Origin of the sequence: Laedolimicola ammoniilytica, from assembly GCF_025567165.1 — a bacterium.
In the GTDB taxonomy this organism is placed as follows: Bacteria; Bacillota; Clostridia; order Lachnospirales; family Lachnospiraceae; genus Laedolimicola; species Laedolimicola ammoniilytica.
Genome location: NZ_JAOQKC010000002.1, coordinates 191,733 through 249,403, shown reverse-complemented (window position 1 = coordinate 249,403; position 57,671 = coordinate 191,733). Strand labels below are relative to the sequence as shown.

The following is a 57,671-nucleotide window of genomic DNA, read 5'->3' as shown; positions in this document are numbered from 1 at the left end:
ACCAAACTCTGTTTATTGATGCTTCAAAAGAATTTGTCAAGTCTACCAACAGCAATAAATTGGGGGATGGAACATCAAGCAACGAGCCTGATAACATTCAGAATATATTAAACGCTTATATCAACCGAAAGACGGAAAAGCATTTTACTGCTCTTGTTAAACAGGAAGATATTGAAAATGCAGATTACAATCTTTCTGTGTCAACTTATGTAGAAAGCGAGGATACAAGAGAAGCTATCGATATAGCTGTCCTTAACAAGCAAATATCTGAAATTGTTCAGCGTGAAAATACATTGCGTGCCGAAATTGATGCGATTATAGCTGAAATTGAGGAGGCGTAATGTATGAGATTATCAGATGTGTTATCAAAACCGATAACAACAGATTATGTACAAATAGAAGGCTTTTTGGGCAGTAGGAAGCTTAAAACCGGAAATTCTAAAAAAATAGCGGTCGGTAAAGTTGCATTAAATTATTATTGTAATAATTGCGGCGATCAGCGCACATTTTATTCTGGGGAGGACTTGTTCTGCATTGGTGTAAACGAAAAGACTGTCAGCATTGACTGTGTTCTTGAGTGCCCTCGTTGCGGTGCTTCTGTGCAAATGTGGTTTTTGCTTGAGTGCAGAGGAGAAGATAATATACATAGTCAATATCCTTATGTGCGTATTGCAAAAAGAAGTGAGAAATTTTCGGAAGCAGTTTCGCTAAATACTGAAACTTACGGTGATTTCACAGATGCTTTGGAAAAAGCCAGAAAGGCAGCCAGAGAAGGATTTGGAGCAGGGTCTATTGTTTATTTGAGAAAGGTTTTTGAAAGAATTATTATCCAAACAGCAGAGGCTGCAAATCCGCCCATTGAAACGAGGAAAGCAAACGGCAATCTTAAACCGTTTATTCAGATTCTTACACCAGTAAAAGATCAGTGTAATATCATTCCTTCGGAATTTGCTGAAGATGGCTATAAACTATTTGGTGAGCTTAGTGATGTAGTTCATGGAGATTATGACGAAGATGAGGCATTACAAAAATTTGATGCTTTTTATCGATTAGTTACAGGTGTACTGGAAAAAATAAAAACTAACAGAGAACTAATGGATGCGATAGGTACCTTAGGTTGGCATACCGGAGGTGAGGAGAATGAGTAAATTAGAACAACTTATAAATGAACTTTGCCCAAATGGGGTAGAATTTAAGAAAATAAAAAATAGTTATGCAAGAATAAAAGGTACTCCTATTACTGCGGGCAAAATGAAGGAAATTGCATCTGATGACGGTGAAATCAAAATCTTTGCAGGAGGAAAAACTGTCATCACTGCTCATGAAGCTGATATACCTAATGCAAATATTACGAGAGTACCTGCTGTTTTAGTGCAGTCCAGAGGGGTAATTGATGCTGTTTATTATGATAAACCATTTACTTTTAAAAATGAAATGTGGGCATATACAGCAGATAATCCAATCAAAGTAAAATATTTATATTATGTTCTGAAAAATAATATTGAACACTTCAGAGAAGCAGCTTCAGGAATGGGATCATTACCTCAAATTTCTTTGCGAGTAACTGAAGACTTCATAATTCCTCTTCCACCTTTACCGGTACAAGAAGAAATCGTTCGTATATTGGATAAATTTACGGAACTCACTACGGAACTCACTACGGAACTCACTGCGAGAAAACAGCAATATGAGTATTATAGGGACACTGTTTTAAATTCGATTAAGCAGAGTAAATTATATCCGATAAAAGAAGTTTGTGACACAATAACTAACTTTGCAGCAGCGGGTTCTTTTGCTGAAGTTTCAAAAAAAGTGCCTTATTTATCAAAACCAGATTATGCCCAGCTAATAAGAACAGTTGATATTAAGTGCAATTATACCAATAACTCACCAATTTATATATCTAAAGATTCATATGATTATTTGTGGAGAGTTCAATTAGATACCCCATGTATTGTTTTACCTAGTGTAGGAAATTGTGGAGAAGTATACTATATCGATCCAATAAAGCTACCGTATAAATACAATGCTCTTGCTAAAAACGCGTTGCTAATTCGTAGCAGTAAAGTTAATTTGCTATATTTAAAATACACATTTGAATCTTTTGAATTTCAAAAGAAATTGAAAAAAGTCACTTCAAATATGGGACAGAGTAAATTTAATAAAACCGATTTTGAAAAATTAACTATTCCAATTCCATATCCGGAAGATGAGAAAAAATCGCTTGCAGAACAACAGCGCATTGTTGATATTCTTGACCGTTTCGATAAGCTTTGCAACGATATCAGCGAGGGATTGCCTGCCGAAATCGAAGCAAGACAAAAACAATATGAATATTACCGAGATAAGCTCTTAACTTTTAAGAAAAAGGAGGCGGCGGAAAATGAATAGCTTTGAAATTGTGGCAAGCTCTACTGAAAGTACAGTAGTGGCTGAGTACACACCCGAAAAAAGAAAAAGCACCGACTATCAAAGCGAAGCGGCGCTTGAACAAGATTTTATAAATCGCCTTGTCAGTCAAGGCTACGAATACATTACTATAAAAAGCGAACAGGACTTAATTGACAACCTCCGTACACAGCTTGAAAAACTGAATAACTACACCTTTTTCGATAAAGAGTGGAACGACTTTTACAACAGCGTTATTTCAAACGGTAATGATGGAATTGTAGAGAAAACCCGCAAAATACAGGAAGAGTATCTGCAAAACATTACCCTTGATAACGGATATGTAAAAAACATCAAACTGATCGACAAAACCAACATTCATAACAATCATTTGCAGGTAATAAACCAGTATGAAGAAGATGGCGGAAAGCATGATACTCGTTATGATGTGACGATTTTGGTAAACGGATTGCCATTGGTGCATATTGAGCTTAAAAAACGAGGGAACGCAATTCGAGAAGCGTTTAACCAAATCAATCGATACCAGCGTGACAGTTTTTGGGCAGGCAGCGGATTGTATCAGTATGTACAGCTGTTTGTAATCTCCAATGGTACACACACAAAGTATTATTCTAATACAACAAGATTTCAGCATATCAAAGATAATGCAGAAAAAAACGCAGCAAAAAAGAAAAAGACTTCTAATAGCTTTGAATTTACAAGTTATTGGGCGGATGAAAAAAACCGTACCATCCCGGACCTTGTGGACTTTACAAAAACCTTTTTTGCAAAACATACGCTGCTTAATATTTTGACTCGTTACTGTGTGTTTACTTCAGATGATTTACTATTGGTAATGCGTCCTTATCAAATTGCGGCAACTGAAAAAATCCTAAACCGCATTATCGTTTCTACTAATCTCAAAAAAACCGGCAGAAAAGAGGCAGGCGGTTACATTTGGCATACCACCGGAAGCGGCAAGACTTTAACCAGCTTTAAAACCGCACAGCTTGCTCAAGGATTGAATTTCATTGATAAAGTATTATTTGTTGTCGATAGAAAAGATCTTGACTACCAAACAATGAAAGAATACGACAGATTTGAAAAAGGTGCTGCCAACAGCAACACCTCTACTAAAATTCTGCAAAAACAAATGGAAGATGATAATGCAAGAATCATCATCACAACCATTCAAAAGTTAGATAAATTCATATCCAAGAACAAAGAACATGAAGTTTATAAAAAACACATTGTTATGATTTTTGATGAATGCCATCGTTCTCAGTTTGGAGATATGCACAAGTCTATTACAAAGCACTTTAAAAATTATCATATCTTCGGGTTTACAGGCACCCCTATTTTTGCAATAAACTCGAACAGTTCCAACGCTCCGAATATGCGTACCACAGCACAGGTTTTCGGCGGTGAACCGGATGAAAACGGAAATAAAGTAAGACCACTGCACGCATACACCATTGTTGATGCTATCCATGATGGTAATGTATTGCCTTTTAGAATTGATTATATCAACACGATCAAAAACCCTGAGCTTTTATACGATAAGCAAGTAAAGGCAATTGACCGTGAAAAAGCTTTGCTTGACCCTAAAAGAGTATCTGAGATTACACAATACATTCTTGAACATTTTGAGCAGAAAACTTATCGCAATCAAAGTCGTTCCTATTATGACCATAAAGTGATTACGAATGTAGAAAAAATGGCGAGGTCCAAGAATAATACTGTATCAGAGCAAAAATCAACTGCAAAAGTAAATGGTTTTAATTCGATTTTTGCAGTTGCATCTATTCCGGCAGCGATTGCATACTACAATGAATTTAAAAAGCAAATGGAGGAAACGGGTCACAAATTAAATATTGCTACGATATTCAGTTTTAATCCAAACGAAGAAGATCCGGATGATATCTTGCAAGATGAGAATTTTGACACAAGTGGTCTTGATCAGACTTCACGGGATTTTCTTGACAGTGCGATTGATGATTATAATAAGCTGTTTAAGGTTAGCTATGATACATCTGCCGATAAATTTCCAAACTATTATAAAGATGTATCATTGAGAATGAAAAATCGTGAGATTGATTTGCTGATCGTAGTCAATATGTTTCTAACGGGATTTGACGCTACAACTCTCAATACCTTATGGGTAGATAAGAATTTAAAGGATCATGGTTTGATACAAGCGTTTTCCCGTACTAATCGTATTTTGAACTCAGTTAAAACATTTGGAAACATTGTTTGTTTTAGAAACCTTGAAACAGCCACTAATAATGCCTTAGCACTTTTTGGGGATAAAAACGCAAGAGGTATGGTTATTCTAAAAACTTACAATGAGTATATGAATGGCTATGAAGATGAGCACGGAAAGCATATTGAAGGTTATAACGAGCTTGTAACCAGACTGGTAAATGAATTTCCGATAGGCAGTCAAATCATCGGCGAGGATAACGAAAAAAATTTTATCAAACTATTTGGTAGCATTTTGAAATTGAGAAATATTTTAAGATGTTTTGATGATTTCGAAAATGATAGTTCTGTATCAGCTATAGATTTACAAGATTATCAGAGTATTTACATTGACTTATATCAAGATTATGCTAAAAAAAGTGACATTGAAAAAGAACGAATTAATGATGATATAGTTTTTGAAATAGAACTTATTAAGCAGGTTGAGGTCAATATAGATTACATCTTGATGCTTGTTGTAAAATATCATGAATCGAACTGTGAAGATAAAACAATTCTTGCTAATATTAACAAATCAATAGATGCAAGCGTTGAGTTACGTAGCAAAAAAGCTTTAATTGAAGGTTTTGTTGCCCAAATGACAGTAAAAACGGATGTTGAAAAGGATTGGCAAGATTTTGTAAAAAAACAAAAAGAGAAAGATTTAGAAAAAATCATTCAAGATGAAAAACTAAAACATGATGAAGCTCAAAAATTTATAGAGAATTCATTTAGAGATGGAGGAATAAAAACCACAGGAACAGATATTGATAAAATATTACCTCCAATTTCAAGATTCTCTGGTGGCTCAAATAGGGTTTTGAAAAAACAAACAGTAATTGATAAGTTAAAGGTATTCTTTGAAAAATATTTTGGAGTAATATAGTTAAAGATGTTTTGGATTAAGGACTCCAATCCTCATCCATAGCATCAGCCCAATCCTGCAACTCACAATCAAGAGCAAGTGCAGCATACATAAGCGGATTATCAATTGCAAGGTTATCAATAAGCCTTTGAGAGTTAGGTGTAGTATGGAGATTCTTTTCAGCTTCTGCACAGGATAAGAATAGAAGTGTATTATCAGCAAAAGCAATATCAATTCCGTTCTTGTACTGGTTATAGTAAGCAAAATGTATTTTCATAGTATTAATCCTTTCTTTGCTAAAGTAATGAGTAGCTCTGGGAATGTGTGGGCAGCCAACCGCATACAACACATATGCAACACTGCCATACACAAATCCCCTATTTATGGGCTTTTCATGTTCTCAAAACGTTAACATAGAGGAAAACTGGCAGGTGACATTTCCGATTACAGAGGAGTAAAGAAGAGGAGCCTCATAAACAGTGGTGAGAAACTGTTTATGGGGCTTTTTGCGCGGAGCAGTGGCGGTTTGTATGGTGGGAGAGGGCAGGATATGATATAATGAGCGCAAGTGAGGAGTATAGATACATGAAGCAACAATTCATACAGGCCGTCCAGTTCGACTGGAACCGAATCGATCCGGACAGCTATTTAAACTATATCGAAGCATTTCGGGGCATAGAACGCCTCGATTTCACAAAACCGATTACCTTCTTCGTGGGTGAGAACGGCAGTGGAAAGTCCACGCTATTAGAAGCTATTGCGGTGGCCCATGGCTTTAACCCGGAGGGCGGAACGAAAAATTATAACTTTTCCACCTATGATACCCACTCGGAGCTCTGTGACGCCATCCGTTTGATAAAAGGCTATCGGAGGGAGAAAATCGGCTATTTCCTGCGGGCGGAAAGCTTCTACAATGTGGCGACCCAGGAGGAGGACTATGCTGATCCGCTGCATCCGTCAGCCAGATATCACGAAAAATCCCACGGCGAGAGCTTTCTGGCTCTGGCTCAGAATTATCTGAGGCCCAATGGCCTGTATCTGTTCGACGAGCCCGAAGCGGCCCTTTCACCCCAGCGGCAGCTCACACTGCTGATGGAGATTCACCGCTGCGCGAAAAGCGGTAGCCAGTTCCTGATTGTGACCCATTCGCCGATTCTGCTGGGCATCCCGGGCGCGGATATTTACTGCTTTGACGACGGTGCGATTCACTCCTGCGCCTACGAGGAGACCGAGAGCTACCAGGTGACGGAAGTGTTCTTAAATAACCGGGAAGTTTTATTACGGAGACTTTTGGAAGAGGAAGACAATTAATGTGAAAAAGGCATATTATCATTTACCAGGCCTGTTCGAATTCTATGAGCTGTACCAGGTGTTTTTGCCCTTATACCGGCAGCACCGGGACTGGTTCTACGACTGGTGTGAGATAGGTTCCATCTACGGCGCTCCGGCGGACTGCCTTTGGGGCGGCGGCCGGGCCGGATTTGGGGAGCAGGGGCCGCGGGAGGTTCTGGCGCTGATGCAGGAATACGGTATTTCTGCCCGGCTGACTTTCAGTAATTCCCTGCTCCGGGAAGAACATCTTACAGACAAAAAATGCAATGCGCTCTGCGCCTTATTTGAGCAAAATGGAGCAGTGCAAAACGGCGTTATTATCCATTCGGATTTGTTGCTTGAGTATATAAAGAAGACCTATCCGGGACTTTATTTTGTGTCTTCCACTACAAAAGTTCTGACGGATTTTCGAGAGTGCCATAAAGAAATTCAGAGAGAAGATTTCCGCTATGTGGTGCCGGATTTCCGCCTGAATAAAGCATTGGATCAATGGAATACGTTATCGCAAGCAGAGAAAGACAAGGTAGAATTTCTCTGCAACGAATGCTGCTGGCCCGGCTGCCGGGATCGCAAACGCTGTTACGAGATCGTCAGCCGCAAAAATCTCGGAGAAGACGTGGAGCATGCCTGCCAGGCCCCGAATGCCACTGAGGGTTATCGCTTTTCCAAAGCCATGAAAAATCCGGCCTTTATCAGCATCGACGACATCCGTACGATTTACCTTCCCCGGGGCTTTTCTCATTTCAAAATCGAAGGCCGGAGCCTGGGCAGCGCCCTGATTCTGGAATTTCTGCTCTATTATATGACGAAGCCGGAGCACCAGTTGGAGGCGCGGGAAGAGATTTATCTGGATAATATGCTGGATCTGTTTTAATAAAAAATGGATTTTAAGATAAAGCATAAAATGAAACAAAAGAGGTTATACATGGATACATTTGTAATGCTGGAGGAACTGCTGGAGCAGGATCAGTTTGAGTTATTACCATCAAAAGAATGCGATACAGAACGCCGGTTAGTTTATCTGATGAACGACGCGGTGGAGAGCTTTCTGGTATTTCGCGGGGCGGCGCTGACCGGCCATTATCTGGAGGATTATGAGGGCGCGTTGACCTGGTCTATCAGCCGGGACGCGACCAGATATGTGCTGGTGGTCCGGCAGGGCGATAACGCGGTGACGCTGCTGTTTGAAAAGCTGGATCTGGAAGCACATCTCTATAATTATGGGAAAATCGCGCATTTCTGGGTGCCGGGGTATGAGTATCTGCGCCAGTTGGAATACCGGATTGCGATTCTCCGGGATAAATGCGAGTATCTGGGGATGGAATATTGTACGCCCATGGAGCGCCGTCTGGCCCATCTGGCTTATTTTCCACCGCTGAATTACTGCTGTTATCCGGCAGTCCCGGAGAAATACATCGTGCCGATTCCGGATCCCTGGAACCCTTCGGAGGATGCGTTGGATGTCATGGAGGAGCTGGCGCGGGAGTGCGGCAATCAAAAGCTGGGCCAAAGACTGGCCCTTTACCGGAAGTGCCCCTGGCCCTTTCTGGCAAAACGGATTGCGGCCATGCTCCATCGCGTAGACGGCGCGGATGTAGTAGACCTGCTGGCACAGCGGCTCCGGGAAGCGGTGCAGAACTATCCGCGGCGTTCTTTTGGAGAAGAAATAGATAAAAAGGTAAAGCGTCTGGAGCAGCAGGCCGAAAAACGCAGACGGGAGCTGGCCAGACGGGGTATCCGCGCGGAAGTACTGTGCGAGGAACCCTTTACCACCGCGCAGGATAATCTGGAATTCCACGTGTATCTGATGATCTGGGAGAGCAGAGGACGGGATCGTCGAGTCCGGATTGAGACGATAAAAGAATAGTTTCTGGCGCGGTATCTGATTCTGATGATATGAAAAGAGACGGCCATTGGCCGCCCCGCTGGTTTCCTGCTTACTGCTCGTTCCCGGAGTTATCTGGGGTCTGTTCCCCGTCGCCGGTTCCCTCACCGGCCAGCTTCAGCAAGTCTTCGATTTCCTCCACAGGCATGTCCATAAATGCGGACAGCTCCTCCACGGAGACCTGGCGCTCCAGTTCGCCGGAGAGCTCCTTGATGCCGTCGCTCAGCTCATTTAAGCGATCGGCAATCAGTTCACCGGCGGACTTTTCTGTCTGCTGATCTTCCAGGGCCTCGCTGACGGCCTTCTCAATTTCCTGCTTCAGGTAATCCAGGGCGGACACACCGTCCCCGCGGATTCCAAGCGTATCCAGGGCCAGCATCAGGCCGATATTGCCCTCCTGAATCAGATCGCCGATGGGCAGGCCGCGGCCCGCGTAATGCTTTGCGGTCTCCACTACCTTCGGAAGCAGCTGCTCTGTCAGATGGGACTTGGCGTCGCTGTCGCCAGTTTCCTCTACGTCCCGGCAGAGTTCCAGCAGAGCCTCCTCCGTAAGGGTCGTCAGGTAGCTTAAATCCTCCTCGTACTGGGCAAGGAAAGTCTGCTCCTCTTCCGAGAGGGTGGGCGCGCTGTCTTTCCCGCCCTTAGCTGCGGACACATAGCCTTCCACCGTGATCAGCTTGGACGCCAGGTACGCGAATACCAGATTGTACTGCTCCTCGGTCAGGTCCATATCCTTCAAAAATGTCTTCACTGCGTCAGTACTCAGGCGGTTGTTATTGATTTTCGCCAGCTCGCCCAGATCCTCCAGACGCTTCTGAAATACTTCTTTTTCCATTTATTTACTCTCCTTTTGCCCGGTCATCATCTCATGTTCCTTGCGGATCTCCTGATAGAGCTCGTACAGCGTCCAGTCCGCGTTGTGCTCTGTTACCATCGCTTTCAGGGGGATGGGCGGAACCTTGGCCTTCCGAAGGCCTGCCAGCAGCTCCTGTAAGCGCTGCTGGCTAAAGCCATGAAGGATCAGCATTTTTTCGGAAATCGCGGGCGCTTCCGGTGCATCCGTCTGCTCCTCGCAGCCCGCCAGCCCCGCCAGCGCGCCGATCTTTTCATCGGTCTGCTCCGGCGTGAGATTGCGGATCCGGACGCCCATCCGCACCAGCACGCCCTTTAAGAGCCGGTCTGCATCGGATTTCTCCGGTGTATAATAAAGCACAAGTTCTTTTCTTGCTGCCATGACAGTCTCCTTTTATAGAATAGAATCCAAAATGTATCCTTATTGTAGCATGCCGGAGAGGCTCCTGCAAGTAGGGCGTAAACGGTTCCGGTTTGGGATCAGAAAAGGCATCCCGGCGTGGGATGCCTTTGTTACCGGCCTCCGTCCTGCGTTCAGGACGTTCCGGCGTTTTTCATTTGTATCGAAACAGCTTACGCTACAACTACAACGTTGGTAGCCTGCGGTCCACGATTACCCTCGGTTACATCGAAAGTAACGGACTGGCCTTCCTCCAGAGTCTTGAAGCCATCAGCCACGATGCCAGTGAAATGTACGAATACATCCTCGCCAGTCTCAGCGTTGGTGATAAAGCCGTATCCCTTTGTTCCGTTGAACCACTTAACAGTACCCTTGTTCATAAAATAGAGCCTCCTATAACTAATAGAAATATGATTTGTCTGTCCGAATGCCATTTCGATTACAAAAAAATCACATGTTTTTGTAAAGCATCAAAGTGAACGATGACTTACAAAAACATGTGAATCAATCCTCTTCGAAAACACATTCAAACAATAAAATAACTATATCCTAAAAATGGAAGAAAGTCAAGGAAAACTTGGGAAAACAGCTGAAAATAAGCATTTCCTATCAAATAGCTAAGCATTGATCCGGAAAAAAATTTATAGTATGATGATAAAATAGACCGGACGGAAGAATGTGCCGGGACAGCGGAAAACAAACATGCAGGAGGTAGAAACATGCAGAGTACAGCAGAACAGAAGCTGGAAGCTTTGAAAGCATATTTAAGAGAACTGGGAAGTGTGGCCGTGGCCTTTTCCAGTGGCGTAGATTCCACATTTTTATTGAAGGTAGCCCACGATGAACTGGGCGACAGGGCCATTGCGGTGACAGCCCAGTCCTGCTCCTTCCCGAAGCGGGAGCTGGAGGCCTCCAAGGCTTTCTGTGAGAAGGAAGGCATTCGTCACTTTATCTGTGAATCCGAGGAGCTGGAGATAGATGGCTTCGCCCAGAATCCGCCCAATCGGTGCTATCTGTGCAAGCATGAGCTGTTTGAGAAGATTAAGCAGCTGGCCGCGGATAACGGCATCGCTTACGTGGCAGAGGGTTCCAATATGGACGACAACGGCGATTACCGCCCGGGTCTCCAGGCCATCGCCGAGCTGGATATCAAGAGCCCCCTTCGCAAAGCGGAGCTTACCAAAGCTGAGATTCGCGAGCTTTCCAAGAGCCTTAACCTGCCCACCTGGGACAAGCCGTCCTTCGCCTGTCTGGCGTCCCGGTTCGTATACGGTGAGACCATTACTAAGGATAAGCTGGGCATGGTAGAGAAGGCTGAGCAGCTGCTTCTGGATTACGGCTTCCGCCAGGTGCGCGTCCGCATCCACGACAATCTGGCCCGCATCGAGGTACTGCCGGAGCAGTTCGACAAGCTGATGGACGAGAAGGTCCGCACCGACGTGATAGCGAAGCTGAAAGAGTACGGCTTCCTGTATGTGACCATGGATCTGTCCGGGTACCGGATGGGAAGCATGAACGATGTGCTGAAAAAATAAGTTTACATAAGATAGGGCATGACAGTGCAAGCCATGCCCTTAAAGTTTGCTGTTTTTTAAGCTGGAAGGCCGGAAGTATCTGTGCTAAAATGGGAATATGCAAAAGAGGAAATAGAGATAAGATTTTAAATAAAGGAGAAATAGGAACATGCAGGAAATTAAATGTCCCAACTGTGGCGAGGTCTTCGTGGTGGACGAATCCGGCTATGCCCAGATCGTACAGCAGGTCCGGGACAAAGAATTCGATAAAGAACTGCGCCGCCGGGAGGAGGAGCTGGCCGGAAAGCAGGAGAGCGAACTGCGCCTCCTGAGGCTGGAACAGAAGCAGGAATACGACGATGCTTTAGCGAAGAAAGAGACAGAGCTTCAAAAGCGCGATCAGCTGATTGCCCGGCTTCAGGCTCAGATTTCCGGTACGGAGACCGAAAAAAAACTGGCCGTGGCCGAGGTGGTAAGCGAAAAAGACCGGGAGCTTTCGGAGAAAACCACCGAGATCACCGCTCTGAAAAGCCAGCTTGCCAACAAAGCTACAGAAAACGAGCTGAAAGAGCAGGCCCTTCAGAAGCAGTACGAGGAAAAGCTGAAAATGAAGGATGAGCAGATCGAATACTACAAGGATTTCAAGGCCCGCCAGTCCACGAAAATGATCGGCGAAAGCCTGGAGCAGCACTGCCTGAATCAGTTCAACGCCCTGCGTATGACCGCGTTTCCGAACGCTTACTTTGAAAAGGATAATGATGCCCGCACCGGCAGCAAGGGCGACTTTATCTTCCGGGAAGCCGCCGACGGCGTGGAATTCATTTCCATTATGTTCGAAATGAAAAATGAGATGGATGAGACGGCTACCAAGCACAAGAACGAGGATTTCTTAAAGGAATTGGACAAGGACCGTCGGGAGAAAAAATGTGAGTACGCCGTGTTGGTTTCTCTGCTGGAGATCGACAACGAGCTTTATAACAACGGCATCGTGGACATGTCCTACCGTTATGAGAAAATGTACGTGATCCGTCCCCAGTTCTTCATTCCCATGATTACCCTGCTTCGGAATGCGGCCCTGAATTCCCTTCAGTACCGCCGGGAGCTGGAGCTGGCCCGTCATCAGCAGGTGGACATTCTGCGGTTCGAGGAAAATATGAATACCTTCAAGGAGGGCTTCGCCCGTAATTACCGTATCGCCAGCGAGAGGTTCAAGACGGCTATCGATGAGATTGACAAAACGATTACCCATTTGCAGAAGACGAAGGACGCCCTGCTCGCCTCTGAAAATAACCTGCGTCTGGCCAATCATAAGGCTGAGGATCTGAGTATCAAACGTCTGACGAAGAACGCGCCTTCGGTGAAAGCCATGTTTGATGAGCTGAAAAAAGAAGAATCAGAAAATTAAGTTTACATAAGGCACTATACAACAAAGAAAAACCGCTCCGCAGATAACGCCACCTGCGAAGCGGTTTTATTCTCTCTCTATATAAAATTATTTCCCGGCATCCTGCAGATACTTCTTAATCGCCGCGAAGCTCTCATCACTGATGTCATGCTCCATCCGGCAGGCGTCCTCTACAGCCACCTCCTGGGACACGCCCAGACTGATGAGCCAGTTGGAAATGACAGAATGGCGCTCGTACACAGTGGATGCCAGATTCAGGCCCTCCTCAGTCAGAGAAAGGTAGCCCTCGTCGGAAACCAGCACGTAATTCTTCTGACGCAGATTCTTCATGGCCACGCTGACGCTGGGCTTGGAATAACCAAGCTCATTGGCCACGTCGATGGAACGCACCTGGGCTTTCTGCTTGCTTAAAATAAGGATTGTTTCCAAATAATCCTCCACCGATTCCTCGGACTTATGTCTCTGATAATTCATATAGTAGCAATCTCCTTCTCCATATTCAGGCCTTCATAAAATTATTTCCTGAAATTCACGTATTTATAATAGTTAAAGTTTAACATTTTGCCGGAAGAAAGGCAAGTGTTTAATCTGAGAGTAAAAGATAGGATTTATCAGATGGTATTCCTGGCGGTTTTCCAAAGAAAATGCTTGACACACTGATGTCCGGCGTGATATGATATCAGGGCGAATGGAAGTAGGCTTTTTTTTTATGCCTAAAAAACGACAGTTAAGATATGCCGGCATGCGTATCGAGGCTGTCCAGCAAGCAAAAAATAAGCGGAGGTGGAAGTCGTGCGCGTAAAGATCACATTGGCATGTACGGAGTGCAAACAGCGTAACTACAACATGACAAAAGAGAAAAAGAATCATCCGGATCGGATGGAGACTAACAAGTACTGCAGATTCTGCAGAAAGCACACACTGCACAAAGAAACAAAATAAGATGCAGGAAAGGATAGTGGGACGATGAGCGAAGCAGCAGAAAAGGCCACTAAAAGCACCGATAAACCGAAGAAAAGCTGGTTCAAGGGTCTGAAGGCGGAGTACAACAAGATTGTATGGCCGGACAGAAAGACCGTGATAAGACAGACGGCAGCCGTAGTGCTTACGTCAATTGCTCTGGGAGTTGTAATCAAGCTTCTGGACATTATCCTGTCTTATGGAATCGACATGCTGATTAGTTTATAGGAGTGAGAAAATGGCAGAGGCAAACTGGTATGTAGTTCATACTTATTCCGGATACGAGAACAAGGTTAAGGCCAACATTGAGAAAACAATTGAAAACAGACACCTGGAGGAGCAGATTCTCGAAGTGAGAGTTCCGCTGCAGGACGTGGTTGAGATGAAGAACGGTGCCAGAAAACAGGTTCAGAAGAAGATGTTTCCGGGCTATGTTCTGATTAACATGGTGATGAATGACGACACCTGGTACGTTGTGCGCAATACCCGTGGTGTGACCGGCTTTGTCGGACCGGGATCGAAACCGGTACCTCTGACAGAAGAGGAAATGCGGCCGCTCGGAATCCAGTCTGAAAATGTCGTAGTAGATTTCAAAGTGGGAGACACCGTTACGGTTACAGGCGGCGTATGGGCCGACACGGTAGGCGTTATTCAGGATATTAACCAGAATAAACAGTGCGTAACCATCAACGTGGATCTGTTCGGCAGAGAGACGCCGGTCGAGATCAGCTTCACAGAAATCAAGAAAATGTAACAGGTCGGATGGGAGCGTAAGCTTCGAACCGATACACAGAGCATGTGGGAGGGAGAAACCCAGATAGCCCGCAATTACCACAAGGAGGTGCCTAAAATGGCAAAGAAAGTAACAGGTTATATTAAATTGCAGATTCCTGCTGGAAAGGCAACACCGGCTCCGCCCGTTGGTCCGGCTCTTGGACAGCACGGCGTGAACATCGTAGAGTTCACAAAGCAGTTCAACGCAAGAACCGCAGATCAGGACGGAATGATTATTCCGGTTGTTATCACAGTTTACGCAGACAGATCTTTCAGCTTCATCACAAAGACTCCGCCTGCAGCAGTACTGCTGAAGAAGGCTTGCAAGATTCAGTCCGGTTCCGGAGTTCCGAACAAGACTAAGGTTGCTACCATCAGCAAGGCTGAGCTTCAGAAGATTGCTGAGCTCAAGATGCCGGACCTGAACGCAGCGAACATCGATTCCGCAATGAGCATGATCGCCGGAACCGCTCGCAGCATGGGTATCACTGTAGAAGAGTAATTCGAAACTGTTATAACAAAAGTCAGACGTGGGAGGGAAAACCCTGAATCCCGCAATTACCACCAGGAGGTTATTTGATATGAAACATGGAAAGAAGTATGTTGAGGCTTCTAAGCTCTACGACAAACAGACTCAGTATGATAGAGATGAGGCAGTAGCTATCGTAAAGAAGCTTGCTACCGCAAAATTTGATGAGACCATCGAGGCTCACATCCGTACAGGTTGTGACGGACGTCATGCAGATCAGCAGATCCGTGGCGCTGTTGTACTTCCGCACGGAACTGGTAAGACTGCACGTGTGCTGGTATTCGCAAAGAACGCAAAGGCAGATGAGGCACTGGCAGCAGGCGCAGATTTCGTTGGAGCAGAGGAACTGGTTCCGAAGATCCAGAACGAAGGATGGCTTGATTTCGACGTAGTTGTAGCTACACCGGACATGATGGGCGTTGTAGGACGTCTGGGACGTGTACTTGGACCCAAGGGTCTGATGCCGAACCCGAAGGCCGGAACTGTAACTATGGACGTTACCAAGGCTATCCAGGAAATCAAAGCTGGTAAGATTGAGTATCGACTGGACAAGACTAACATTATCCACGTGCCGATTGGAAAGGCTTCTTTCACAGAGGAGCAGTTAGCGGACAACTTCCAGACGCTGATCGATGCAATCAATAAGGTAAAGCCGGCAGCTGTAAAGGGCCAGTACCTGAAGAGCGTAACCATCGCTCCGACCATGGGACCGGGCGTAAGACTGAACACAGCAAAGCTTGGTTAATCAAAAATATTGGTTGACATTCATAAAAAGATATGCTATGCTTTCATAGCATGTAACACGACCCGAAGACAGCAGGTGCCGTAAGGCATAAGTTGAATACGCCTGCCGAGGACGATATGCATTCACTTTGAATGATTTTCGAAACCTCTCTGTCTTTGCGGATAGAGAGGTTTTTATATAACAGGAAATTCGGATGGAATCCCCTGTTATATAAAAATTCGATCGCACTGCGGTGGAGCGGAATGATGTTGCTGAAGCGACCCGCCGCAGGCGGAGAATCCTACAAGCAGGATTCTTTCGTATATCGGGTTGGTGAACACATAGACTAATAAGGAGGTACACCACTCATGGCAAAAATCGAGCTGAAGAAACCGGTTGTAGAAGAGATTTCTGCAAATATCGACGGTGCTCAGTCCGTTGTTCTTGTTCAGTACTGCGGTCTGACCGTAGAGCAGGATACAAGACTTCGTAAAGAGCTCAGAGATAACGGAGTTATCTACAAGGTTTACAAGAATACGATGATGAACTTCGCATTCAAGGGAACAGATTGTGAGAGCCTGGCTCCGCAGCTGGAGGGTCCGAACGCAATTGCTATCTCCAAGACAGATGCAACTGCTCCGGCACGTATCCTTGCTAAGTTCGGCAAAGAGGCACCGGCTCTTGAGATCAAGGGCGGTATCGTAGAGGGAGCTTACTACGACGCAGCTGGCATGGCTGAGATCGCGAAGGTTCCGTCAAGAGAAGAGCTTCTTGGCAAGCTGCTTGGCAGCATCCAGTCTCCGATTACAAACTTTGCTCGCGTTCTCAATCAGATCGCGGAATCCAAGGCGGAGGCATAGGCTGTGAGTACTTAATGAGTGCGTAGCACGAATTTAGTACAAACGCCCACCTGGACACTTAATGAACGCAAGTCAAAGGCACAGTGCGAATTTAGTGACCATGGTGATTCTACTAACAAAAAAACGAATTTAAAAATGAAAAATCAGGAGGAAAATAAAATGGCAAAGTTAACTACCGCTGAGTTTATCGACGCTATCAAAGAGTTATCCGTATTAGAGCTGAACGAGCTGGTAAAGGCTTGTGAGGAAGAGTTTGGTGTATCTGCAGCAGCAGGCGTTGTTGTAGCAGCAGCTGGCGAAGGCGCAGCAGCAGCTGAGGAGAAGGATTCCTTCGACGTAGAGCTGACAAGCGCTGGAGATTCCAAGGTTAAGGTTATCAAGGTTGTCCGTGAGGTAACTGGTCTGGGTCTGAAGGAAGCTAAGGACCTGGTAGACGGCGCACCGAAGGTAGTAAAAGAGGGCGTTTCCAAGGCAGAGGCTGATGAGCTGAAGGCTAAGCTTGAGGAGCAGGGAGCTACTGTAACCCTGAAATAAGTTTTAACGACTTATGGAGCCGGGCAGAGATAATCTGCCCGGCTTATTTAAATATCAATAAAAAAATAACCAAAATTCACAAATCACCTCAAAATCATTTTCGAAAAAAATCTCCAAAACGTACAAAAAAAGCTTGACACTCACACCTCTTTATGATATCATGTAGGATGCACTATTGTGGTGAGCTAGGCTCTGAATTCGTTTTGCATTTTTGTGCAAAATGACGAAAATAACAGCTCAGTACAGCCAAAAGCTAACTGTGCATGCACTGAACAGTTATCAAAATAGTAGCTAACTTCCATATTAAATAAGGGGTGAACGTCAATGGAAAAGAACAGAATACGTCCGGTCACAACCGGTAAGAACTTCAGAATGAGCTATTCCAGGCAGAAAGAAGTCCTGGAGATGCCGAACCTCATTGAGGTCCAGAAGGATTCCTATGATTGGTTCCTTCGGGAAGGTCTTCGAGAAGTGTTCGATGACATCTCTCCCATCGCCGATTACAGCGGACATCTGAGTCTGGATTTTGTAGACTTCACGCTCTGCACCGGTGAGGATGATCTCAAGTACACCATCGAAGAATGCAAAGAAAGAGATGCGACATTCGCAGCTCCCCTGAAGGTAAAAGTACGTCTTTATAATAAAGAGACAGATGAAATCAATGAACACGAGATTTTCATGGGTGACCTGCCGCTGATGACGGAGACAGGTACATTCGTGATCAATGGCGCAGAACGTGTTATCGTCAGCCAGCTCGTTCGTTCCCCCGGAATTTACTATGCGATTGATCATGATAAATTAGGAAAAGGCCTTTACTCCTGTACCGTTATCCCGAACCGTGGTGCATGGCTGGAGTATGAGACAGATTCCAACGATGTATTTTATGTACGTGTAGACCGTACCAGAAAGGTTCCGGTAACCGTTCTGGTTCGTGCTCTGGGTTACGGAACGAATCCGGAGATCATCGATCTGTTCGGTGAGGAGCCGAAGATCCTGGCAACTCTGGCCAAGGATACCGCAGAGAGCTATCAGGAAGGTCTTCTGGAGCTGTATAAGAAGATTCGTCCGGGTGAGCCGCTGGCCGTGGACAGCGCAGAGAGCCTGATCATGAGCATGTTCTTCGATCCGAGAAGATATGATCTGGCGAAGGTAGGACGCTATAAGTTCAATAAGAAGCTGATGCTTCGCAACCGTATCACCGGCCATGTGCTGGCTGAGGATGTGGTAGATACCCAGACCGGAGAGATCCTGGCTGAGGCAGGCACCGAGGTAACCCGTGAGCTGGCAGATGAGATCCAGAACGCAGCGGTACCGTTCGTTATGATTCAGACCGAGGAGCGCGACGTCCGCGTTATCTCCAGTATGATGGTAGATCTGCGTCATTATGTGGATGTGGATCCGGAGGAACTGGGTATTACAGAATTAGTATATTATCCGGCTCTGAAAAAGATACTGGAAGAAAATGAAAGTACCGAGGATATCAAGGAAGCGATTAAGCGTGAGATCCACGATCTGATTCCGAAGCATATTACCAAGGAAGACATCATTGCTTCCATCAACTACAACCTGCACCTGGAGTATGGTATCGGTAATGAGGACGATATCGACCATCTGGGCAACCGTCGTATCCGTGCGGTTGGCGAGCTGCTTCAGAACCAGTACCGTATCGGTCTCTCCAGAATGGAGCGTACCGTACGCGAGCGTATGACCACCCAGGATCAGGACAACATCACACCGCAGTCCCTGATCAATATCAAGCCGGTCACTGCAGCAGTGAAGGAGTTCTTCGGATCTTCCCAGCTGTCTCAGTTCATGGACCAGAACAATCCGCTGGGCGAGCTGACACACAAGCGTCGTCTGTCCGCACTGGGACCGGGCGGTCTGTCCAGAGACCGTGCAGGATTCGAGGTTCGAGACGTACATTACTCCCATTACGGAAGAATGTGCCCCATCGAGACCCCTGAGGGACCGAACATCGGTCTGATCAACTCGCTGGCATCCTATGCGAGAATTAACGAGTACGGTTTCATCGAGACGCCGTACAGAAAGATTGACAAAGAGGATCCGAAGAATCCGCGCGTCACAGACGAAGTAGTCTACATGACCGCTGATGAAGAGGATAACTACCATGTAGCGCAGGCAAATGAGCCTCTGGATGAAGAAGGACACTTCATTCATAAGAATGTATCCGGTCGTTACCGTGAGGAGACTCAGGAGTATGAGCGTTCCATGTTCGATTACATGGACGTGTCTCCGCGAATGGTATTCTCTGTGGCTACCGCGTTGATTCCGTTCCTGCAGAACGACGACGCGAACCGTGCGCTGATGGGATCCAACATGCAGCGTCAGGCTGTACCGCTTCTGACCACAGAGGCTCCGGTCGTAGGTACCGGTATTGAAGTAAAGACTGCAGTAGACTCCGGTGTGTGCGTAGTAGCAAAGCACGACGGTGTGGTAGAGCGTTCCGTATCCAATGAGATCACCATCAAGTGCGACGACGGAACCAAGGACGTATATCGTCTGACTAAGTTCTCCCGAAGCAACCAGAGCAACTGCTACAACCAGAGACCGGTGGTATTCAAGGGCGACAAGGTAAAGAAGGGCGATGTCATCGCGGATGGTCCTTCCACCTCCGGCGGAGAGCTGGCGCTCGGTAAGAACCCGCTGATCGGATTTATGACCTGGGAAGGTTACAACTATGAGGACGCCGTACTTCTTAGCGAGCGTCTGGTAGAAGATGATGTATATACCTCTATCCATATCGAGGAATATGAGGCAGAAGCCCGTGATACCAAGCTGGGACCGGAAGAGATTACAAGAGACGTTCCGGGTGTAGGTGACGATGCGCTGAAGGATCTGGACGAGCGCGGAATTATCCGCATCGGCGCAGAGGTCCGCGCAGGCGATATTCTGGTAGGTAAGGTTACTCCGAAGGGAGAGACTGAGCTGACCGCTGAGGAGAGACTGTTGCGCGCCATCTTCGGTGAGAAGGCCCGCGAGGTGCGTGATACCTCCCTGAAGGTACCCCACGGCGAGTATGGTATCGTCGTAGACGCCAAGGTATTTACCAGAGAGAACGGCGACGAGCTGTCTCCGGGTGTAAATCAGTCCGTACGTATCTACATCGCTCAGAAGCGTAAGATCTCCGTAGGAGATAAGATGGCAGGCCGTCACGGAAACAAGGGTGTCGTTTCCCGTGTACTTCCGGTAGAGGATATGCCGTTCCTGCCCAACGGCCGTCCGCTGGATATCGTACTGAACCCCCTGGGCGTACCGTCCCGTATGAACATCGGCCAGGTCCTGGAGATTCACTTAAGCCTGGCAGCAAAGGCCCTTGGCTTCAATGTATCCACACCGGTATTCTCCGGCGCGAACGAGAGCGATATCATGGATACACTGGATTTGGCAAATGATTATGTAAATCTTCCGTTTGACGATGCCGAAGCGGCAGAGTGGAAGGAAAAAGGCGAGGAGACCACAGCAGACGGCAAGCCCTGGGCTGGCGAGACTTTCCTTGGAAAGCACGGTGAGGAACTGCTTCCGGAAGTAACACAGTATCTGGATGAGAACCGTGAACACAGAAAGCTCTGGAAGGGCGTTCCGATTTCCAGAGATGGTAAGGTGCGGCTGCGTGACGGACGTACAGGCGAGTACTTTGATGGCGCTGTAACCATCGGTCACATGCATTACCTGAAGCTGCATCACCTGGTAGACGATAAGATTCATGCCCGTTCCACAGGACCGTACTCCCTGGTTACTCAGCAGCCGCTGGGTGGTAAGGCACAGTTCGGTGGACAGCGTTTCGGAGAGATGGAGGTGTGGGCTCTGGAGGCCTACGGCGCATCTTACACCCTGCAGGAGATCCTGACCATGAAGTCTGACGATGTCATCGGACGTGTGAAGACCTACGAGGCCATTATCAAGGGCGACAATATTCCGAAGCCGGGTATTCCCGAGTCATTCAAGGTACTCTTAAAAGAGCTTCAGTCTCTGGGACTGGATGTTCGCGTACTGCGGGATGACAATACAGAGGTCGAGATCATGGAGACCAGTGAGTATGGCGAGAGCACCGACCTGCGCTCTATCATTGAGGGAGACCGCCGCTTTAAGGACGATGAGGATTCCTACGGCGACTACGGTTTCAGCAAGCAGGAGTTCGCTGACGACGGAGAACTGGTTGACATAGAGGAGGATCCGGACGATTCAGACGAGGATTTCTCTGATTTCGACGGAGATTTTGAAGAAGAATAAGGAAGGGAGTGCCATTCATGCCAGAAACAACGAATCAGGCTGTATACCAGCCGATGACATTTGACGCGATTCGTATCGGACTTGCGTCCCCGGAGAAGATCCGGGAGTGGTCCAGAGGCGAGGTTAAAAAGCCTGAAACCATTAATTACAGAACCCTGAAACCGGAAAAAGACGGCTTATTCTGTGAACGAATCTTCGGACCCAGCAAGGACTGGGAGTGCCACTGCGGAAAGTATAAAAAGATTCGCTATAAAGGCGTAGTCTGCGACCGTTGTGGAGTAGAGGTTACAAAGTCTAACGTCCGCCGTGAGCGTATGGGCCACATTGAGCTGGCTGCTCCGGTGTCTCATATCTGGTACTTCAAGGGCATTCCCAGCCGTATGGGACTGATCCTTGACCTGTCTCCCCGTACACTGGAGAAGGTCCTGTACTTCGCATCCTATATTGTACTGGACGCAGGCGATACCGAGCTTCAGTACAAGCAGGTACTGTCTGAAAAAGAGTATCAGGATATGCGTGAGAAGTACGGCAATCGTTTCCGGGTAGGCATGGGAGCAGAGTCCATCAAAGAGCTGCTGCAGGCCATCGATCTGGAGAAGGAGTCCGTAGAACTGAAAGCAGGCCTGAAGGACGCCAGCGGACAGAAACGTGCCCGTATCATCAAGCGTCTGGAGGTCGTAGAGGCCTTCCGCGAGTCCGGTAACAAGCCGGAGTGGATGATTCTGGATGCGGTTCCGGTTATCCCGCCCGATCTGCGCCCCATGGTACAGCTGGATGGCGGCCGTTTCGCCACCTCCGACCTGAACGACCTGTACCGCAGAATTATCAACAGAAATAACCGACTGACCCGCCTCCTCGAGCTGGGAGCACCGGATATCATCGTCCGCAACGAGAAGCGTATGCTGCAGGAAGCGGTAGACGCGCTGATCGACAACGGACGCCGTGGCCGTCCTGTTACCGGCCCGGGCAACAGAGCGCTGAAGTCCCTGTCTGACATGCTGAAGGGTAAATCCGGACGTTTCCGTCAGAATCTTCTGGGTAAGCGTGTTGACTATTCCGGACGTTCCGTTATCGTCGTTGGTCCGGAGCTGAAGATTTATCAGTGCGGTCTCCCGAAGGAGATGGCCATCGAGCTGTTCAAGCCCTTCGTTATGAAGGAGCTGGTACAGAACGGTACCGCGCACAACATCAAGAGCGCAAAGAAAATGGTAGAGCGTCAGGTACAGCCGGAGGTATGGGATGTACTGGAAGACGTCATCAAAGAGCATCCGGTTATGCTGAACCGTGCTCCTACCCTGCATCGTCTTGGTATCCAGGCCTTCGAGCCGATTCTGGTAGAGGGTAAGGCTATCAAGCTGCATCCGCTGGTTTGTACCGCGTTCAACGCGGACTTCGACGGAGACCAGATGGCAGTGCATCTTCCCCTGTCCGTAGAGGCACAGGCGGAGTGTCGTTTCCTGCTGCTCTCTCCGAACAACCTGCTGAAGCCGTCTGACGGCGGTCCTGTAGCCGTTCCGTCCCAGGATATGGTCCTTGGTATCTATTATCTGACCCAGGAGCGTCCGGGAAGCGAAGGCGAAGGCAAGTTCTTCAAGAACCTGAACGAAGCCATCCTGGCTTATGAGAATAAAGTCATCCGTCTGCAGTCCAGAATCAAGGTCCGCGTAACCAGAACCCTGGCTGACGGAACCGAGATGACCGGTATCGTAGAATCTACCCTGGGCCGTTTCCTCTTTAACGAGATTCTGCCGCAGGATCTGGGCTTCGTAGACCGTACGATTCCGGGCAATGAGCTGGTACTGGAAGTCGATTTCCACGTAGGCAAGAAGGGTCTGAAGCAGATCCTGGAGAAGGTTATCAATACCCACGGAGCCACCAGAACCGCAGAGGTACTGGACGATATCAAGGCGATGGGATACAAGTATTCCACCCGTGCGGCTATGACCGTATCCATTTCCGACATGACCGTGCCGCCTGAGAAGCCGGAGCTGATCAAAAAGGCACAGGATACCGTAGATAAGATTACCCGTAACTATAAGCGTGGTCTGATTACCGAGGAAGAGCGTTACAAAGAGGTTGTAGAGACCTGGAAGGACACCGACGCTATCCTGACCAAGGCGCTGCTGGACGGTCTGGATCGTTACAACAACATCTACATGATGGCTGACTCCGGAGCCCGTGGTTCTGACAAGCAGATCAAGCAGCTGGCCGGTATGCGTGGACTGATGGCCGATACCACCGGTCACACCATCGAGCTTCCTATCAAGTCTAACTTCCGTGAGGGTCTGGACGTTCTGGAGTATTTCATGTCAGCGCATGGAGCACGAAAGGGTATGTCCGATACCGCTCTGCGTACCGCAGACTCCGGTTACCTGACCCGTCGAATGGTAGATGTATCTCAGGATCTGATTGTCCGCGAGGTAGACTGCTGCGAGGGCAAGGGTGAGATCCCGGGCATGGTAGTAAAAGCCTTTATGGACGGCAAGGAAGAGATCGAGAGCCTGCAGGATCGTATTACCGGACGTTTTGCGTGCGAGACGGTATACGACAAGGACGGCAATGTACTCGTTAAGGCAAATCATATGATTACGCCGAGACGTGCAGCCGCTATTATGAAAAATGGCGTAGATAAGGACGGCAACCCCATTGACAGCCTGAAGATCCGTACCATCCTGACCTGTAAATCACACATCGGTGTATGCGCGAAGTGCTACGGCGCGAACATGGCTACCGGTGAGGCCGTACAGGTAGGTGAGGCAGTCGGTATCATCGCGGCACAGTCTATCGGTGAGCCGGGTACCCAGCTGACCATGAGAACCTTCCACAGCGGCGGTGTCGCAGGTGGAGATATCACACAGGGTCTTCCCCGTGTCGAGGAGCTTTTCGAGGCAAGAAAGCCGAAGGGACTTGCGATCATCACAGAGATCGCCGGAACCGTTACCATTCTGGATACTAAGAAGAAGCGTGAGATTCAGGTGACAGCCGCAGACGGAGAGTCCAAGGTATATCTGATTCCTTACGGTTCCCGTATCAAGGTTCAGGACGGACAGGTACTGGAGGCCGGCGACGAGCTGACCGAAGGTAGCGTGAACCCCCACGATATCCTGAAGATCAAGGGCGTACGCGCCGTACAGGATTACATGATCCGTGAGGTTCAGCGTGTATACCGTCTGCAGGGTGTAGAAATCGCCGACAAGCATATCGAGATGCTGGTACACCAGATGCTGAAGAAGATTCGTATCGAGGACAACGGAGATTCTGAGTTCCTGCCGGGTACACTGGTAGATATTCTGGAGTACGAGGATGCCAATGAGCGTCTGATCGCAGAGGGCAAGCAGCCCGCAGAAGGAAAGCAGATTATGCTTGGTATCACCAAGGCATCTCTGGCTACCAACTCCTTCCTGTCTGCAGCGTCCTTCCAGGAGACTACCAAGGTTCTGACAGAGGCTGCTATCAAGGGTAAGGTTGACCCGTTGATCGGTCTGAAGGAGAACGTACTGATTGGTAAGCTGATTCCTGCCGGAACCGGTATGAAGCGTTATCAGAACGTAAAACTGGATACCGATATGGACGAAGAGGCTGAGCTGGATTTCGATGAGGACATCGATCTGGATGAAAGTCTGGATCTGACCGAGGACGGAGCTGAGGATGAGACTGCTGTAGAGGCAGAGGAGACCGAAGAGCCGGTTGAGTTATAAGAGCCTGTATCAGAGATAAAGGATGCATTAGAAAACTGCTGTTTCACGAAAATGTGAGACAGCAGTTTTTTTTAATGCAATAAAAAACGCACCCACCCGATTTCACACTGCGGACAGTGGAGATACGGGGGATGCGAGAATGTTTGGAATTATATCCCGGGCAGGATGTCAGTCTACATAATGAATCCAGTTGGAATTCTCGGAAATATGATGTATCTGGAAGGACGGGTGCTTCAAAAGCAGTACGCCGTTGACGCCGATAACTGCGATGAGCACACCTGCCAGGAAAGCCGGATGCATTACATGGACGCCGAACAGGATGGAAGATACATTTGCTGTGATAATGCCTGCAAAGGTAATTAGATACATAACTTTTTCAATCGTAGATTTTGTTCTCATAATAAACACCTCTCTATAGTTGACAGTATAGGAGGTGTTTGTTAGGTTTCAGGTGTATTTGTGTAAAGAGATTGTAAAGCTTCCGAAAAAAATCAGAGAAGGCTTACAAAGCTTAATGGCCGAGGATCAGGGCGAAATAGCCCCAGTCCCAGAGCGGGTCTTCGAAGCTGTTTGCCAGATATTCGAAGACGTCGTCCTCGTTGTAGCCGGTCATACGGTTCAGGATGACAATGTAGTTCCGGACGGTCTCGTAGGAAAGTGGCTGCCTGCCGCCCTGAAGCCAGGCCAGGAACAGGCTGTGGCGGATGACGGCATAGGTCAGGACGATCCATTCCAGATGGAGAAGCAGCGTTGTGAGCGTGAGGTCGCTGCCGGGGAGCAGGAGACCGGAGTAGAGCTCATTTTCCAGGTAATGGAACAATAAGGGGCGCCAGGTAGTAAAATCCTGCCGGAACGTATTCCAATGGCGGAGCAGATCCTCTTCGTTGCAGCCCTCGTAAAGTTTCTCTGCCAGCTGGATAATCGGTTCCAGATAGCCGGAATACAGGCCTTCTTTCCGGTAATTCACAGCCAGATCCTGTAAAAGCTCGTTGCACTCGTCCAGAGTGTCCAGGGGCGGCAGATCGATATTGGCGATGGCGTCGCGGAGCTGGGCACGGGAATGGTCGGAGTAGTATTCTGTAATATGAGCCTCGTCCAGAGCATCGCTCCGATTTAATTCCTGAAGGATATAGGAGAGCTCCAGGAGGGCCTGCTCCGGGGTATCCTTTTCCGGCGCCTGGTGGCTTAAGTCCAGCAGGCGGATGCTCGCAGAACGCAGCCGGAACAGAAGCCGGGCTTGTTCAGAGGTCAGATCCTCCGGCGCGGGAGAGGGGAAGGAAAGCGTCTCCAGCTCCCGCCAGATATCCAACACCGCCGGACAAGCAGCCATCAGGCTTTCCTCTTCGTGGGTACGGAACCGCAGAAGCTCCCGGGGAAAATCCTGGCAGGTCCTGGAAAGCACTGTGTCATCATAGGTACATACAAGTTTACATAACTTATCTGAATTTAAAAACGGACATTTGTGTTCCGGGGTCAGTCTGATGACCCGTTCGCCGTCCTTGTGTATCGTATAAGCATTCAGATTTTTCTTCTGTTCCTCCACATCAGCCGGGGGAGCCAGCTTCTTCCAGCGCTTGGCGGTGTCGTCATCCACAGCGATTTTCCATTCCTGACAGCAGGTAATTGGACAGGCTCCGGCGATGCAGGTAAAATGTTCATAGTAATCAGGACGTAATCGTTTCATAGAAAATTCTCCCAGATAAATGGATGGCTCACCGGTTCCTTCCGGCAAAACTCAGGATCAATGCTATCATAAACAGAAAGTGAATACAAGCAGTTCCTGAGCAGATAGAGGCTGCATCGAAGCGTGAGATGATGAACGTCAGTTTTTCTGTGAATGAGATATTGCATTTCCCGAAAAATCTGTGTAACATAATAGATAAGACGGCCTTTAAGAAAAGACAGAAAAGCAACGGGAGAGATAAAAGTGAAAAAGAATAAATACGAAATCGACATGTGCAATGGCACTCTGATGGACAAGCTGATCGTGTTCGCGGTGCCGCTGATGATTTCCGGTGTGCTGCAGCTGATGTTCAACGCGGTGGATATCATCGTGGTGGGGCAGTACAGCGGAAGCCAGTCCCTGGCGGCGGTGGGCTCCACGACAGCCCTGATCAATATCTTTACGAATCTGTTTATCGGTATTTCTATGGGCGTCAATGTACTGGCGGCCCGGTTCTACGCAGCAGGCCAGGATCAGGAGATGTCTGAGACCGTTCATACGGCAATTCTGGTGGCGATGATCAGCGGTGTGATCATGACCTTTGTGGGAGTGGGGATGGCCAGATGGGCGCTGGAAGTGATGGAGACGCCGGATGATGTGATTGATTTGTCGACCCTGTATATGCGGATTTATTTCCTGGGTATGCCATTTTTCATGCTGTATAACTATGGAGCGGCGATTCTGCGTGCGGTGGGCGATACCAGACGGCCGTTGCTCTTCCTGATCGTGGCGGGTATCACCAATGCGATGCTGAATGTGATTCTGGTGGTAAAATTCCATATGGCCGTGGAAGGCGTGGCTATTGCCACCGTGGTGTCGCAGCTTATCTCCTGCATTCTGGTACTGCGCTGCCTGTATCAATCAGAGAGCAGTTATCAGCTGAGGTTTTCGAAGCTGCGGATGAATGTGTCTTATCTGGGGCAGATTTTTCAGGTGGGTATCCCGGCTGGCATCCAGAGCGTGGTCATCAATTTCTCTAACGCCATGCTTCAGTCATCGGTAAACTCCTTCGGTTCCACGGCCATGGCGGGCTACACAGCGGCCAACAACTTGCTGGGCTTCCTTTATGCATCGGTGAATTCTGTCACCCAGGCCTGCATGAGCTTCACCAGCCAGAATTATGGCGTGGGAAAATTCAAACGGATGGATCGGGTGCTGATTGACTGCGCGATTATCTCAGTGGTGTTCGCGGGAACACTGGGAACGATTTTCTATGTATTCGGACCGGAGATTTTACAGATTTATACAAAGGATCCGGATGTTATCAAAGCAGGAATGGAAATTATTTCTATTACAACAATTCCCTATTTTCTGTGCGGTATCATGGATCTGTTCCCGGGCGCCATGCGCGGTATGGGGCGGTCGGGCGTACCGATGATTTTGTCAATTATCGGAACGGTTGGAACCAGAATTGTCTGGATCTATGGCATTTTTCCGCTACACCGGTCGCTGTTTGTACTGTTTATTTCTTATCCGGGATCCTGGCTGATTACGATTGCCATGCAGGTGCTCTGCTTCTTTATCGTGCGAAAACAGGCGCGGGAGTGTTATGTGTAAGATGGAAGATAGACAAGACGGATTTTATCGTATATACTGGATAGAAGTTACAGGGAAAATAAAAGGGAAAAAGAGAAAACGATCATGTTATTGGTGAAAAATGCAGAGGTCTATGCTCCGGAATATCTCGGGAAAAAGGATGTGTTGATTTGTGGCAGAAGGATTGAACAGATTCAGGATACGATCGGAGCACTCCCGGTGGAGTGCCGGGTGTTGGATGCGGCAGGCAAGCTTCTTACGCCGGGACTTATCGATCAGCATGTCCACATTACAGGAGGCGGAGGAGAAGGAAGCTTCCATACGCGGACGCCGGAGCTTCAGCTTTCAGAGCTGGTGAAGAACGGTATCACAACGGTGGTAGGACTTCTGGGTACCGATGGAATCACAAGGAGTGTGGATAATCTCTATGCGAAAACAAGAGCTCTCTGTGAAGAGGGCGTGAGCGCCTATATGCTGACAGGCGCTTACGGATATCCGAGTCCGACGATTACGGGAGAAATCGAACGGGATATCGTATTTGTGAAAGAGGTGCTCGGTGTAAAACTGGCGATTTCCGATCACCGGGCGCCGAATGTGACAGAAGATGAACTGATTCAGATTGCAAGTAAGGCCAGAGTGGCCGGTATGCTCAGTGGCAAGCCGGGCATGGTGACGCTGCATATGGGTGACGACAAGGCGGGATTGAAGCCGGTATTCCGGGCACTCAGGGAAAGCTCCGTTCCGGTTCGGATCTTCCGCCCTACTCATGTAAACCGCAATGACGCACTGTTGGAGGAAGGCTATCAGCTGCTGGAGGAAGGCGGTTATGTGGATCTGACCTGTTGTATGCATACGACTCCGGGTGACTGTATTCTGGAGGCAAAGAAGCGCGGACTTCCCACAGAGCATATCACCATCAGCTCTGACGGGCACGGAAGCTGGTCCAACTATGCGGAGGATGGTACACTTCTGGAGATTGGTGTATCCGGCGTGGACGCGATTCGAAAAGAGATTTTGTATATGGTGAAGACGCTTGGAATGCCATTGGAGGAGGCGCTTCCCTATGCTACCAGCCAGGTGGCGGAAGGACTGGATCTGCTGCCGGAGAAGGGCGTAATTCGACCGGGCGCGGATGCGGATTTTCTGCTTTGGGAACCGGATTTGACGCTGGATACCTTTGTGGCAGGCGGCGAGATCTTTATGAAAGACGGAAAAGTTGTAAAAAAAGGAACCTATGAATAGGTGAAGGAAGGCAGAAAGAGCGGGGCGATAGCCCCGCTCTTTCTTTATTATGGAATAGGAAATTCCGATAGAATTCCCTATTCCATAAAAGCAAGCAGAGCTTGCAAAGATGCGCACTCGGCGCAGTGGTAGATGGTTGCTGAAGCAACCGCGCCTCGGCGCGAGAATGTGCCAATGGCACATTCTTTTTTATATAGGACACATTCTATTGATACTCATCCACCTTTACAAAAGGAGGAACAGGCCAGTAAACCTTGGGGGGGAATCTGATGGGCAGCCAGATGCTTCATCAGGGATTCACGATTCTCCACCAGGAGAGGGAAGAACATGGGGCAGACATCATCAGGCAATTCCGGAGGTAGCAGTAATTGGTACGCCGTTTTTCAATGACCTCCCGGAAGGGATAAAGAGAGCCGTCGCAGCGGTGGTGGCAGGCCTTATTACTCTGCTGCTCTTCACCCTGAATCCGTCTGTGAAGGCACTGGCTATGGGCTTCCAGGGCGCGCTGGGAACGGACTTTATGGTACCGTCCTATCTGGCAGTTTCCTATATCCGGGATTTCCTGGAAGAAATGAAACACATGGAGCTGTAAAAGCGAAAAAAGAGAAGGTTTTTAAGGAAGGGGGGTTGTATACCCCCTTCTTTGATGTTATACTCACAAAGGAAACAAAATGAATTCTAATTTTCAGGAGGTGAATTTCATGGACAGTTGCGATAGTACGGGACGAAGTAGAAAGTACGGTGCGAACAGGAAAGGCAAAAACGTGCAGCTGTGCGTGAAGATTCCCTTAGAAATCATAAAATAGCTGCATGCTTTTGCGTGTCATGGCTGGCTTTATATTGACATTTGATTCACACCGTATTCAGTAAGATCCGGACTTCACAGCGTGTAACCGTTAAGTCTGCTTTGGAAAATCTGAAGCGGTGTTTTTTTGCGGTCATTTTTCGGAAGCTTCTGGTGGAAGGTTCTGGAAAAATGCGGCTCAAATGGAGGTAGGCTATGACAAAGTACGTAGAGGAATTGATTGCGATTATCCGGGGAAACCTGTCCCGGGAGGAGCTGATTGACCGGCTCTTCGATTACCATGATAACGATATTGCGGAGGCTCTGGAGCTTCTGACGCCTGAGGAGAGAAAGCGCCTGTACTCGGCCCTGGGCGCAGAGCGGGTGGCGGAGATTTTCGCCTATCTGGACGACGGCGATATTTATCTGAAGGAGCTGTCCTTAAAACAGCAGGCCAAGGTCATTTCCGAGATGGATTCCGACGATGCGGTAGACATTCTGGAGGAAGTGGACGACGACACAAAGTGTAAAATTCTGGGGATGCTGGATAAAGAGGCCAGCGAAGATGTCAGGCTTCTGCTGTCCTACGACGAGGATGAGATCGGTAGTTATATGACCACCAATTTTATCCTGATTCACAACGATCTGACCGTCCGGGAGGCCATGCGGGAGCTGGTGCGTCAGGCCGGAGAAAATGATAACATTTCCACGATCTATGTGGTGGATCGGCAGGAGCAGTACTACGGAGCCATCGAGCTGCAGGATCTGATCATCGCAAGAGAGCATGTGGAGCTGGAAGATCTGATCAGCCGTTCCTATCCGTTCGTCATGGACCATGAGAAAATCAGTGACTGCATTGAGAAAATCAAGGACTACGCCGAGGATTCTATTCCCGTGTTGTTGGAGGATCGGAGCATCGGCGGTATCATCACAGCCCAGGATATTGTAGAGGTGGTAGATGACGAGATGGGTGACGATTACGCGAAGCTGGCTGGTCTGACTGCCGAGGAGGACTTAAACGAGACCACAGGCGAGAGCATCCGTAAAAGACTGCCCTGGCTGGTGATTCTGCTGTTCCTCGGCATGGTGGTGTCCGCTGTGGTGGGCGTCTTTGAGTCCGTCGTGGCGGTGCTGCCCATCGTCATGTGCTTCCAGTCCCTGATTCTGGATATGGCCGGCAATGTGGGAACCCAGTCCCTGGCGGTAACCATCCGGGTGCTGATGGATGAGAACCTGACCACCGGACAGAAGGTGAAGCTTATGTTCAAGGAGATGAAGATCGGCTTCTTCAACGGCGCGATTCTGGCGGTGATGGCCCTGGTATTCCTGGGCGCGTACATCCACCTGTTCAAAGGTTTCACCCTGGGCTATTCCCTGATGATTTCCGCCTGTGTGGGCGTGTCCCTGGTGGGCGCCATGGTGGTATCCAGCCTGGTGGGAACCCTGACACCGATTTTCTTCAAAAAGGTAGGCGTGGACCCGGCCGTAGCGTCCGGACCGCTGATTACGACCATCAACGACCTGGTGGCCATCGTGGTGTATTACGGACTGGTGGCCGTGGTGCTGATTGATATCGTTCATCTGGTGTAAAAGAGAGAAAGAAAAGATCTTGTCGTATGGATACGATAAGGTCTTTTTTGCTTGACAGAGGAAATCCCCGGGTGTACGATACAGATATCAGTGATATATCACTGATATTCCAAAAACAACAGGCAGACTTAAGATACAGGAGGCTCATTATGGCGAAACGGCAGTCTATGACAGAAAAAGTCCTCGAAGCCCTGCGGGAGGATATCATCAACTGGGTTTATGAGGAAAATGATATGATTACCGAGGCGGAGATTTCGGAAAAGTTCGGTGTCAGCAAGACGCCGTCCCGGGAGGCGCTGAATTACCTCTGTATGGAGGGATTCCTGGACAAGATTCCCAACAAGGGCTATCTGGTCAGAGGGCTTTCGGTGGCGGAGCTGCAGAGCCTGTTTCAGTTCCGGGGAATCCTGGAAAAGGCCTCCGCAGAGCTGGCGATCCAGTACGCGGGGAAAGAGGAGTTGGCTCATCTGGAGGCGGAGGTACATAAGCAGATAGCGGCCATGAAGGAGGGCACCTACCGGCAGTACAGCGACATGAATATGCAGTTTCATATGTCGGTCGTCTATCTGTCCCGGAATCCCTATCTGATTTCTACCCTGGAGGGAACCCTGAACAAGCTGCGCCGGGTGCTGGTGCGGGACTGGAAAAGCGCGGATGCGGTGGGGGCGATGGAAGCGCATCTGGAGCTGGTGGAGGCCCTGAAGGAACGGGATGTGGAAAAAGCGAGAGCCTTTGTGGATAAAGAACTGAGCGGTGTGGAATACCGACTGTATTTTCATGACCGGGCGGCAGCGCCCTGGCAGGGGTAAGGAGGAACAAAGAGAATGAAAAAGGTATTATTGCTGGCGACAGGCGGAACCATTGCCTGTACCCATTCAGAGGAGGGGCTGACCCCGGGAATGTCCGGAGACGGAATTCTGGAACTTCTGCCGGAGCTGCGGGAAGGCTTTGCGATCGAAAGCCGGGATATCCTGAATCTGGACAGCTCCAATATTCAGCCGGAGGAATGGCAGTTTATGGCAGAGCAGGTGGCGGAGGCGCTGCCGGATTATGACGGTATCATCATCACCCATGGCACAGATACCATGGCGTATACGGCTTCCGCACTCAGCTATATGCTGCAGAACCTGACGAAGCCGGTGGTGCTGACCGGAGCGCAGATTCCCATCGGCCAGATGTTTACCGATGCCAAGCGGAACCTGCAGACGGCCTTCGCGGCGGTGGACGCAGGTCTGAGCGGGGTAATGGTGGCCTTTGACGATAAGATTATGGGCGGCTGCCGCGCGGTAAAGGTGCGAACCATGGGCTTTGACGCCTTTGAAAGCATTTCCGCGCCCTATATCGGGAAAATCTATGCGGACGGCGTACACCTGGAGCACAGCCGGACGGGAGAAGAGGCGGCGGCTCCCTTTGAGCTGAAAAATAAGCTCTGTACGGACGTATTTCTGATGAAGCTGATTCCGGGAACCAAGCCGGAGATTTTTGACAGCCTGCTGGAGCTGGGGTACCGGGGCGTTGTCATCGAGGCCTTTGGCGCGGGTGGCACCCATTTTGAGCGGCGGAACCTCCTTCCCAAGCTGAAGAAGCTGACGGATCATGGGGTCAGCATTGCGGTGTGCAGCCAGTGTCTCTATGAGAAGAGCGATCTGTCCCTCTATGAGGTGGGACGCAAGCTTCTGGACTGTGGGGTCATTCCGGGCCGTGATATGACCACGGAAGCCATTGTGACGAAAATGATGTGGGCGCTGGGACAGACAGAGGATCCGGAAGAGGTAAAGGAAATCTTTGCGCGGAATTATGCAGGGGAAATTTCAGAATAGCTGATTTAAAAAAATGAAAATAGAAGGAACTGCGAAGCTGCATGAGAAATACAGGTTCACAGTTCCTTCTATTTTTATAAAAAAATCATTGGTTCCTAACGTGGGGCAAATTTGTAGGTAAAGCGGTTGCCCGCATAGTAGGTCTCTGTATATTCGAACAGTTCCCCTGTCTCGATAATACTACGATGGGAAGATTTTAACAGGGCACAGGAGTCCACCTGAAGCAGCTCCTTCTGCCGGTTGGTAGGAAGCAGGGCTGCAAAGCTGTAATCCAGTGCCTGGGGATGTACATGGTAGGTTTCATCCAGATATTCATAGAGGGATCCTTCCAAAGCAGAGACATCAACAGCAGGAAGATATTTGCAGGGAATATAAGTGTGACTTAAAGCAATCCGGATCCCGTCGCTGGTACGAATTCGATGGATATAGTGCAGAAAATCATTTTCATGCAGCTCCAGCTGCTGAGCTACAGACGGAAATTCAGAAGCACGGACTACACGATATTCTACCAGAATGGCACCGGGCTTGGTGTGAATGGAAGCCATATCACGGGAAAAGCTTCCGGGCGAGGCAGCTCCGATGTATTTGGTAACCTGCTGGTCCAGAACGAAGGTTCCTTTTCCGGAGACACGGCGCACAAATCCTTTAGTAACCAGGGTAGTCAGTGCTTTATTGACGGTCATACGGCTGACTACGTATTCTTCACACAGCTGTGCCTCTGTCATAATCTGATCACCAGGGCGAAGTTTTCCTTCCTGAATTTGAGTGATGATATCCTGTGCGATGGCAAGATACCGCGGTGAATTTTTCAATCGTAATCTCCTTGTTTCTATATTTACACATATTTGTATATACTTATGATAGCTGGGGAAATGAAAAAAGTCAAGGGAGATAGAAAAAAGGCAGATATAAATAATGGAAATGGAATAAAAATTATTAAAAGTATATAAAAATAGGATTGACAAGAGGGTAAAAGTGTAGTAGCATATAGTAAAATGTATATACATTTATAGGAGGTGCTTATGAAGAACATTGTTTTACTGACACACGGGGAATTTTCCAAGGGAATTGCGCAGTCCTGCAGATTTATTCTCGGTGAAGTTCAGAATTTGAAAGCGCTGAGCATTACCATGGATGAAAGCATTGCACAGACGAAGCAAAAACTGAATGATGCGATCGCTTCCTTTGAGAATGATTGGCCGACGATTCTGATTACAGATCTGCCGGGCGGCAGTACCACACAGGCAGCCATTGGAATTATGGCGGAGCATCCGGAGATTTATCTGGTAAGCGGCCTGAATCTGGGATTGCTGGTGTCACTGGTTATGCTGGAACTTACGGATGACAGAGAAGAAAATCTGAGGCAGATTCGTACAGCTTTGGCGGAAGCCAGAGATACGATTATACTGGTCAATGACCAGCAGGCAGAACCCGTATCCATCAGTGATGACGGGGAACTGTAAGATTGGAGGAAAACGATGATTAAAGTATTGCGTGTAGACGATAGACTTCTTCATGGACAGGTAGCCGTGGCATGGACAAACTATTACAAGATTGACACGATTGTAGTGGCAAACGATAAGCTGATTACAGATGCGACCATGCAGATGGCTTTTAAACTGGCCACACCGCCGGAGGTAACACTTTCCATGAAATCTCTGGATGGAGCAGTAGCAGTGATCAACAACCCAAAGCATGCAGCACGTACGATTATGGTAATCTGCAAAGATATGAAGGATGCGGAATATCTGTACGATCGGACAAACGGAGCGATCAAGGATGTATTGTTGGGCGGACTCCGAAGCGGAGAAGGAAAGAAAAAAATTGATATGAATTCTTACATGGATGCAGATGATATCGCTGTGATGGACAGCATGGAGAAAAAAGGGGCTGAGCTTGTGATGCAGGCAGATCCTACATCGAAGCGCCTGACCACAGCAGATATCAGAAAAAGTTTTGCAAGGTAACAGAAACAGAGAGATTCAAAAGAAGGAGTGTAGGTTATGGGTATAATTCATGCAGTACTGCTTGGTATTCTGGGCGGTATCGGTATTTGGGACAGCCGTGTATTCGGAATGTGTATGTTGGATCGGCCATTGGTTCTTGGACCACTGGTAGGTCTGATTTTGGGAGATTTACAGACAGGTATTATTATTGGAGCTTCTCTGGAGCTGGTTATGATGGGTGTAGTTGGAATTGGTTCCGCCACACCGCCTGACACCGTATCCGGAAGTATTCTTGCTACCGTATTTGCCATCAGTGCCAAGCTGGATGTCAGTGCAGCAGTAGCCCTGGCACTGCCCATTGCAACCTTAGGACAGCTGGTAGGTATTCTTTGTAGAACTGTCAATGGCTACTTCGTACATCAGGCAGATAAGGCAGCAGAAAATGGTGATTATAAAGGAATTGACCGCGCTCTCTGGGGCGGCGCCATTCTGTTCTTTGTTGCTTATTTCCTGCTGGTATTCTGCGGTGCACTGCTTGGGTCTACCGTTATCAGTGCATTTGTTGATAAAATTCCGCAGAGTGTAATCAATGGATTTTCTGTAGCCAGCGGTATGCTTCCGGCACTTGGAATTGCCATTCTGATGCAGCTTCTGTTTAACAAGAAGAATGTAGCTTTCTTCTTCATGGGCTGGACAATTACAGCACTTCTCGGTGTGAATACCGTAGGAGCAGCTGTCATCGGTACGACAATTGCCTATGTGATTTTCCAGTATGCAGGAAATAAGAAAACAGAAGAAGCAGCTGCTCCGGCAGCATCTGATGATTTGGGAGGTGAACTGTAATGGCAGAGAATATGACGAACACAACGGCTAATGAAGAATCCGTTATGACAAAAGATATCTTTAAGAAAACTTTCTGGCGTTCTTTCCCGTTGCAGGCATGCTTCTGCTATGAAAGAATGCAGAATGTAGGCTTTGCTTATCAGATGGTTCCGGCTCTGAAGAAACTGTATCCGGATAAGAAGGAAGCTTCCGAAGCTTTAAAGAGACATCTGGCGATTTTTAATACCACACCGGCTATTGTATCCTTTATCACAGGTGCAGCAATTGCTATGGAGGAAAAATTCAAGAAGGCCAAGGACGCAGGGGAAGAATGTGATGAGGAATCTATCAATGCAGTAAAAGCAGCACTGATGGGGCCTCTGGCAGGTATTGGTGATTCCTTTTTCTGGGGAACCTTCCGTATTATCGGTGCAGGTATCGGTGCCAGCCTGGCAGCACAGGGAAGCATTTTAGGTGCCATTCTGTTCCTCCTTATCTACAATATCCCGCATTTCCTGGTGCGTTATCAGGGACTGCGTATTGGTTATAAGAGTGGTGTCAATTTCCTGGCGGGCCTGTCTCAGGGAGGCGTAATTGCAGCGTTAACCGAGGCCGCAAAGATTCTGGGTCTGGTGGTAGTTGGTTCTATGGCAGCGTCCATGGTATCACTTTCCACACCGCTGGTATTTACAATTTCCGGTGCGGAAATTGTAGTGCAGGATATCTTTGATGCGATTATTACAGGATTCCTGCCGTTGTGTCTGACACTCGGAACTTACAAATTATTACAGAAAGGAATTAAGACAACCACAATTCTCTGGGGTATGATTATCGTAGGAATTATTGGTTCTGTCATTGGTATTTTCTAATGGAAAAGACAAAAATGTATGATTATATTTGTGAAACTCCGGTTGTTCTGAGAGAAATCATTGAGAACAGAAAAGAGATTACAAAGGAATTTGTAGAATATTTTAAGGACAAAAATATTGAGCAGATCTATGTGCTTGGTTCAGGCACCAGTTATCATGCAGGACTTTCTGCCAAGAATTATCTGGAAGAGCTGCTGAACCGGAAGGTGTTCTGCATGTATCCGACACAGTTTGCACGCAGCGAAAAGGTATTCAATAAGAATACGTTGGTGATCGGAATGTCCCAGGGTGGACAAAGCCTTTCTACAGTAGAAGGCCTGGACGCTGCTATTGCAGAAGGACTGTATACAGCAGCAGTGTCTGAAAATCCCACAGCACTTGTTTTTGAGCATGCGGATACGAAAACCCGGATTGAGGTGGGTAATGAAAAGTGCGGAGCAAAAACGAAGGGCTATGCAGGAACTACTGTGACGCTGATGATGATGCTGACGGAGCTGGCTCTGGCCAAGGGCATTACCGATCAGGCTACTGTAGATGCTTATCTGAAAAGAATGAATAAGGTCATCGATAACCTGGGAAATGTGACAAAGGCCGCAACAGAATGGTATGGCAGGATCAAGGAAGAATTCCTCCCGGCTAAGAGAATTATTGTAGTCGGATACGATGGAATGTATGCCGATGTACTGGAGGGAGCCTTAAAGGTTCTGGAAACTGTCCGTCAGGGTGTAACCGGATATGATATTGAAGAATTTTTCCATGGTATCTACAATTCCATTACAGACAGCGCACATATTTTCTATCTGGCTTCCAAGGGAGATTACAAGCCCCGTGTATTAAAGCTGATAGAGATATTGAGCGATTGGACACCCCATAATTACTTCATCGGATCTCCGGAGGGAGTAGAGGAATATAGTGACAAGTATCTGCTCTGTGATTTTGTAGAGGATCCGCTGTTTTCCGCGTGGGAGTATATCATTCCCATGCAGGTAGTTGCATGCCTGGCTCCGCAGGATCTGGGTATCAATCCGGATATTCCGAAAGATCCGAATTTCCACGTACGGATTGGCAGCAAGAAGCTGGATGGAGTACGGGATCATTATCCTGCAGAGAAATAGTAGAAACACTTGATCTTCCTCCCATTCCGTGATAGGATAGCCACATAGGCAATTTTAGAAAATGATAGAGGCGCGGGGCTTCAGGAGTATCGGTTGACATAAGGTCGGAACCAGTCAGCCGGGAAAGGGAAGACCGCCGAAGGGATTCATCCGTTCCGAAGGATGGGTTTCTGGGCTGCCGCAGAATATGCGTCAGACTGTCACAGGACTGTGGAGAGCTATCATAGGTCGAAGGGGAAGTTCGGACCGTGAGTACAGTCGGGAAGTATGTGCTCACGGTCTTTTTTTCGACTGTTTTCGAGGGAAGGAGATTTTAAAAATGGATTATGTACCTGTTATGTATGCTACCTTTTGGGCGTTGGTGCCGCCTGTAGTAGCGATTGTTCTGGCTCTGATTACCAAGGAGGTGTATTCCTCACTGTTTCTTGGCATCCTGGTGGGAGGCCTGTTCTACTCGGGCTTCAGCTTCGAGGGAACGGTGCTTCACATCTTTGAGGATGGAATCGTAGGCGTTCTGTCCGACAGCTACAATGTGGGAATTCTGGTGTTCCTGGTTATCCTGGGAGCCATTGTGTCACTGATGAACCGGGCCGGAGGCTCGGCGGCCTTCGGACGGTGGGCCGGCGAGCATATCAAGACCCGCACCGGCGCGCAGCTGGTGACCGTAGCCCTGGGCGTGCTGATTTTTATCGATGATTATTTTAACTGTCTGACCGTAGGAAGCGTGATGCGTCCCGTGACGGACAAGCACAATATTTCCCGTGCCAAGCTGGCGTACCTCATCGACGCCACGGCGGCTCCGGTCTGCATCATCGCCCCGATTTCATCCTGGGCGGCGGCCGTAACCGGTTTCGTAGAGGGTGAGGACGGACTGGCGCTTTTTGTCAGCGCGATTCCCTATAATTTCTACGCGATTCTGACTATCGTTATGATGATTACGATAGCAATTCTGAACATTGATTTCGGTTCCATGAAGGTCCATGAGGACAACGCAAAGAAGGGCGACCTGTTTACTACGCCGGACAGACCTTACGGCAACGCAGAAGGCCTGGATAACGTGGGAAATGGTTCCGTAAAAGATTTGCTGATTCCGATTCTTTCCCTGATCATCTGCTGCGTCATCGGCATGATTTACACCGGCGGCTTCTTTGACGGCGCGGACTTCGTGACCGCCTTCTCCAACAGCGACGCGTCCATCGGTCTGGCCATCGGAAGTGCTTTCGCCCTGGTCATCACGATTCTGCTGTATGTGAGCCGTAAGGTCCTGGGCTTCAAGGAGTGCATGAACTGCATTCCCGAGGGCTTCAAGGCCATGGTTCCGGCTATCATGATTCTGACCTTCGCCTGGACCCTGAAGGCCATGACAGACAGCCTGGGCGCCGCGGAGTTCGTGGCTAATCTGATTAAGAGCAGCTCTCAGGGTATGGTTGCTCTGCTTCCGGCTATTATTTTCTTGGTTGGATGCTTCCTGGCTTTTGCCACCGGAACCTCCTGGGGAACCTTTGGTATCCTGATTCCGATTGTGGTAGACGCGTTCCAGACCACCCATCCGGCGTTGATGACCGTGGCCATCTCTGCCTGCATGGCGGGCGCTGTCTGCGGCGACCACTGCTCCCCGATTTCCGATACGACCATTATGGCGTCTGCGGGAGCCCAGTGTAACCATGTAAACCATGTGTCCACCCAGCTTCCCTATGCGGTCAGTGTAGCAGTGATTTCCTTTATTACCTATATTGTGGCAGGATTTACCCAGTCTGCGCTGATTTCTCTGCCGGTAGGAATCATATTGCTGCTCGCTTATCTGTTATTTATGAAAAAACGGGCGAAATAATGCAAAAAGGAAGAAAAAATAGCGGAAAAACAGTTGATTATTTCAGAAAGACTGCTATAATGCTTGTGTAGGTTATGTGAAATCAAATAAGAAGCAGCTGGTGCCGTTAAAAAACGGAGAATAGGGAAGCAGGTGAGAGACCTGCGCGATCTCGTCACTGTATGCAGGAGCGGCTTATCATACGTCACTGAGCCATCGGGAAGACGATAAGCAGCGCTTGTACTGTAAGCCAGGAGACCTGCCAGACTGCGGCGCATGGAGTCGAAAGATTCCGGATCACGAGGATTGATAGTGCCAGATGGGGTATAGACACAGCTGTTCCGCACAGCGCTGTTTTGCGTGGATGGGCGAACAGATGTAAAGCTGACGACTGAAAATCCGACGATCCACAGGAACGTCGGATTTTTTAGCAGATTCCTTCTGATCTTATGAATTTCATTTAACTGAAAAATTTTTGCAGGAGGAAAAGAAAATGAAAAAGAAACTTGTAACACTGTTATGTGTAACAACTCTGACAGCATCCATGCTGGCAGGCTGCGGCAGCAAGGCTGAGACGCCGGCTGCAGACACTACTACTACGGAAGAGACCACAGACGCTGCAGAGGAGACTGCAGACGACGCGGACGCAGATCAGGCTGCAGCTGACAACGTAGCAGCCCTGATTGACAAGATCTATGTGCAGGAGAGAACAGAGACCACAGACGCTGACTGTAAGGCAGCCAAGGAAGCATGGGACGCTCTGACAGACGCTCAGAAGGAGCTGGTAGAGGGCGAGAACGCTGACCCGGATTACTTCGGACGCGACACCGGAGACGCTTCCAAGGATGATCCGAGAAACCAGGACGAGATCGGCGAGAACGAGCTGCTGGTAGTAAGCTTTGGTACTTCCTTCAATGACAGCCGTGTAGCTGATATCAAGGGTATCGAGGACGCTCTGGCAGAGGCAAATCCGGACTGGTCCGTAAGACGTGCCTTTACCGCGCAGATCATCATCAACCATATCCAGGCCCGCGACGGCGAGGCAATTGACAACATGGATCAGGCTCTGGATCGCGCAGTTGCCAACGGCGTAAAGAACCTGGTTGTACAGCCGACCCATCTGATGCACGGCGCTGAGTACGACGAGCTGATGGAGGCGGTAGACGCATACAAGGATAAATTTGAGTCTGTAAAGGTAGCTGAGCCGCTTCTGGGCGAGGTTGGAGCAGACGCTTCCGCAATCAACGCAGACAAGAAGGCTGTTGCCGAGGCTATTACTGCTGAGGCTGTAAAGACGGCTGGTTTCGATACTCTGGACGCAGCAAAAGAGGATGGCGTGGCATTTGTATTCATGGGTCATGGTACCTCCCATACCGCAAAGATTTCCTATAGCCAGATGCAGGCACAGATGAAGGATCTGGGATATGAGAACGTATTTATCGGAACCGTAGAGGGCGAGCCGGAAGATACTGCATGTGAGAATGTGATTAACGCAGTTGCAGAGGCCGGTTACACCAAGGTTGTACTTCGTCCGCTGATGGTAGTTGCAGGCGACCATGCAAACAACGACATGGCAGGCGACGATGACGATTCCTGGAAGAGCATGTTCAACGCATCCGGCAAGTTCGAAAGCGTAGACTGCCAGATCGCAGGTCTGGGCGAGATCGAGGCAATCCAGAATCTCTATGTTGCTCATACCGCAGAGGCTATGAAATAAGTAAGGATAAAGGACAAGAAAAGAAATGAAGAAGAAAATCATCGCGTTAATGGGAATGGCAGTTATAAGCTGCGCACTGCTGATGGGCTGCGGCAGCAAGGCGGAGACGCCGGCTGCAGAGACTACCACAGAAGCGGAAAACTCCGATGAGGAAACTGCCAAGACAGAAGAAACGGCGGAGCCGGAAAAGGCTGACGCAGAAGAAGCTGCAGCAGCGACACTGGAGGACGGCATCTACACGGCAGACTTCAACACAGACAGCAGTATGTTCCATGTAAATGAATTTTACGAGGGAAAGGGAACGCTGACCGTAAAGGACGGACAGATGACCATTCATGTGGTTATGCCTTCCAAGAACATTGTGAATCTGTATGAAGGTCTGGCAGAGGATGCCCAGAAGGATGGCGCAGAGCTTCTGCAGCCGACCGCAGAGACCGTAGATTTCGGCGATGGTACAGAGCCGGAGGAGGCCAATGCCTTCGACGTACCGGTTCCCGCACTGGACGAGGAATTCGACCTGGCGCTGATCGGAACCAAGGGCGTATGGTACGACCATAAGGTCAGCGTATCCAACCCGGAGCTTCTTCAGGACTAGTATTTTAGAAGTATTATAGGATCTTACATACAGGGGCTGTTGTAGAATGTGCAGAACGTTTTGCGGCAGTCCCCTTGTTCCAATTATAGGAAATTCAAATAGAAGGAGTAAGACAATGACAATCGAGGATTTACAGCTGGCGGACGGTAATTATACGGTAGAAGTGGCCATGGAGGGCGGCAGCGGCCGGGCCACTATTGAGTCACCTGCCGCGTTGTCCGTGGAGGACGGACAGGCTGTGGCCCAGATTACCTGGAGCAGCAATCACTACGACTATATGATCGTGGGCGGCGAGAAGTATCTTCCGGTGAGTACAGACGAGCATTCGGTTTTTGAGATTCCGGTGGAGGTCTTTGACGAGGGGATCGATGTGATTGGCGATACGACGGCCATGAGTACGCCCCATGAGGTAGAATATACGCTGACCTTTGCGTCAGATTCTATTCAGGGAGAGAATGGAGGCAGCACGGGAGGAGCGGGCTCCACCACGGCGGCAGCAGGTATTGTGATAATTGCGGTAGCGGCAGCGATTGCGGCGACTGTGATGCGGAAGAAGAGGAATACAAAGGCATGAAAAAGAAACTGATGGCACTTTTTCTGTGCCTGGCTATGTGTCTGGGACTTACGGCCTGTGGAGCAGGCGGTTCCGGCACGGCAGAGAACAGCACGGATATCAGTGACGAGCTGACTTATACGGACAGCACGAAGCTGGAATACGCGCAGAAATTTACCATTGACAATTATGAGGGCGGCTATTCACTGATAACCATCACGGACGGCGGACGCTTCCTGGTGGTTCCGGAGGATAAGGAAGCGCCGGAGGATCTGGCGAAGGATATCACGGTACTTCAGCAGCCCATTCAGAATATATATCTGGTGGCTTCGGCGGTCATGGACATGTTCGTATCCCTGGACGCCCTGGACAGTATTCGATTCAGCGGCACCAAAGCCGACGGCTGGTATATCGACGCGGCGAAGGCAGCCATGGAGAATGGCGACATTCTCTATGCAGGCAAATATTCCGCGCCGGATTATGAGCAGATTCTGGCGGAAAATTGCGGTCTGGCCATCGAGAACACCATGATTTCCCATACGCCGGAGGTGCAGGAGCAGCTGGATAAATTCGGAATTCCGGTGCTGATAGATCATTCCAGCTATGAGCCGAACCCCTTAGGCAGGACCGAGTGGGTGAAGCTTTACGGCCTGCTGACCGGCCATGAGGAAGAGGCTGAGGCGGCCTTTGCCAGTGAGGCGGATGCTTTCAAGGCCATCAGCGGCGAAGAAGCTACGGGCAAGACGGTGGCATTTTTCTATATCACCAGCAATGGCGAGGCCAATGTGCGGAAAACAGCGGATTATCTGCCGAAGATGATCGAGCTGGCGGGCGGCACGTATATTTTCCAGGATCTGGGAGATGCAGAGGACGCCACATCTACCCTGTCCATGACGATGGAGGAATTCTACACAGGGGCGAAGGACGCGGATTACATCATTTACAACAGTACCATAGAGGGACAGCTCTCCTCGGTGGATGAGCTGCTGGCGAAAAGCCCGCTGCTGGGGAAATTCAGGGCAGTGCAGGAGGGTCATGTGTACTGTACCATGAAGAATCTGTATCAGTCTACCATGGAGCTGGGTACGATTACGTCGGATATTCACCGGATGCTGGTGGGGGACGACGGGGATCTGACTTATCTTTACAAGTTAAACTGATACGCTTCGGAACGCAAAGAGAGGGATCCGGAAAGTATGCACCGGATAACAGACACACGATAGCTGTGAGAATTTGCACAGTGACAGAAGGGAACGGGAACAATGGGTAACACAACAGGCGGCAGAAATGCCCGAAATAAAGGAAGATACTGGGCTGCATTTCTGATACTGGCCCTGCTGGTGCTGGTTTTTGTGGTCTTAAGCATCTGCATCGGAACCGTGAACATTCCGCTGGCGGAGATTCCAAAGGTTCTGGGGAAAAATGGGAACAATGACACCTATACGGATATCGTTATGGGAATCCGTTTTCCGCGGGCGGCGGCAGCAGGCATCCTGGGCGGCGGCCTGGCTCTGTCCGGCTATCTTTTGCAGACCTTCTTCCATAACCCCATCGCGGGTCCCTTTACACTGGGGATCTCATCCGGCGCAAAGCTGGTGGTGGCCCTGGTCATGGTGGCAGCCCTGGGAAATGCGTTTGCTTTAAGCTCCTGGGTCCTGATTATCGCGGCCTTTGCGGGAGCCATGCTCTGTATGGGCTTTGTGATTCTCATGTCACGGGTCATGGATCAGATGTCCATGCTTATTGTCAGCGGTGTCATGATCGGCTATATCTGTTCGGCTGTGACGGACTTCGTGGTGACCTTTGCGGATGACGCGGACATCGTGAATCTGCACAACTGGTCCAAGGGAAGCTTTTCCGGCATGACCTGGGACAATGTGCTGATTATGGCCATCGTGGTGGGAATTACAGCTATCTGCGTCTTTCTCATGTCCAAGCCCATCAGCGCTTACCAGATGGGAGAGGCCTACGCAAAAAATATGGGCCTGAACGTGCAGGTATTCCGGGTCCTTCTGGTGCTGCTTTCCAGCGTCCTGTCGGCCTGTGTGACGGCCTTTGCGGGTCCGGTCTCCTTCGTGGGAATCGCGGTGCCCCATCTGGTTAAGAATCTTTTCGGGACGGCGAAGCCTATCCTGATGATTCCGGCCTGTTTCCTGGGTGGAGCGGCTTTTTGCCTGTTCTGCGACCTGCTGGCCCGGACCATGTTTGCGCCGACGGAATTGTCCATCAGTACAGTGACGGCGGTGTTCGGCGCGCCGGTGGTCATCTACATCATGATTCACAAAAAGAAGGAGAGGGCGGAGTAGCATATGGATACCTATTATTTCTACACGGAAGGGCTGACCGTCGGCTACCACGGCGTTCCCCTGATCAAAGACATCCGAATCGGCCTGAAAAAGGGTGAAATCCTGACTCTCATCGGCCCCAACGGCGCGGGCAAGACTACGATTCTGAAAAGTATCATCCGACAGCTGGCGCCCTTAGGCGGCGTGGCGGTGCTGGATGGCAAAGCCATGGGGGATTTGAGCGGCAAGGAATTGTCTCAGAAGCTTTCTGTAGTGCTGACCGAGCGCATCCATCCGGAAATGATGACCTGCCGGGACGTGGTGTCCACAGGCCGTTACCCCTATACGGGCAAGTTTGGCGTGCTCTCCGCGGAGGACTGGGCGGTGGTGGACGAGGCCATGGATCTGGTACATATCCATGAGCTGGCGGATCGGGATTACACGAAGACCAGCGATGGGCAGAAGCAGAGGGTAATGCTGGCCCGGGCACTTTGTCAGCAGCCGGATATCATCGTGCTGGACGAGCCCACGTCCTTCCTGGATATCCGTTACAAACTGGAATTTCTTTCCATTATTCAAAAGATGTCACGGACAAGAAATCTGTCTGTCATCATGTCGTTGCATGAGCTGGATCTGGCAGGCCGTATCTCAGACAAAATCGCCTGTGTGCGGGGGGATAAGGTGGACCGGTTCGGTACGCCGGAGGAGATTTTTACCGAAGGGTATATTCCGAAGCTCTACGGCATGACACTGGGAACCTACGACGAGCTGACAGGCGATCTGGAGCTCCCGGCGGTGGACGGAGAGCCAAAGATCTTTGTCATCGCCGGAAACGGCACAGGCACGGCAGTGTTCCGACGGCTCCAACGGGAGCGGATTCCCTTCGCGACGGGGATCTTGTGGGAAAATGATTTGGATTATCCGTCGGCGAAGGCGCTGGCGGTGCGGACGGTCAGTGTACCGGCCTTTCAGGTAATGGGAGAGAAGCAGATCGCGGAGGCGAAGCAGTTGATCGACGACTGTGAGCGGGTGATTTGCACGGTGAAGCTGCCGGAGGACGGCGGAAACATTGGGATGACCGCAGGGTTGTGTGAGCTCCTGGAGTATACAAGGCAGAAAGAAAAAATGGAAAATAATGTAATTTAAAAAGCGAGGAGTGATAGCAAGCGGTTGTCACTTCTCATTTTTTATATCATCTTTTATAAAATTTTGCCGGAGAAATCCGATTTTTCATAAGGCAGAGCGGAATTTTGTAGAAGAAGGAGAAGCCTTGTCGCAGTTTCCCGAAACCTGTCGAACGGAAATAATTTACAGGCCCGTTACGATGTGCTATGCTTCAACTATCAGATTAATCTTTTGCATCACCGGGGCGTTTCTTCCCCATGATCCCATGATTTTTTTGACAAACAGCTTTAGAAGCCTGTGCGAAATAAGAGCGATCGCCGGGTATCTACACCTACAGAAGATAAGGAGGTTGAAAGTTCCGACCAATACAGCTAAAATAAAGGAGGATATGGTGTGACATATCAGGAGTTTTGCAGCAGTTTTCTGACGCAGCTTACCGAAAAATGGGAACTGGGAGTGAAGCCTGGAGAGGTTCAGTTCTACCCGGAGGGCCTTTCTGAGGGCGACGTCAGGTATGACGAGCAGTTTGTCCGGGAGACGAATCTTCGGTACAATCAGACGGAGTCAGACGTGCTGATAGGCGATTACGTGACGGTCGCCAAAGCGAAGAACGAGCAGATGAAACAGATTTCCCGGTTTTCCCTGGAAGAGCTTTATGACCGGCAGATGGAAGAAGGCTGGGAGAGTGTCTGGAAGCAGGTGCAGGACAGTCTGCACGCGGCCGGGGAAATGATGGAGACCGGCGTGCTGGAGCAGATGCACAATTATGAGCAGATCCGGGACAAGCTGGTGATTCGGCCTGTCTGTTTTAATGACTGCAGGCGGGAACTGCGGGAATATGTCTACGAGCGTTACGGTGACGTGGCGCTGGTGCTTTATCTGACTGTGTATGACGGGGAGCGGGGGCTGGGGACAGTCAAGGTACCGCGGACCACGGCGGATGGCTGGAAGCTGCCCAGAAAACGGGTCTGGGAGGACGCCATGCTGAATACGTATGTGGCCGCGCCGCCCAGATTGTACCTGGATCCGGTGGATTGTATCCATGCGCCCTATGAAAAAGGGGAATTTATGTCGGAGAACAGCGCTATTCAGAAGCTTGATCCGGAGCGTGCGCCGCTGCTTACGACCACCCGGAAGCTGAACGGAGCCATCGCCATCTTTTACCCGGGCGTAAAGGAACGGCTGGCCCGGTTGTCCGGCGGGAGCTATTATGTGGCCTTTACCAGCGTTAATGAGGCCTGTATCCACCCGGCGGGAACCATTCTTCCTATCCGGATTCTGCGGAGCCTGAAGCATCTGAACCGCACCTGCGGGGAGGCGGAGCGACTGTCCCAGAAGGTATTTTTCTATGATGCGGAGGATGGGAGCTTTAAGACGGTGGAATTTTAACGGCGCGCGGGTAGCTGCAAGAGACACAGAGGTGTGGATTACATAGATTATGGGAAATGAAGAGGTACCGATATGGCGGAGAAGACGACGCTTTCTGCAAATGAGGCATGGAAACGGCTGCTGGAAAAATACCCGATTGCGGAAACGGTGGAACAAAAGGGGGTATACAAAATCAAAGCGGATCAGATCCGGGAATTCCGGGAGCCCCGGCTTATGGCCAAATGGGACAGCTCTGACGCGCTGCCGGACGCTCTGCGGAAGCGGAAGCTGAATCTCCTGCCGGACAGCCGGACCTCCTATGTGATGGGTGATTTTCTGCTGTATCAGGAGCTCCCGGAGCTTCATGAACATGTGACCCGGATGACCCATGTGGACATGCCGGAGTACGAGTCCATCGACGTCAATAACATCAGCTCAGAGGCCAATGCCATTCACGCGCTGACCCTGTCCGGTATTCTCGACGATTTTCTCGGGGACGGGAAAAATGACGCCACCTTCAATGGGCGCATGGGCACGGGCGTCTTCGATTTCCGGGTGGATACGGTGCGGGGGATTCCACGGGAGATCCATGTGGAAAATGCCCAGTGCGAGATCGATGGCGGCTTTGAAAATGCCCGCTCAGTGGTTATCATGGAAGCCAAAAATGTGGTACACCCGGATTTTCATATCCGGCAGCTGTACTATCCGTACCGCCTGTGGCGCACCCGGGTGAAGAAGCCCATCCGACTGGTTTTTTCCGTGTATTCCAATATGATTTACAGATTGTTCGAGTACCGGTTCGCGGATCCGGAGGATTATTCATCCATCGAGCTGGTGCAGGCAAAGAATTATTCCATGCAGGATACGCGGATTAGCCTTACGGAGCTTCGAGGGGTGCGGGAGCGCACAGCCATCCGGACGGACGATGATATGGACGGGACGCCGGTTCCGTTTATTCAGGCTAATTCCATGGAGCGGATCATTTCCCTGCTGGAGAATCTGTACGGGAATCCGCTGACGCCCGGGCAGATCGCGGATTTGATGGATTTTGACCCGCGGCAGTCGGATTATTATTATAATGCAGGGCGGTATTTGGGGCTCTTTGAGAAGGAAAATGTGGGCGGGCAGGTGCTGGTGCGCCTGACCGGGCTTGGCGAGAAGGTCTTTCGGATGAATTACAAGCCCCGGCAGCTGAAGCTGGTGGAGCTGATGCTGGAGCACAGAATTTTCGCGGAATTCTTTGATGAGGGCACGCAGACAGGCCGCTATCCCGATAAGAAGGTCATCGGACAGCGGATGCGGGAACTGCACGTCTGCAACGAGGGACAGATCGCCCGGCGGGCCAGCTCGGTGGAGCGGTGGCTGGAGTGGATCTTTCATCTGACCAGGCTGTAGGAGAGAACACAGGAGATTAGTTTTGACGGACTGCATATATGCGGCATAGCAGCGGCGCCTGGCGGAGAAGAACGGTTAATACAGCTCCACCAGAATATCCAGATACTCCTGCGCCAGCTCCGGCAGTGTGGTGCGGCGGGGCTTGATCCAACCGTATTCGGCCATCAGCTCACAGTCCCTGATGGGAATAATCCAGGTGGAGGGTTCCTCGTGGTAGCGGCGGAAGGCCTGGGGCCAGGTGGCGACCAGGCCGATGACGTCGGTTTCGGCGATGAGATCGAAGAAAATCTGGGATCCGGTCACATTGATTTCTCCGGCGGTGTGGAGGGACAGGCCGGTCTCATGGAGCAGGGAGTGGCTGGGATCGCTGAAGGTGGGACCGTACTGAACCGCGGTAAAGGGATAGAGATCTTCCAGGGACACGGCCTCTGTGCGGCCATAGAGGGGATTGCTTCTGCCGACCGCTACACAGATAGGGCTCCGGCCTATCAAGTGATACTCAATATCAGAACTCTTCAGCTTGCTGTATGTGGTTTTCACATGGGTAGAAAAGGCGCCTATCACAGCCAGATCCAGCTTATTCGTAGTCATTTCGTCCAACAGTTCATCCAGGGAATCATAATTCAAAAAGGAAAACTGGCAGCCGCCTCCGCTGTGTTTTTTCACAAACCGGGAAAAAGCCCGGGCCGCGCGGCTGGAACGTAAGGATCCGATCCGAAGCTGCTGCCTGAAATCCCGGTGTGGCAGCTCAGAGAAGCTTTGAATCTGCTCATATTCCCGCCGGATGATGCGGAAGCGCTCGATGAGCTCCTGTCCAGCCTCAGTGGGAACCACGCCTCCGGGTACCCGGTGAAAGAGCTGCACGTCCAGATCCTTCTCCAGCTGACGGACTGCGTAGCTTAAATTCGGCTGGGACAGATAAAGATTTCTCGCCGCCTGGCTGAAGGAGCCCGCGTCCGCCACCTCCAGCGCGTAAAAAATCGTGTCAAATTTCATTTCTGGATCCCCCCTATAAATAATTTTTATATCTTTTGATAAAGATAATATATTTGTTGTCGAGCTCTGTCAAGTGCTATAATGCAGATAAGAGGAACGCAAAGAAGCGGAGACACCACCGGCCGGAAAATGCTTCTTTGCGTTTTTTGTATCTAAAAATACATTTATAGGAGGAAACTGTTATGAATCAAATGACAATCTGTCTGATCATTTTCATCCTGACGCTCCTGGCCTACGCGTTCCTGAGCAGCCGCGTATCCATGGCCGTCATCTCTCTGATCAGCGTCGCAGCACTGATGGTCACAGGTTGCATGGACCCCAACGACGCGCTTAGTTGCTTTGCTAATTCCAGCGCTATCCTGATGGCGAGTATGTTCGTGGTATCTGCCGGTCTGAACCGTACCCAGATGGTAAAGAAAATTTCCGCGTTTATCTGCCGCATCAGTAAAGGGTCCTTTACCAAGGTTCTGGCGGGCTACGTGATTCTGACCTGTATTTTGGCGCAGTTCATCCCCAGCTCAGCGGCCTGCTTCAGCGTGGTATTTCCGCTGGCCTACGGTGTCTGTAAGGAGATGAAAATCGCTCCGTCCAAGATGATGTTTTCTCTGGGCATCACAGCGATCGGTACCGTTATTACCCTGCCCTTCAGCGCTTCTGTCAGTGAGATGGCGCGTATTCAGGGCTTCCTGGAGGCATATGAGTATACCACCTACAACATGAGCATCATGGACATCATGTACGCCAAAGCGCCGACCATGATTGCAATTCTTCTGCTGGCCATCTTTGTGGTACCACGTTTCGCGCCAGACAACGAGATGGAGTCCGAGTTTCAGGTGAAGGAGCAGAAGGAGCAGGAAAAGCTGAGCCCGGTTCGCGAGTTTATCGGCTACGCAACCTTTGTCTGCGTTCTTCTGGGACTGCTGTTCTCCAACCAGATCGGTCTGAAGGCCTGGCAGGTGGCCTTTATCGGCGCATTGGTGATCGCGGCGTCCGGTATCATGACCAAGAAAGAGCTGATTGAGTCCATGAATATCAGTATGGTACTGCTTTTCGTAGGCGCTCTGGCCATCGGAACCGCACTGTCCGGAACCGGAGTGGCGGATATGATTGGAAATCATCTGTCCGGCATTATTTTAAGCGTACACAATAACTACATCGCGGGATTTATTTTTTTCCTGGTACCGTTTGTCCTGACACAGTTCATGTTAAATCTGGGAATTTATTCCATTTTTGTGCCACTGTACATCATGATCTGCAAATCCATGGGCGCGAACCCGGTTGGACCTATCATGCTCTGCATGATCGCTTCCATGACAGCGTTCTTTACCCCGCTGGCGACTCCGACTGTACCGCAGGTGATGGGCGCTGGTAACTATACCATAAAGCAACTGGTGAAAATGGGCTGGGTTCCGTTTATCGTCATTACACTGGTAAGTGTATTCTGGGTGATGACCATTTACCCGGTTTTTTAAAATAAGGGGTTTAGGAAAAGGAGAAGACTTATGAACGAGAAAATCAAAGAACTGGCGGAACAGTATGCCGCTGAAGCAGCGTCTGAGCAGAAGGAACTCTTAAAAACTTTGGGTGTGATTCCGGCCCCCTCTCATCAGGAGGATATGCGGGCGGCATTCTGCAGGGACTGGTTTCAGAAGCAGGGCGCGGAGGATGTGCATATTGATGACGCGAAGAATGTGATCTGCAGACTGGGCGACCCGGATGCGGAGGAGCTGGTGGTCTTCGCAGCGCATACGGATATCGTGTTCCCGGATACTACAGAGCTGCCTCTTAAGGAGGAGGACGGAAAGCTTTTCGCGCCAGGCATCGGCGATGATACCAGCAATCTGGTGAATCTGATGATGGGCGCAAAGTATCTGATGAATCATGAGCTGAAGCCGAAGTGCGGCATTCTCTTTGTGGCAAATGCCTGCGAGGAGGGTCTGGGCAATCTGGATGGCACGAAGGCACTATTTGCCACCTATGGATCGAAGATCAAGGCTTTTTATTCCTTTGACGGCTATGAACCCCAGTGCTGCAGCTGTGCAGTGGGTTCTTACCGATATCGTATCACCTGTAAGACCCGGGGCGGTCATTCCTATATCAATTTCGGTGATCCGAACGCGCTGGAGATTCTCTGTGATCTGACGGAGCGGCTCTATAAGATTGAAGCGCCGAAGGATGGGGACGCTTTTACCACCTACAATATCGGACGCATGGAGGGCGGTACGACGGTCAATTCCATCGCCCAGGAGGCGTATATGCTGTATGAATTCCGGTCTACCTCCCAGAAGTGTCTGGAGGAGATGGAAAAGCGGCTTGATGCGGCAGTGGAGTCGGTGCGGGGACGCGGCGGCGAGATCGAGGTGGAGCTTTTAGGCGTGCGGCCGGGTAACGGACCGGTGGACGCGGACGCGCTGAAGGCGTTTACAGAGCATACGGTGGATGTCATTGAAACCTGGTATCAGGATCCGATTGATTTTGCGGCTTATTCTACCGATAGTAATGTGCCGCTTTCACTGGGAATCGTGGCGAATACGGTAGGAACCGTGAGAGGCGCGCTGGCGCATACGCGGGAAGAGTGGATTGAGCTTTCCAGTCTGGAGAATGGACTTCGGATTGCATTGGCGTTGATGCTGGATTATGTAGAAATATAGGAAAGAGGAAACAGAAAACAGGAAGAAATTCACATGTGTGGATTCCTTCCTGTTTTCGCTTGGTATAAAAATTTATTTCATTTTCGCAAGAATCAAATCTACCACCGTCGCTGACGCATGCCCGTCATCATAGAAGCCCAGCATATCGCAGAATTCCTTACACTTCTTCTGATAATCATCCTCATCGAACTGTTTGATCTGCTCCATAAGCTGCTCATTCGTAAGGGCCAGCGTAAAGGGCAGATCTTCCAGCTGGAAATAGTAGTCCTTGGTGCGCTTCATTTCCTCGTAATCCTCGGCGTAGAGAAAGCCGGGCTTGCCGATCATGGGAAAATCGAAGGCACAGCCGGAGTAATCACTGATGATGATATCGGAGGCCACCAGGAGCTCCTGCATATTTTCATAGGGACTGGCGTTCAGAATGCGATCCGTGTAGGTCAGAGGGTAATCCTTGTAGCTGACGTTGGGATGCATCCGCACCAGAACGGCCCAGCTGCCGCCGAAGCGCTTCTTAAGGGCGGTCAGAAGCTGGTTGTAATCCAGGTTGTACATATCGGTCTTGCGGCTGTCCCGGTAGGTGGGAGCGTAGAGCGCCAGCCTGGTGCCCTCAGGCAGGCCGAAATGCTGATGTACCTTTCGGATATAAGGCGCAGGATCTTCAAAGTAAATATCATTTTTCGGAATGCCCTTTTCCAGAATCGGGCCGTCGTACCAGAAGGCCTCCCGGTAAGATTCGCTCTCCCAGCGGCAGCAGGCCAGCAGGAGATCCGTGTGCAGTGAATCTTCCTTCGCGAAAGCGACATACTCTTTGGAAAGAGCTTCTTCGCAGTCCTTTTCCACCTTCTTCAGCCCCAGGCCTCCGTGCCAGGTCTGAATATAGAACTGACCGGGCCGCTTTTTATAATAATAGAGCTTCCGGGTATCGTCGATCCAGGTTCCGGCCGTGGCCATATGCCAGACGAAAGCCACCGTGTTGGGGCGCACAGGCGTGAGGCCGGCGGGGAGATCGTAGTGGCCTTCCGCCACCCAGTAAAGCTTCCAGTCCAGATTCCGCCGCAGAAATTCCTGGGCGATAAACTTGGGATTGTCGCCGTAGCCGCCGCCGTTGAAATTACTGAAGACCACTTTCTTTCGATCCAGTGGAAAATGTATGAAAATATTCCAGCAGACTTTTATCATCAGCCGGTGCGCCCACAGATAGACGGGCAAAATCAGTTTTTTTATCACAATCGACACCATCCTGTTTTAATTTCTCTTATTTTAGCATTACTTTGGCGGATTGTGAAGTAAAAATACGTTTGCATATTTATGGAAAATCAGGTATAATAAGTCCAAAGTTCCAATCCGCCACATATCCGGGCGGGCTTCCCAATGAGAAAAAATGCAGAAGTTTGCGTATTTTAAATTACAGAGTTGACAGGCAAAGAATGAGGAGGACAGGGAATGACCAGAGAACAATATGAATCATTGCCGCTGGCACAGCTGAAGGCGATCGCAAAAACCAGAGGAATGAAAGGAACTTCCACGCTGAAAAAAAGTGATCTGATCACACGGATGCTGGAAAAAGATGAGGAAGTGAGCCGCCAGGATCAGATAGCCCAGACGGAGAAGTATCAGAAGGAACGCCAGGAGCGCTACGAACAGCGCCAGGAGCAGAGAGAGCAGCGGGAGCGGGCAGAACGTGTGGAGAGAACAGAACGCGCAGAGCGCAGTGAGCGTCCGAACCGTTACGAACGCACAGAACGCAATGAGCGCAGCGATCGGAATGACCGTTATGAAAGAAATGACCGATACGAGAGAAATGAGCGGAACGACCGCTATGAGCGGCCGGAACGTACTGAGCGTTACGAACAGCGCAGTTACGAACGTCCTGCCTACGATCGAAACGTGTCTTCCCAGACCCAGACTGCGGCGCAGCCCCAGCAGGAGCAGCCTACGAACCTGGACAGCGGCCAGATGGCCAACGGCATCCTGGAGGTGCTGGCAGACGGCTATGGCTTCATCCGAAGCGACAATTATCTGCCCGGTGAAAATGACATCTACATCAATCCGGCCCTGATCCGCAGATACAACCTGAAGACAGGCGACATCCTCTGCGGCAACATAAAAGTCCGCGCCCAGACAGAGAAATTCGCGGCGCTTCTGTACTTAAAGACCGTGAATGGCCTGCGTCCCGAGGAGGCGGCCAGAAGACGGAATTTCGAAGATTTGACTCCGATTTTCCCGAACCAGCGCGTCCATCTGGAACGTCCGGGCGGAAGCACCGCCATGCGGATTGTCGATCTGATTTCCCCCATCGGGAAAGGACAGCGAGGCATGATCGTGTCTCCGCCGAAAGCTGGTAAGACTACTCTTCTGAAGGATGTGGCCAAGTCCGTGACCCGGAATCACCCTGATATGCAGCTTCTGATCCTGCTGATCGACGAACGCCCCGAGGAGGTGACGGATATCAAGGAGGCCATCGAGGGACCGAACGTGGAGGTCATTCACTCCACCTTCGATGAGCTTCCGGAGCATCATAAGCGCGTAGCAGAAATGGTCATCGAGCGTGCGAAACGTCTTGTGGAGAGTGGCAAAGACGTAGTGATTCTGCTGGACAGTATCACCCGTCTGGCCCGGGCCTACAACCTGACCGTTCCGCCCAGCGGCCGTACCCTGTCCGGCGGTCTTGATCCGGCGGCCCTGCATATGCCCAAGCGTTTCTTCGGCGCGGCCCGCAATATGCGAGAGGGCGGCAGCCTGACCATTCTTGCAACGGCACTGGTAGAAACTGGAAGCAAGATGGACGATGTCATTTACGAGGAATTCAAGGGAACCGGCAACATGGAGCTGGTACTGAACCGGAAGCTCCAGGAGAAGCGCGTATTCCCGGCCATCGACATTCCCAAGTCCGGTACCCGCCGCGAGGATCTGCTGTTGACCGGCGAGGAGCTGGAGGCCATGGACATTATCCGCAAGGGCCTGAACGGACTGAAGCCCGAGGAGGCCGTGGAGAACATTCTGAACATGTTCGCCCGCACCAAGAACAACGCGGAGTTCGTGCAGACAGTGAAAAAGAACAAGTTTATTTAAAAATTTGTACCGGAAAAAGTACAACATTTTTTAAAAATTCTCTCTTGACTTTTGAAAAAAGAGGACTATAATGCAAGCATACTGTTTCATAAGTCAAATGCAATGAACAGGACGCGGATTTTTTTCACAATGCTTTTCAGAGAGCCGCCGGGTGGTGTGAGGCGACAGGCAGGAAAAAAGTTCATCCCCTGCAAGCAGTTCAGATGAAAATATCACAAGAAGTAGTCGGAACCGGGAGCCCGCCGTTATCGGGGCGCATGTTCAATCGGGAAGCAGCCGGGATACAAAAGAGACCGGACGAGCTCGAGGACGTGACTGAGAGGCTGACAGCGATCGAGTCAGCAAGAGAAGTGGTAACGCGGAGGATTTGAAAGCCTTCGTCTTCTTCAGAGAAATCTGAGAAGACGAAGGCTTTTTTGGATTCATAAGATGATTTGATGATGAGACAGGCGAAACCAAAGACGTAAACATAAAAGACATCGAGGAGGAGAAAATTATGAACACGCTTGTTATCGTAGTAATCGCAGCGGTGTGTCTGCTGGCAGGCTACACCTTATACGGCCGCTGGCTGGCGAAGAAATGGGGCATCGATCCCAAGGCTAAGACCCCGGCAGTAACCAAAGAGGATGGTCAGGACTATGTTCCCACCAACGGCTGGGTGGTATTCGCCCACCAGTTTTCATCCATCGCGGGCGCAGGCCCTGTGACCGGAGCTATCCAGGCGGCAGCCTTTGGCTGGCTTCCGGTACTGCTCTGGATTCTCATCGGCGGCATCTTTTTCGGAGCCGTCACCGACTTCGGAGCCCTGTACGCCAGCGTGAAGAATGAAGGAAAGTCCATGGGACTGCTGATTGAGAAATACATCGGCAAGACCGGACGGAAGCTGTTCCTGCTGTTCTGCTGGCTGTTCACCCTGATCGTTATCGCAGCCTTCGCCGACATGGTAGCCGGAACCTTTAATGCCTACACCGTCACGGAAGAAGGCACAACGGTTCTTGCAGAGCTGGCCAATGTCAACGGCGCAGCCGGAAGCATTTCCCTGTTCTTCATGGGCTTTGCGGTAGTCTTCGGACTTCTTCAGAAGAAGTTCAACCTGGACGGCTGGAAAGAGGTTGTCTTAGGACTTCTGTTCACCTTCGCTTCCCTGGCTCTCGGCATGAACCTGCCGCTGGTAGCCGGCAAGAGCGCATGGCTGTATGTGACTTTCGCTTATATTTTCCTGGCGTCTGTATTGCCCATGTGGCTGATGAAGCAGCCCCGTGACTATATGACTACCTTCATGTTCGTGGGCATGATTCTTGGCGCGGTAGCCGGACTTCTGGTAGCGCATCCGAACATGAACCTTCCGGTTTACACCGGTTTCCAGAATGAGAAGCTGGGCAACCTGTTCCCGATCCTGTTCGTCACCGTAGCCTGCGGCGCAGTATCCGGCTTCCACAGCCTGG

Annotated in this window: 52 protein-coding genes, 2 riboswitches and 2 other annotated features (2 of these 56 cut by a window edge); of the genes, 42 read left to right on the top strand and 10 right to left on the bottom strand. The window is 49.6% G+C overall.

Translation table 11 applies throughout. From position 1 onward, the window contains the following. The 4 genes in view from OCV63_RS02550 to OCV63_RS02535 are tightly spaced (at most 3 nt apart) and all read left to right on the top strand, a layout consistent with a single transcriptional unit that may run on beyond the window. Window positions 1-341, top strand: the final stretch of a protein-coding gene (locus OCV63_RS02550) for a type I restriction-modification system subunit M (protein ID WP_158361852.1). Its footprint begins 1,324 nt before the window's first position; the window shows 341 of its 1,665 coding nt (coding positions 1,325-1,665); its start codon lies off the left edge, out of view; it ends in the stop codon at window positions 339-341. A 3-nt stretch (window positions 342-344) separates the two neighbouring features. After that, a complete protein-coding gene (locus tag OCV63_RS02545) occupies window positions 345-1,148 on the top strand; it encodes a hypothetical protein (protein ID WP_158361851.1) in 804 nt (267 codons plus the stop codon). Continuing rightward, on the top strand, window positions 1,141-2,391 hold the full coding sequence (locus OCV63_RS02540; RefSeq protein ID WP_158361850.1) for a restriction endonuclease subunit S: 1,251 nt from the start codon (window positions 1,141-1,143) through the stop codon (window positions 2,389-2,391). Before OCV63_RS02545 ends, OCV63_RS02540 begins: the two co-directional genes overlap by 8 nt. Then, window positions 2,384-5,515 (top strand): type I restriction endonuclease subunit R, encoded by a 3,132-nt coding sequence (locus tag OCV63_RS02535; protein ID WP_158361849.1) that lies wholly within the window; start codon window positions 2,384-2,386, stop codon window positions 5,513-5,515. Before OCV63_RS02540 ends, OCV63_RS02535 begins: the two co-directional genes overlap by 8 nt. A 16-nt stretch (window positions 5,516-5,531) precedes the next feature. Here the strand turns inward: OCV63_RS02535 and OCV63_RS02530 are convergent, their stop codons facing one another. Next, a complete protein-coding gene (locus OCV63_RS02530; RefSeq protein ID WP_148486182.1) occupies window positions 5,532-5,771 on the bottom strand; it encodes a DUF6061 family protein in 240 nt (79 codons plus the stop codon). A gap of 308 nt (window positions 5,772-6,079) precedes the next feature. On the opposite strand from OCV63_RS02530, the gene OCV63_RS02525 reads away from it, so the two are divergent. The 3 genes from OCV63_RS02525 to OCV63_RS02515 are packed head-to-tail and all read left to right on the top strand — an operon-like array spanning window position 6,080 to window position 8,693. After that, window positions 6,080-6,805, top strand: a complete 726-nt coding sequence (locus OCV63_RS02525; RefSeq protein WP_158361848.1) for an AAA family ATPase — start codon at window positions 6,080-6,082, stop codon at window positions 6,803-6,805. Then, complete coding sequence (locus OCV63_RS02520; protein WP_158361847.1) at window positions 6,801-7,700, top strand: hypothetical protein; 900 nt, start codon at window positions 6,801-6,803, stop codon at window positions 7,698-7,700. The genes OCV63_RS02525 and OCV63_RS02520 overlap by 5 nt, the downstream gene beginning before the upstream one ends. Before the next feature lie 51 nt (window positions 7,701-7,751). Beyond that, window positions 7,752-8,693, top strand: a complete 942-nt coding sequence (locus OCV63_RS02515) for a DUF3878 family protein (RefSeq protein ID WP_158361846.1) — start codon at window positions 7,752-7,754, stop codon at window positions 8,691-8,693. 70 nt (window positions 8,694-8,763) lie between these two features. Here OCV63_RS02515 and OCV63_RS02510 read toward each other — a convergent pair whose 3' ends face one another. The 3 genes from OCV63_RS02510 to OCV63_RS02500 all read right to left on the bottom strand — a co-directional run bounded on the left by OCV63_RS02510 (window position 8,764) and on the right by OCV63_RS02500 (window position 10,343). After that, complete coding sequence (locus tag OCV63_RS02510; protein ID WP_158361845.1) at window positions 8,764-9,546, bottom strand: sigma-70 domain-containing protein; 783 nt, start codon at window positions 9,544-9,546, stop codon at window positions 8,764-8,766. Then, a complete protein-coding gene (locus OCV63_RS02505; RefSeq protein WP_158361844.1) occupies window positions 9,547-9,945 on the bottom strand; it encodes a DUF3783 domain-containing protein in 399 nt (132 codons plus the stop codon). It lies immediately after the preceding gene. Window positions 9,946-10,136: 191 nt separating this feature from the next. Next, the gene (locus OCV63_RS02500; protein WP_158361843.1) at window positions 10,137-10,343 is read right to left on the bottom strand and encodes a cold-shock protein; all 207 of its coding nucleotides are present in this window, start codon (window positions 10,341-10,343) and stop codon (window positions 10,137-10,139) included. Window positions 10,344-10,682: 339 nt separating this feature from the next. Between OCV63_RS02500 and larE the strand changes: the two genes are divergently transcribed. Both larE and OCV63_RS02490 read left to right on the top strand, forming a co-directional pair. Next, window positions 10,683-11,498: an ATP-dependent sacrificial sulfur transferase LarE gene (larE, locus tag OCV63_RS02495; protein ID WP_158361842.1), complete on the top strand. Its 816-nt coding sequence runs from the start codon at window positions 10,683-10,685 to the stop codon at window positions 11,496-11,498. A gap of 148 nt (window positions 11,499-11,646) precedes the next feature. Next, window positions 11,647-12,882, top strand: coding sequence for a DUF2130 domain-containing protein (locus OCV63_RS02490; protein ID WP_158361841.1), 1,236 nt, complete (start codon window positions 11,647-11,649; stop codon window positions 12,880-12,882). 87 nt (window positions 12,883-12,969) lie between these two features. Here the strand turns inward: OCV63_RS02490 and OCV63_RS02485 are convergent, their stop codons facing one another. After that, window positions 12,970-13,356: a metal-dependent transcriptional regulator gene (locus tag OCV63_RS02485; RefSeq protein WP_158361840.1), complete on the bottom strand. Its 387-nt coding sequence runs from the start codon at window positions 13,354-13,356 to the stop codon at window positions 12,970-12,972. 318 nt (window positions 13,357-13,674) lie between these two features. Here OCV63_RS02485 and rpmG point away from each other — a divergent pair, with 318 nt between their 5' ends. From rpmG to rpoC, 9 genes are all read left to right on the top strand, one after another. After that, window positions 13,675-13,824 (top strand): 50S ribosomal protein L33, encoded by a 150-nt coding sequence (gene rpmG, locus OCV63_RS02480; protein ID WP_158361839.1) that lies wholly within the window; start codon window positions 13,675-13,677, stop codon window positions 13,822-13,824. A 24-nt stretch (window positions 13,825-13,848) separates the two neighbouring features. Continuing rightward, window positions 13,849-14,070, top strand: coding sequence for a preprotein translocase subunit SecE (gene secE / locus OCV63_RS02475; RefSeq protein ID WP_158361838.1), 222 nt, complete (start codon window positions 13,849-13,851; stop codon window positions 14,068-14,070). A gap of 10 nt (window positions 14,071-14,080) precedes the next feature. Beyond that, window positions 14,081-14,596, top strand: a complete 516-nt coding sequence (gene nusG, locus OCV63_RS02470) for a transcription termination/antitermination protein NusG (protein WP_158361837.1) — start codon at window positions 14,081-14,083, stop codon at window positions 14,594-14,596. Window positions 14,597-14,692: 96 nt separating this feature from the next. Beyond that, a complete protein-coding gene (gene rplK, locus OCV63_RS02465) occupies window positions 14,693-15,118 on the top strand; it encodes a 50S ribosomal protein L11 (protein WP_158361836.1) in 426 nt (141 codons plus the stop codon). A gap of 79 nt (window positions 15,119-15,197) precedes the next feature. Continuing rightward, window positions 15,198-15,890: a 50S ribosomal protein L1 gene (gene rplA, locus OCV63_RS02460; protein ID WP_158361835.1), complete on the top strand. Its 693-nt coding sequence runs from the start codon at window positions 15,198-15,200 to the stop codon at window positions 15,888-15,890. A gap of 44 nt (window positions 15,891-15,934) precedes the next feature. Then, window positions 15,935-16,075 (top strand) — a sequence feature (ribosomal protein L10 leader region). 162 nt (window positions 16,076-16,237) lie between these two features. Further along, window positions 16,238-16,729 carry a 50S ribosomal protein L10 gene (rplJ, locus tag OCV63_RS02455; RefSeq protein ID WP_158361834.1) on the top strand — a complete coding sequence of 164 codons (492 nt, stop codon included), beginning with the start codon at window positions 16,238-16,240 and terminating at the stop codon, window positions 16,727-16,729. A gap of 159 nt (window positions 16,730-16,888) precedes the next feature. After that, window positions 16,889-17,263, top strand: a complete 375-nt coding sequence (rplL, locus tag OCV63_RS02450; protein ID WP_158361833.1) for a 50S ribosomal protein L7/L12 — start codon at window positions 16,889-16,891, stop codon at window positions 17,261-17,263. A gap of 324 nt (window positions 17,264-17,587) precedes the next feature. Continuing rightward, window positions 17,588-21,514, top strand: a complete 3,927-nt coding sequence (rpoB, locus tag OCV63_RS02445) for a DNA-directed RNA polymerase subunit beta (RefSeq protein ID WP_158361832.1) — start codon at window positions 17,588-17,590, stop codon at window positions 21,512-21,514. Window positions 21,515-21,531: 17 nt separating this feature from the next. Next, a complete protein-coding gene (rpoC, locus tag OCV63_RS02440; protein WP_158361831.1) occupies window positions 21,532-25,212 on the top strand; it encodes a DNA-directed RNA polymerase subunit beta' in 3,681 nt (1,226 codons plus the stop codon). A gap of 168 nt (window positions 25,213-25,380) precedes the next feature. Here the strand turns inward: rpoC and OCV63_RS02435 are convergent, their stop codons facing one another. After that, entirely contained in the window at window positions 25,381-25,611 is a 231-nt protein-coding gene (locus OCV63_RS02435; RefSeq protein WP_158361830.1) for a hypothetical protein, read from the bottom strand. 112 nt (window positions 25,612-25,723) lie between these two features. After that, a complete protein-coding gene (gene fliB / locus OCV63_RS02430) occupies window positions 25,724-26,896 on the bottom strand; it encodes a flagellin lysine-N-methylase (protein WP_158361829.1) in 1,173 nt (390 codons plus the stop codon). A gap of 270 nt (window positions 26,897-27,166) precedes the next feature. Here fliB and OCV63_RS02425 point away from each other — a divergent pair, with 270 nt between their 5' ends. The 6 genes from OCV63_RS02425 to OCV63_RS02400 all read left to right on the top strand — a co-directional run bounded on the left by OCV63_RS02425 (window position 27,167) and on the right by OCV63_RS02400 (window position 33,907). Continuing rightward, window positions 27,167-28,492: an MATE family efflux transporter gene (locus OCV63_RS02425; protein WP_158361861.1), complete on the top strand. Its 1,326-nt coding sequence runs from the start codon at window positions 27,167-27,169 to the stop codon at window positions 28,490-28,492. Window positions 28,493-28,576: 84 nt separating this feature from the next. Then, window positions 28,577-29,713: a beta-aspartyl-peptidase gene (iadA, locus tag OCV63_RS02420; RefSeq protein WP_158361828.1), complete on the top strand. Its 1,137-nt coding sequence runs from the start codon at window positions 28,577-28,579 to the stop codon at window positions 29,711-29,713. A 424-nt stretch (window positions 29,714-30,137) separates the two neighbouring features. Next, a complete protein-coding gene (locus tag OCV63_RS02415; RefSeq protein WP_262670604.1) occupies window positions 30,138-30,305 on the top strand; it encodes a hypothetical protein in 168 nt (55 codons plus the stop codon). Window positions 30,306-30,713: 408 nt separating this feature from the next. Then, the gene (mgtE, locus tag OCV63_RS02410) at window positions 30,714-32,087 is read left to right on the top strand and encodes a magnesium transporter (RefSeq protein ID WP_158361826.1); all 1,374 of its coding nucleotides are present in this window, start codon (window positions 30,714-30,716) and stop codon (window positions 32,085-32,087) included. 149 nt (window positions 32,088-32,236) lie between these two features. After that, window positions 32,237-32,896 carry a GntR family transcriptional regulator gene (locus tag OCV63_RS02405; RefSeq protein ID WP_262670603.1) on the top strand — a complete coding sequence of 220 codons (660 nt, stop codon included), beginning with the start codon at window positions 32,237-32,239 and terminating at the stop codon, window positions 32,894-32,896. 15 nt (window positions 32,897-32,911) lie between these two features. Beyond that, window positions 32,912-33,907, top strand: a complete 996-nt coding sequence (locus tag OCV63_RS02400; protein WP_158361825.1) for an asparaginase — start codon at window positions 32,912-32,914, stop codon at window positions 33,905-33,907. 95 nt (window positions 33,908-34,002) lie between these two features. On the opposite strand, the gene OCV63_RS02395 is transcribed toward OCV63_RS02400, so the two are convergent. Next, window positions 34,003-34,719 carry a GntR family transcriptional regulator gene (locus OCV63_RS02395; protein WP_178039726.1) on the bottom strand — a complete coding sequence of 239 codons (717 nt, stop codon included), beginning with the start codon at window positions 34,717-34,719 and terminating at the stop codon, window positions 34,003-34,005. A gap of 210 nt (window positions 34,720-34,929) precedes the next feature. On the opposite strand from OCV63_RS02395, the gene OCV63_RS02390 reads away from it, so the two are divergent. From OCV63_RS02390 to OCV63_RS02325, 14 genes are all read left to right on the top strand, one after another. Next, entirely contained in the window at window positions 34,930-35,370 is a 441-nt protein-coding gene (locus tag OCV63_RS02390) for a PTS sugar transporter subunit IIA (RefSeq protein WP_158361823.1), read from the top strand. Between the two features lie 15 nt (window positions 35,371-35,385). Continuing rightward, window positions 35,386-35,874 carry a PTS sugar transporter subunit IIB gene (locus OCV63_RS02385; RefSeq protein ID WP_158361822.1) on the top strand — a complete coding sequence of 163 codons (489 nt, stop codon included), beginning with the start codon at window positions 35,386-35,388 and terminating at the stop codon, window positions 35,872-35,874. Window positions 35,875-35,910: 36 nt separating this feature from the next. Next, window positions 35,911-36,696 carry a PTS mannose/fructose/sorbose/N-acetylgalactosamine transporter subunit IIC gene (locus tag OCV63_RS02380; RefSeq protein ID WP_158361821.1) on the top strand — a complete coding sequence of 262 codons (786 nt, stop codon included), beginning with the start codon at window positions 35,911-35,913 and terminating at the stop codon, window positions 36,694-36,696. Further along, window positions 36,696-37,544, top strand: coding sequence for a PTS system mannose/fructose/sorbose family transporter subunit IID (locus OCV63_RS02375; protein WP_317245539.1), 849 nt, complete (start codon window positions 36,696-36,698; stop codon window positions 37,542-37,544). Before OCV63_RS02380 ends, OCV63_RS02375 begins: the two co-directional genes overlap by 1 nt. A 14-nt stretch (window positions 37,545-37,558) precedes the next feature. Beyond that, entirely contained in the window at window positions 37,559-38,659 is a 1,101-nt protein-coding gene (locus OCV63_RS02370) for an SIS domain-containing protein (RefSeq protein ID WP_158361858.1), read from the top strand. Window positions 38,660-38,716: 57 nt separating this feature from the next. Next, window positions 38,717-38,888, top strand: a riboswitch (Lysine riboswitch). Between the two features lie 90 nt (window positions 38,889-38,978). Beyond that, window positions 38,979-40,490, top strand: a complete 1,512-nt coding sequence (locus OCV63_RS02365; protein WP_158361820.1) for a Na+/H+ antiporter NhaC family protein — start codon at window positions 38,979-38,981, stop codon at window positions 40,488-40,490. 82 nt (window positions 40,491-40,572) lie between these two features. Further along, window positions 40,573-40,750: riboswitch (cobalamin riboswitch) on the top strand. 212 nt (window positions 40,751-40,962) lie between these two features. Then, window positions 40,963-42,186: a sirohydrochlorin cobaltochelatase gene (locus tag OCV63_RS02360; protein WP_158361819.1), complete on the top strand. Its 1,224-nt coding sequence runs from the start codon at window positions 40,963-40,965 to the stop codon at window positions 42,184-42,186. Window positions 42,187-42,211: 25 nt separating this feature from the next. Beyond that, window positions 42,212-42,781: a hypothetical protein gene (locus OCV63_RS02355; protein ID WP_158361818.1), complete on the top strand. Its 570-nt coding sequence runs from the start codon at window positions 42,212-42,214 to the stop codon at window positions 42,779-42,781. A gap of 115 nt (window positions 42,782-42,896) precedes the next feature. After that, a complete protein-coding gene (locus tag OCV63_RS02350; protein WP_158361817.1) occupies window positions 42,897-43,355 on the top strand; it encodes a hypothetical protein in 459 nt (152 codons plus the stop codon). Then, window positions 43,352-44,494, top strand: coding sequence for an ABC transporter substrate-binding protein (locus tag OCV63_RS02345; RefSeq protein ID WP_158361816.1), 1,143 nt, complete (start codon window positions 43,352-43,354; stop codon window positions 44,492-44,494). Before OCV63_RS02350 ends, OCV63_RS02345 begins: the two co-directional genes overlap by 4 nt. A 102-nt stretch (window positions 44,495-44,596) precedes the next feature. Beyond that, entirely contained in the window at window positions 44,597-45,640 is a 1,044-nt protein-coding gene (locus tag OCV63_RS02340; RefSeq protein ID WP_158361815.1) for a FecCD family ABC transporter permease, read from the top strand. A 3-nt stretch (window positions 45,641-45,643) separates the two neighbouring features. Further along, window positions 45,644-46,765, top strand: a complete 1,122-nt coding sequence (locus OCV63_RS02335) for an ABC transporter ATP-binding protein (protein ID WP_158361814.1) — start codon at window positions 45,644-45,646, stop codon at window positions 46,763-46,765. A 372-nt stretch (window positions 46,766-47,137) separates the two neighbouring features. Further along, the gene (locus tag OCV63_RS02330; RefSeq protein WP_158361813.1) at window positions 47,138-48,133 is read left to right on the top strand and encodes a DUF5688 family protein; all 996 of its coding nucleotides are present in this window, start codon (window positions 47,138-47,140) and stop codon (window positions 48,131-48,133) included. A gap of 72 nt (window positions 48,134-48,205) precedes the next feature. Then, window positions 48,206-49,507 (top strand): type II restriction enzyme, encoded by a 1,302-nt coding sequence (locus OCV63_RS02325; RefSeq protein WP_158361812.1) that lies wholly within the window; start codon window positions 48,206-48,208, stop codon window positions 49,505-49,507. Between the two features lie 75 nt (window positions 49,508-49,582). Here the strand turns inward: OCV63_RS02325 and OCV63_RS02320 are convergent, their stop codons facing one another. Next, the gene (locus OCV63_RS02320; RefSeq protein ID WP_158361811.1) at window positions 49,583-50,503 is read right to left on the bottom strand and encodes a LysR family transcriptional regulator; all 921 of its coding nucleotides are present in this window, start codon (window positions 50,501-50,503) and stop codon (window positions 49,583-49,585) included. A gap of 182 nt (window positions 50,504-50,685) precedes the next feature. Here OCV63_RS02320 and OCV63_RS02315 point away from each other — a divergent pair, with 182 nt between their 5' ends. After that, complete coding sequence (locus tag OCV63_RS02315) at window positions 50,686-51,975, top strand: SLC13 family permease (protein ID WP_158361810.1); 1,290 nt, start codon at window positions 50,686-50,688, stop codon at window positions 51,973-51,975. 30 nt (window positions 51,976-52,005) lie between these two features. Further along, entirely contained in the window at window positions 52,006-53,154 is a 1,149-nt protein-coding gene (locus OCV63_RS02310) for a M20/M25/M40 family metallo-hydrolase (RefSeq protein WP_158361809.1), read from the top strand. Between the two features lie 72 nt (window positions 53,155-53,226). Here the strand turns inward: OCV63_RS02310 and OCV63_RS02305 are convergent, their stop codons facing one another. Continuing rightward, window positions 53,227-54,381 carry a CDP-glycerol glycerophosphotransferase family protein gene (locus tag OCV63_RS02305; protein ID WP_262670602.1) on the bottom strand — a complete coding sequence of 385 codons (1,155 nt, stop codon included), beginning with the start codon at window positions 54,379-54,381 and terminating at the stop codon, window positions 53,227-53,229. 216 nt (window positions 54,382-54,597) lie between these two features. Between OCV63_RS02305 and rho the strand changes: the two genes are divergently transcribed. After that, window positions 54,598-56,226, top strand: coding sequence for a transcription termination factor Rho (rho, locus tag OCV63_RS02300; protein WP_158361807.1), 1,629 nt, complete (start codon window positions 54,598-54,600; stop codon window positions 56,224-56,226). Window positions 56,227-56,319: 93 nt separating this feature from the next. Then, window positions 56,320-56,614: a binding site (T-box leader), on the top strand. 108 nt (window positions 56,615-56,722) lie between these two features. Continuing rightward, a protein-coding gene (locus OCV63_RS02295; protein ID WP_158361806.1) for a carbon starvation CstA family protein crosses the window boundary here: on the top strand, window positions 56,723-57,671 show its 5' portion. Its footprint extends 752 nt past the window's final position; only the first 949 of its 1,701 coding nucleotides appear in the window; it begins with the start codon at window positions 56,723-56,725; its stop codon lies off the right edge, out of view.

Excerpts from the sequence above, each read along its gene's own strand:
- OCV63_RS02335 (WP_158361814.1), top strand. The coding sequence starts at position 45,644 with ATGGATACCTATTATTTCTACACGGAAGGGCTGACCGTCGGCTACCAC.
- OCV63_RS02360 (WP_158361819.1), top strand. The coding sequence starts at position 40,963 with ATGAAAAAGAAACTTGTAACACTGTTATGTGTAACAACTCTGACAGCA.
- rplK (WP_158361836.1), top strand. The coding sequence starts at position 14,693 with ATGGCAAAGAAAGTAACAGGTTATATTAAATTGCAGATTCCTGCTGGA.
- fliB (WP_158361829.1), bottom strand. The coding sequence starts at position 26,896 with ATGAAACGATTACGTCCTGATTACTATGAACATTTTACCTGCATCGCC.
- OCV63_RS02340 (WP_158361815.1), top strand. The coding sequence starts at position 44,597 with ATGGGTAACACAACAGGCGGCAGAAATGCCCGAAATAAAGGAAGATAC.
- OCV63_RS02540 (WP_158361850.1), top strand. The coding sequence starts at position 1,141 with ATGAGTAAATTAGAACAACTTATAAATGAACTTTGCCCAAATGGGGTA.
- OCV63_RS02425 (WP_158361861.1), top strand. The coding sequence starts at position 27,167 with ATGTGCAATGGCACTCTGATGGACAAGCTGATCGTGTTCGCGGTGCCG.
- OCV63_RS02310 (WP_158361809.1), top strand. The coding sequence starts at position 52,006 with ATGAACGAGAAAATCAAAGAACTGGCGGAACAGTATGCCGCTGAAGCA.
- OCV63_RS02405 (WP_262670603.1), top strand. The coding sequence starts at position 32,237 with ATGGCGAAACGGCAGTCTATGACAGAAAAAGTCCTCGAAGCCCTGCGG.
- OCV63_RS02365 (WP_158361820.1), top strand. The coding sequence starts at position 38,979 with ATGGATTATGTACCTGTTATGTATGCTACCTTTTGGGCGTTGGTGCCG.
- rplL (WP_158361833.1), top strand. The coding sequence starts at position 16,889 with ATGGCAAAGTTAACTACCGCTGAGTTTATCGACGCTATCAAAGAGTTA.
- OCV63_RS02545 (WP_158361851.1), top strand. The coding sequence starts at position 345 with ATGAGATTATCAGATGTGTTATCAAAACCGATAACAACAGATTATGTA.
- OCV63_RS02500 (WP_158361843.1), bottom strand. The coding sequence starts at position 10,343 with ATGAACAAGGGTACTGTTAAGTGGTTCAACGGAACAAAGGGATACGGC.
- larE (WP_158361842.1), top strand. The coding sequence starts at position 10,683 with ATGCAGAGTACAGCAGAACAGAAGCTGGAAGCTTTGAAAGCATATTTA.
- OCV63_RS02320 (WP_158361811.1), bottom strand. The coding sequence starts at position 50,503 with ATGAAATTTGACACGATTTTTTACGCGCTGGAGGTGGCGGACGCGGGC.
- OCV63_RS02505 (WP_158361844.1), bottom strand. The coding sequence starts at position 9,945 with ATGGCAGCAAGAAAAGAACTTGTGCTTTATTATACACCGGAGAAATCC.
- OCV63_RS02525 (WP_158361848.1), top strand. The coding sequence starts at position 6,080 with ATGAAGCAACAATTCATACAGGCCGTCCAGTTCGACTGGAACCGAATC.
- OCV63_RS02535 (WP_158361849.1), top strand. The coding sequence starts at position 2,384 with ATGAATAGCTTTGAAATTGTGGCAAGCTCTACTGAAAGTACAGTAGTG.
- nusG (WP_158361837.1), top strand. The coding sequence starts at position 14,081 with ATGGCAGAGGCAAACTGGTATGTAGTTCATACTTATTCCGGATACGAG.
- OCV63_RS02315 (WP_158361810.1), top strand. The coding sequence starts at position 50,686 with ATGAATCAAATGACAATCTGTCTGATCATTTTCATCCTGACGCTCCTG.
- OCV63_RS02355 (WP_158361818.1), top strand. The coding sequence starts at position 42,212 with ATGAAGAAGAAAATCATCGCGTTAATGGGAATGGCAGTTATAAGCTGC.
- OCV63_RS02435 (WP_158361830.1), bottom strand. The coding sequence starts at position 25,611 with ATGAGAACAAAATCTACGATTGAAAAAGTTATGTATCTAATTACCTTT.
- OCV63_RS02400 (WP_158361825.1), top strand. The coding sequence starts at position 32,912 with ATGAAAAAGGTATTATTGCTGGCGACAGGCGGAACCATTGCCTGTACC.
- rplJ (WP_158361834.1), top strand. The coding sequence starts at position 16,238 with ATGGCAAAAATCGAGCTGAAGAAACCGGTTGTAGAAGAGATTTCTGCA.
- OCV63_RS02375 (WP_317245539.1), top strand. The coding sequence starts at position 36,696 with ATGGCAGAGAATATGACGAACACAACGGCTAATGAAGAATCCGTTATG.
- rplA (WP_158361835.1), top strand. The coding sequence starts at position 15,198 with ATGAAACATGGAAAGAAGTATGTTGAGGCTTCTAAGCTCTACGACAAA.
- OCV63_RS02490 (WP_158361841.1), top strand. The coding sequence starts at position 11,647 with ATGCAGGAAATTAAATGTCCCAACTGTGGCGAGGTCTTCGTGGTGGAC.
- iadA (WP_158361828.1), top strand. The coding sequence starts at position 28,577 with ATGTTATTGGTGAAAAATGCAGAGGTCTATGCTCCGGAATATCTCGGG.
- rho (WP_158361807.1), top strand. The coding sequence starts at position 54,598 with ATGACCAGAGAACAATATGAATCATTGCCGCTGGCACAGCTGAAGGCG.
- mgtE (WP_158361826.1), top strand. The coding sequence starts at position 30,714 with ATGACAAAGTACGTAGAGGAATTGATTGCGATTATCCGGGGAAACCTG.
- OCV63_RS02370 (WP_158361858.1), top strand. The coding sequence starts at position 37,559 with ATGTATGATTATATTTGTGAAACTCCGGTTGTTCTGAGAGAAATCATT.
- secE (WP_158361838.1), top strand. The coding sequence starts at position 13,849 with ATGAGCGAAGCAGCAGAAAAGGCCACTAAAAGCACCGATAAACCGAAG.
- OCV63_RS02380 (WP_158361821.1), top strand. The coding sequence starts at position 35,911 with ATGGGTATAATTCATGCAGTACTGCTTGGTATTCTGGGCGGTATCGGT.
- OCV63_RS02485 (WP_158361840.1), bottom strand. The coding sequence starts at position 13,356 with ATGAATTATCAGAGACATAAGTCCGAGGAATCGGTGGAGGATTATTTG.
- OCV63_RS02350 (WP_158361817.1), top strand. The coding sequence starts at position 42,897 with ATGACAATCGAGGATTTACAGCTGGCGGACGGTAATTATACGGTAGAA.
- rpoC (WP_158361831.1), top strand. The coding sequence starts at position 21,532 with ATGCCAGAAACAACGAATCAGGCTGTATACCAGCCGATGACATTTGAC.
- OCV63_RS02390 (WP_158361823.1), top strand. The coding sequence starts at position 34,930 with ATGAAGAACATTGTTTTACTGACACACGGGGAATTTTCCAAGGGAATT.
- OCV63_RS02510 (WP_158361845.1), bottom strand. The coding sequence starts at position 9,546 with ATGGAAAAAGAAGTATTTCAGAAGCGTCTGGAGGATCTGGGCGAGCTG.
- OCV63_RS02345 (WP_158361816.1), top strand. The coding sequence starts at position 43,352 with ATGAAAAAGAAACTGATGGCACTTTTTCTGTGCCTGGCTATGTGTCTG.
- OCV63_RS02515 (WP_158361846.1), top strand. The coding sequence starts at position 7,752 with ATGGATACATTTGTAATGCTGGAGGAACTGCTGGAGCAGGATCAGTTT.
- OCV63_RS02325 (WP_158361812.1), top strand. The coding sequence starts at position 48,206 with ATGGCGGAGAAGACGACGCTTTCTGCAAATGAGGCATGGAAACGGCTG.
- OCV63_RS02385 (WP_158361822.1), top strand. The coding sequence starts at position 35,386 with ATGATTAAAGTATTGCGTGTAGACGATAGACTTCTTCATGGACAGGTA.
- OCV63_RS02530 (WP_148486182.1), bottom strand. The coding sequence starts at position 5,771 with ATGAAAATACATTTTGCTTACTATAACCAGTACAAGAACGGAATTGAT.
- rpoB (WP_158361832.1), top strand. The coding sequence starts at position 17,588 with ATGGAAAAGAACAGAATACGTCCGGTCACAACCGGTAAGAACTTCAGA.